Below are 57,671 nucleotides of genomic sequence, written 5' to 3'. Positions count from 1 at the left end.
GATCGACAGTGCGGCCTATAGCCGGGCACTGCATGCGGGGCTCGAAGGCATCCAGTCGATCGGTTCGGCCAAGGTCGGCGACAAGACCCTGCTGGATACGTTGGTTCCCGCGATCGAGGCCTTCGATACTGCGGATGCGGCCGGCACGTCCTTTGCCGAGGCGCTCGACGCCTTGGTCGCCGCCGCCGAGGCCGGTCGCGACTCCACGCTCAATCTCGTGGCCAGGATCGGCCGCGCCAGCCGGCTCGGCGAGCGCTCGCTCGGCGTGCTGGATGCAGGTGCAACCTCCTGTGCGATCATCCTCAAGGAACTTTCCCTGGGTGCGCGCGAACGGCTGCAATAAACGGGTTCTCCCAAGGCCGCGCGATCCCGCGATCCGTCGCGGGGTCGCGCGCCGCCCGCCCCAGGAAGAAGCATTTGCAAACATGCGCCATTGCTTCCATGTTCGGGCGGGAAAAGGGAATTGTGAATCGTCATGACAGCCAAGGCATCCTCGGTCGGCAAAAATAGTGCAAGCAAGGCCGGCGTCCCGGACTCAATCGACACCATGCCGCTGCGCTATGGCGACGATCCCTATGTCTGGGCTTGCTGGCTCTATTATGAAGATGGCAAGACCCAGGGCGATATCGCCGAGATCATGGGGATTTCGCGGGCAACGGTGAACAGCTATCTTGCCGACGCACGCAGCCGCGGCATCGTCAATATTTCGCTCGAGCCCTCGCGGCTGAGCTCTCTTTCCATTGCACAGGAACTCAAGCGCCATTTTGGCCTGCATGACTGTCTTGTCGTGCCGAGCGACGATGGAACCCGGCCGCTGATCGACCGCCTCGGGACGGCCGGCGCGCAGGCCATGGCCAGGCTTCTGAAATCGGGCGACACGCTTGCCGTCGCCTGGGGACGTACGGTCCTTGCCGTCGGCGAGCAGGCGAATGTGCCCAACCTTCAGGATGTCACCATCGTTCAGGCGACCGGCGGCACGCGCGCGCGCTTTGCCTACACGCCGGAACTCTGCGCCAGCGCCTTTGCGAATGCGACAGGCGGCAAGCTGATCAATATCACCGCGCCCGCCATCGTCTCTGCCCCCGAGGTCCGCGACATCCTGCTGCGCGAGCCGCTGGTCGAGGATCAGTTCTCGACCCTCGCCAAAGCCAACAAGGCGGTTTTCGGCGTGGCGTCGCTGAGACCGAATTCCACGATCCACAGCAGCGGCTTCTTCGAATCCGTCTCGTTGCAGGACTATCTGGCCAAGAATGCCGTCGGCGTTCTTGCCGGCCGCTTCATAGATGCGAAGGGCCAGCCGGTTTTGGGACCGCTCGACGAGCGCACCATCGGCATATCCCTTGAAATGCTGAAATCCATCAGCCTGCGCGTCGCGGTCGCCGGCGGTTTCGACAAGGTGCCCGCGATCCTCGCGGCATTGCGTGGCGGCTATATCAATGTGCTCATCACCGATGCCGCCACGGGGCGCGGCATTCTCAACGCGGATGGCGTCACCGAGTTCGATCAGAAATCCCAGCATCGTCCGAGAACGGATAATAGCGCCGCGTTGCCCAGCAGCTATCGCACGCATATCAAGAAGTTCCTCAACAATCCCGACGACGTCGTCGAGGAGATGCTCGAAGGCATCGTCAAGGCCCATGCGTCGCATGTCGCGCCGATCAAGGGATCGAACCGGACACTGGTGGCCCGCCATGGCCCGAGGGTCGGAAAGGTCGGCCTCGTGATCGGTGGCGGCACCGGCCATGAACCCTGCTTTGTCGGTTATGTCGGCAAGGGCCTCGCCGATGCCGTCGCCATCGGCAATATCTTTTCCTCGCCACCGCCGACGCCGATCCTGGAATGCGCCAAGGCGTCCTCCGGTGGAAAAGGCGTTCTCTTCGTCTATGGCAACTATGCCGGCGACGTCATGAATTTCGAGATGGCCGCGGAATTGGCGCAGGAGCAGCAGATCGAGGTTCGCACCGTCCTGACGACGGACGATATCTCCTCGTCGCCGATCGAGGACCGCGAGGGGCGGCGCGGCGTTGCCGGCAACTTCTTCATCTTCAAGATTGCAGGTGCCGCCTGCGACAGAGGACTATCGCTCGACGCCTGCGAGGCGGTGACGCGCAAGGCCAACGACCGGACCTTCACCATGGGTGTTGCGCTCGAGCCCTGCTCGTTGCCGCAGACGCGGCGCCACAATTTCGAGATCGGGCCTGACGATATCGAATTCGGCATGGGCATTCACGGCGAGCGCGGGGTCACCCGCGAGAAGATGATGAGTGCCGACGAAATCACCGACCGGGTGATGGACCGAATCTTCTCGGAGATGAAACCGGTTGCGGGTGATCGTGTCGCCGTGCTCATCAATTCCTTCGGCTCAACACCGCTTATGGAACTCTACATTCTCTTCAGGCGCGTCGAGCAGAGGCTGAGCGCCAAGGATATCCGGATCGAGGCGAACTGGGTTGGCCATTATTGCACGTCGCTCGACATGACCGGCGCATCCATATCCATCCTGCATCTCGATCAGGAACTGACGGAACTGCTGCATCATCCGTGCGACACCTTCACCTTGAAGGTCGGATGAACCTATAAGAAAGTGCCTGGCGACATAGGAACAGCCGGGACCGGGAGGACGACGATGTCGGAAAAAGCCGCGCGATGCCTGGGCACCATGTTTCAGCGCATATCGATCGCGATCAACGCCGAAAAAGACCGGCTCTCCGAGCTGGACGGCGCGATCGGCGACGCCGATCACGGCATCACCATGGCCCTCGGCTTCATGGCGGTGAACGCCGAACTGGCAAAGCTCGATCTTGCGCGGGCATTGCCGTCCGAGATTTTCTCGACCGCCGCCTCCGCTTTCCTGGACGCCGTCGGTGCGTCGACAGGCCCGCTCTATGCCACAGCCTTTCGCCGGGCTTCGCAGGCGCTGAAAACGGACGAATCCCTATCGCCTGCCTGCCAGGCGATGATCGTCGACGAGATGCGGGCCGGCATTCAGCAGCGCGGCAAGGGCCAGCGCGGCGACAAGACCATGCTCGATGCCTGGATCCCCGCGGCCGAAGCCGCAGTCGACGCGAAGGCGCACTCGCGCGACGTCATCGCCATGTGGAACCATATCCTCGACGCCGCAGAAACAGGAGCCAATTCCACAAGCTCCATGGTTGCCGCCCGCGGCCGCGCGGCGCGGCTGGGCGAGCGATCTCTTGGGCATATCGACCCAGGCGCGGCTTCGGCCGTAATCATCCTGCGGGCCATGCGGGATACGTTCGTGGATGGCAGGACCGGCAGCTGAATTGTCGCTGCATTGTCAGATCGCCGCCGTAGCGGTTTAAACTCGTTCCAGCTTGCGGCCGCGGCGCTTCGCCGCCTCGGATTTAGTCGACAACGAATTCGCCTGCGGGAAGATGCCGGAAAATCCGCGCGAAAATTGCCCTTGGGCATCATTGTCAATCTGCGATAGCGACCTAGTTCTCTCGCCAACCGTCCTGCAGGACGTGGATCATGCTTTCCATCTAAAATTCCACTACTCGAGAGCGCAATAATCGATAGACACACCCACCGCTCGATATTATCAACATCATCGCATTGACCTGGACGGTCTCCCCCACTGTCAACGAGGCTATGAAATCATGCATACAAGGATAGCTTGCGCCCTCGCTCTCGGCCTTCTTTCGACGACCCCGGCATTTGCTGACGGCTGCTCGGATCATTATGAAAGCAGCGGCGTTCCTTTGGTTACCGGCATCACCTACAAGACGTGGATGGTGTTTCCGTCCATCAATCCCAATGCCGCGTTTGACAAAGTATCGCGCGCCGTTCTCGCCGAAGGTTTTGTCGATGTGAACGTGGAAAAGAAGCTCGGCACGCTGACCGCGCAACAGGAAACGAGCGGATCCGGCAGGCCGCAGACCCTGCGTGTCGTCGTGCGCAAGAACGGCAAAGGAAGCCGCGTCGATGCCGTGTTCATCGTGCAAGCGGGGCAAGTCGCTCCGGGCGTCAGCAAGAACCTTTGCCGCATCGTGAACGCTGTCGGCGAATAGCCGCATCTGAACGCTCGATAATGGCAAGATAGAGCGTCATGCTCTTCATTTTCGCCGGAGGCTGCCGGACGACGGAAGAACCGTTTCGCTTCCGATGACAATCATCGAGACCGGCCGGAAAAGATCCGGCTCCACGCCGATCCCGGCAGCAGGAAATGGCATGACCCGTGCCATTTCCCTCAGCGCTACAGCCGCCTGGCGTAACTGCATCGCATCATCAATAGCGATGAAACCGCTGCATCGGTCTAACTGCGCAACACCATGATATCCGCGACCCGCTCAGCGGCTCGCAGGTTTCGTGCGGTCGGGCGTTGATCCCGTCGGGGCCGGTGCGCAGACTTCGGCAGACCCGGCATTGCCCGGGCCGCCGAGGCGAAAGACGCTCCGGAAGGAACTTCCGGCCATCAGAGCGAGGCGGTGATACCGCCGTCCACATAAAGCACATGGCCGTTGACGAAGGAGGACGCGTCAGAAGCGAGGAAGATGCAGGCACCGACCAATTCCTCGACCCTGCCCCACCGGCCGGCCGGTGTGCGTTTTTCCAGCCACGCCGAAAAATCGGCATCGGCGACAAGGGCTGCGTTCAATGGTGTATCGAAATAGCCGGGCGCGATGGCGTTGCATTGCAGCCCATGCCTGGCCCAGTCTGTCGCCATGCCTTTGGTGAGATTGCCGACCGCGCCCTTGGTCGCCGTGTAAGGAGCGATCGACGGGCGGGCCAGCGCCGTCTGCACGCTGGCGATATTAATGATCTTTCCGGCGCCGCGCCTGATCATATGGCGCGCGACGGCCTGGCCGACATTGAAGACGCTCGATATGTTTGCCCGCAGCAGCCGTTCGAAGGCGTCAGCGGGAAAATCCTCGAGCGGCGCGCGGTACTGCATGCCCGCGTTGTTGACGAGAATGTCGATTGCGCCCGTCTCGGCCTCGAACGTATCGACGGCTTGCCGCGCGGCATCATGATCGGTGGCATCGAATGCCAGGACATGCGCCTTGCCGTCGAGACCATCCGCCGCCTTGGCAAGCTTTTCCTTGTCGCGGCCGTTAAGGACCAGCTCAGCGCCGGCGGCGGCCAACCCCCTGGCAAGCGCAAGGCCGATGCCTTGCGAAGACCCCGTCACCAGAGCGCGGCGCCCTTTGAGATCAAAAAGACCGAGAGACATCGTTTCATCTTCCTTCACTGCGCCAATGATCGGCATTGTGTTTGTGTAGTCGGGAATATTCCCTGCCGCGGGAAAACGCGAATGGTGGATTTCACGCGCGGGCCAAATCTAGTCGAGATCGGCGCCGATTGCCCTCAGCGCCGCGAGCGCTACCTGCTCATCCTGTTCGCCTGACCCGGATCCGACACCGATGCCGCCAACGAGCGTGCCGGCAACGCGGATCGGCAGGCCCCCGCGCAATCCCGTCATCCCGCCATGCGTTGCGACGGCCAGTGGCAATCGCGCATGGTCCGGCAAGGAATTGCTTGGTGCGCCGATGGACGCCGCCGTTTGCGCCTTGGCGAGCGCGCTCTTCAGCGATTGGAAACGCGAACCGCGCATACGGAAGGAGCCGAGCGTCACACCGGATTGATCGACGATGACGATGCATTGCGGCTGCCCCATCTCGGTCGCGGCGGCGATCGCCGCCGTCAAGAGCGTCATCACTCCCTGGTCGCTCAAGACACTCGACGTCAGAATATGGCTCATGCACTCTCCTCGCAACTTGCGGATTCGTTTGAGTGGGTTATCGATAACGGATCGATCCTGCGATGCAACTTTCTGGGAGGTATTGTCACAATGTCGTTCTTCGAGACCATGGACCCGGCCTTCGGGAAATTCATCCTGGGCAATGCCCCGGTCAAGCAAATCGCTACGGGATTTGACTGGGTGGAGGGACCCGTCTGGTTCGGCGATCTGAATTGCCTGCTGTTTTCCGACATTCCCAACAATCGGATCATGCGCTGGATACCGGGCATCGGCATCAGTGTCTTCCGGGACCCTTCGAATTTTTCGAACGGCCACACGCGCGATCGCCAGGGCCGGCTCGTCAGCTGCGAACATGGCGGCAGGCGCGTCACGCGGACCGAATATGACGGATCGATCACCGTTATAGCCGACAGCTATCAGGGCAAACGCCTGAATTCGCCTAACGACGTCGTCGTCGCCTCGGACGGCGCCATCTGGTTCACCGATCCTCACTACGGCATCGCGACGGACTATGAGGGTCATAGAAGCGAGCAGGAACTGCCGTGCAACGTCTATCGTGTCGACCCGGCCGGCACGATCTCCGCCATTCTGACGGATTTCAACTGCCCGAACGGGCTCGCGTTCAGCCCCGACGAGAAGAAGCTCTATGTCGCAGATACCGGCCGCATTCACGGCAACGATCCGCAGCACATTCGCGTCTTCAATGTCGGCGAGAACTGGCGGCTATCCGGCGGCGAGGTGTTTCATGTGATTTCGCCGGGCTGCGCCGATGGCATGCGCCTCGACAGCGACGGCAATCTCTGGTCGTCGGCTGCCGACGGCGTGCACTGCATCGCGCCAGACGGTCATCTCATGGGCAAAATTCTCGTGCCCGAAACCGTCTCCAATCTTTGCTTCGGCGGCCGAGGCAAACACAGGCTCTTCATGACGGCGACAACCAGCGTCTATTCGATCTCGCTCAATCGGAGCGGTGCGCTCTGACAGGCCACGACATCGATTAGCGCTGTCAGGATCGCCCGCGATATGGCGTGGCCATAGCGCATCCTGCAAAGCGATCAGCGCAGATCAGCCTGTGGCATGGAATGTGAAGCCGCCTGGGCCACGGGTGCGAGATTGGCGGACAGGGCGAGATCCTGTCTGCGCGCGGCGTTCTGCAGCAAAACCGCCAATCCGGTTACGGAAATGTGATCCGCGCGCATGACCTGCCGGATCAGCGGGTCTCTGAGAACTTCGGCGATCGTCAAGTCCCTATGGGTCATGGTTACCTCCTGTTCGTTGCAACGGAAGATAACCGGCTTAATTAGCAGTGCGATGTCAAAAGACGGACAAAAACAAGGCAGTTCGTTCGATTTTGTTACAGAATAATTGCAAATCCTGTGACGCGACATATTCCAAAATTACAATAGGACCCTAACTATCAAATAGGAGAGGTTGATCAGTGGCGATCGACCTTAACTGGGAGGTCCGTTTGCTCCGCGAAGGCGCAACGTTTTGCAATAATTCCGACCATAATTTTGCAACTTTTGCGTTTATTATCGCGCGATGCCGGGGGCTCCAAAGATTAACCATAAACGATCGGCCGCGCCAATGTATTCCTCAGATCAGACCGTAGAAGATGAGCGTCTCATCTATCATGCAGAGCTTCTCAACCAGCTCTCGAACCCCAAGCGTCTGGAGGTCTGCATTCACCTGTCCGGCCGGGAGGAAGATGTCAACAGTCTGGCCAGAAAGCTCGGAATATCGCAATCGGCGCTGAGCCAGCATCTGACGCGTCTTCATCACTCAGGCATCGTGAAGGTCCGCCGCCAGGCGCAATTCAGATACTATACCTGCGACCACCCCGGCGTTCAGCAGATATTGAGAACGCTTGCCGACATCTTCGAAGCCGAACTCAAGCCGCCGGTGGACGCAGATGACGCTCGTGGCGAAAGGGAATAGCCCGGCGCCGACGAGCACCGTACTCAGACACCGCGCTTGTTGCCCCAGACGAGCACATGCAACTGCGGCAGCACCCTCGCCTCGAACCACCGGTCGGCACTGACCTTGTCCACCAGCCATCGCATGCGTTCGACAATGCCATCCATGTCGACGGTGGCATCCTCCGCATCGGCCGGCGGCGGCGTGTGATTGCCGGGCTGCAGATAGAGAGGCAGATCCGGATAGCGGGCGGCGGCCTCTCGTGCGTAGGCGTAGTCGAGATCATCGAAGACGACGATCTTCAGCGCGATCTGCGGTTCGCCGCCCGCCATGCGAAGACAGTCTTCAAACGCTGTCCAATCCGTCACCATGCCGCTTGACGGCGGCTTCGGGCTCAGCACCAAGACATCAAGCGCGGCGAACCAGTCCCTGGCCAGGCTTGCCTGCGTCTCCAGCGCGAAACGATAGCCTTCCGCATGGCCGCGCGCGATCAACGGGCCAAGCGGCTGGATCGCGGGGTTGCCGCCAGACAGGGATATCGTCAGCGGCTTGCCGCCGGAAAGCCTTTTCACCTCCGACCAGATTTCGTTCACCGACATGGGCTGCCATTGATCGCGATAGTCGCTGTCGACCGCATGAAGCGTGTCGCACCACACGCATCGGTAGTCGCAGCCGCCTGTGCGCACGAACACCGTCGGCAGGCCGATCAGTATCCCCTCGCCCTGGATCGTCGGCCCGAAGATCTCGCTGACGCGAATGCGCGCCTCGCTCATGGCCGGTACTCCGCCCATGTCTTCGGCGTTTCGCTGACGCGCACGGCCGATGTTTCGGGCAAACGCGACTTGCACCAATCATAGAAATGTTTGGCGAGGCATTCAGACGTGACGCGATCATGGCCAAGCACATCATTGAGATGACGGTGATCGAACTCATCGTCGATGTAGCGCTTCAGCGGCTGCAGCTCATGGTAGTCCCGGACAAAGCCGTTCCCATCGAGTTCCCTGGCCGAAAGTTCCACCACGACGACGTAGTTGTGCCCATGCAGGCGGGCGCATTGATGATCGTCCGGCAAGTGCGCCAGCCGATGCGAGGCAGAGAAATGATACTCCTTGGTGATGCGGAACATCACTTGACCTCCTCGGCCGAAAATCGCGCGGTCGCCGATACCCAGAAATCGGGATCCTCGTAGTCGGTGGGATCCTCGACGCCGGCGAGATGGAAGGCTTCGCGCCGCTCGACGCAGGTGCCGCAGCGACCGCAATGGCGCGCGCCGCCCTTGTAGCAGGACCAGGTTTCGGCAAACGGGGTTCGATGCCGCGCGCCGTCCGTGACGATATCCGCCTTCGATATGGTGACATAGGGGGCATGGAGCGAAATGCTGGCATAGCCCTCGAGCGCATGGTTCTGCATCTGCTGGAAGGCATCGATGAAGCCGGGACGGCAATCGGGATAGATGAAATGATCGCCGCCATGAACGGCGACGGCGACCACATCCGCCTTTTGCGCGGCGGCAAGACCGAAAGCGATCGCCAGCATGATGGCATTGCGGTTCGGCACGACCGTCGCCTTCATCGTTTCCTCGGCATAGTGCCCGTCCGGCACGTCGACGTCGTCGGTCAGTGCCGAGCCGGTCAAATGCTTGCCGATGGCGGTGATGTCGATGATCTGATGCGGCACGCCGAGCCGGCTGGCGCAGGCTGCGGCAAACTCCAGCTCCTTGCGATGCCGCTGGCCGTAGTCGAAGGAGACAAGTCCGATAAGCTGATGTTCGGCTGCGACCTTGTGGGCGAGCGAAACGGAGTCCAATCCGCCGGAGCAGATGACGATGGTCTTCATAATGTAGGATCCCTTGTTTTGACCGGGTGGGCTGCGACCGGATTTCATGGCTATCAATAGCCACGGCAGGCTCCGTAGCAGCAGAAACCGGAGGAAACAAGGCATCCGCTTTATTTCAAGCCGACACGCCGGTGGCTCCCGGCATGTCGCTGCGATCGGGAGGTGGTCAGCTGACGCCGGCGAAGCTCCCGGAAATATTGAGATCCGGATAGTAACCCGCCGGCTTGCCTCCTACCGTCTGACCACCGGTAAGGCTGCCCTGAATCTCGGGACCGAAGAAGGAATAGGGGAAGGTGGGCTGCAAGGCGCTGACATCATCGAGGCGCCGGCGTAGTTCGGCCGGTATCACGAAATCCAGGGCGCCGAGATTGTCCCTCAGCTGCTCCAGCCTCGTGGCGCCGACGATGATCGAGGCGATCCCAGGCTGGGTCGTGACCCAGTTGACCGCCACTTGCGCCATGCTGCGGCCAAGCTCCGACGCCACTTTCTCCAGCGCGGCCACGATCGCCCAATTGCGCTCGTTGAATTTCTGAAAGCCGGGATTGGTCGAGCCGCGCAGGGTTTCGAGCCGGCCGGAGATTTCCCCCTTGCCGCTGGGACGATATTTGCCGCTGAGGAGACCGCTGGCGAGCGGGCTCCAGGCCATGATGCCGGCGCCGTAACGCGTGCCGAACGGCACGAACTCGTTTTCGATATTCCGCTCGGCCAGCGAATATTCAAGCTGCAGTACCGAAATAGGCTCGTAGCCGCGATGTTCGGCCACGGCCTGGGCACGGCTGGCGTACCATGCGGGGACATCCGACAGGCCGACGTGCCGCACCTTGCCCGAGCGAACGAGGTCGTCAAAGGTTCGCATGACCTCCTCCGGCGGCGTCAGGCGATCCCAGCAATGCAGCAGATAGAGATCGATATGATCCGTGTTGAGCCGCTTCAACGAGCCCTCGACGGCGCGCAGGATGTTCTTGCGACCGTTGCCGGCCGAGTTCGGCGTGCGCGCGGTCAGGTTCATGGTGAATTTGGTGGCAATCACCGCGTCGTCGCGCAGGCCACGTTCGGCGATGAACTCGCCGAGCCACGTCTCGGAGGTGCCGTCCGTGTATGCGTCGGCAGTATCGAAAAAATTGCCGCCGGCATCGACATAGGCGTTGAAGATGGCCCACGCTGCGTCCTTGTCGGCCCCCCACCCCCATTCCGTGCCGAAGGTCATCGTACCCAAGGCGAGCCGCGTGACTTTCAGCCCACTATTGCCCAGCGTGTAAAACTCCATGCTCATCGTCATGCTCCTCTGAGATATGCGGCGCCGTCTTCCGATGGTCCGGATAGCCCGCAGCGCTTGGAGTGCCGACGTTCGCCGATTTCCATCCTTTCGATAAGGTCATTTAATTCGCACACATTATGCGATATGCTGCAGCAATGGATCGCGACCTGCTGATACATCTGCCCATTGTCGCCGCCGTGGCGCGCCGCGGAGGCTTTGCCGCGGCCGCGAATGAATTGAACATGAGCGCATCGGCCGTCAGCCATGCCGTGCGACTGGTCGAGGAAAGGCTTGGGCAGCCACTGTTTGCGCGCACGACGCGCAGCGTGGCGCTGACCGAAGCCGGCAAGAGCCTGATCGGCACCATCACCCCGGCGCTGCAGGACATTCATGAGCGCATCGAGCGCATCAAGGCCGTCAAGGGAAGGCCGAGCGGCCTGTTGCGCATCAATGCGGCGCGCGTCTGCCTGCCGCTGGCGGTCACCCGCGTCATCGCCGCCATGACAGACCGCTATCCCGAAGTCGAGGTGGAGATCTTTTCGGACGAGCGGCTGACCGACATCGTCGCCGACGGTTTCGACGCCGGCATACGCATCGGCGAAATGATCGCGCAGGACATGGTGGCCGTGCGCCTCACGCCACCCTTCCAGTCGATCGTGGTCGCCTCCCCCGGCTACATCGGACGTTTCGGCCGGCCGAACACGCTCGCCGAACTTTCCAGCCACAATTGCGTCGGCTACCGGCTGATCCGCTCCGGCGGTCTCTATCAATGGGAATTCGTCGAGGAGGGACGAGACGTGGCCGTCACCGTCAACGGCCGGGCAATCGTCACGGAATCGCATTCGGCGATCGAACTGGCCCTGGCCGGGGTCGGCCTCGCCTATGTCTTCGAGGCCCTGGTACGAGCGGAGATCGCATCCGGCAGGCTCGTCCAGCTCCTCAGCGATTATGCTGTTACGGAAGCAGGTCTCTTTCTCTATTTCCCACGTCGCGCCGAGCTGGCGCCGAAACTTAGAGCCTTCATCGACACGGTACGGCAGGTCGGCCGCCAATCGGCCACCGGTCAGGCGTGAGTGCTATTTGTCCCCGCTCCGCCCTTTTACTGGCAGCGGGACGATACAGTCATCGAAACGACGATCCTCGGTACTCCCGAATCCGTCATCGGCCCGGCTCAAGGCCGATGACCATGCCACCGCGGCGACATACCGTCAGCTTGTGATCCGCGGCGTGCGAATGACCTTCAGGAACAGGGCGTTCATCGCGTCGGAGATACCCTCAGTCGGGCTGACTTCGAAGTAGAGACCGGGTGACGCGCAATTCTGCAGATCCGTTCCGATCTGCGATTGGAAGGGCGCGATCCATTGGTTGTACCAACCATTTGTCGGCAGGGGCAGATAGGTCGTGTACAGGATGGCGATCTTGACGTTCTGGTTCTTCAGCGGCTGACAGAAGGAGATGTCGAGCGGCTCCTGGCAGCGGCCGCTGGTTGTCGGCTTGGTACAGGTATTGGGCTTGTAGCTGTCGCCGACGCCGTCCGTAACGAGAAAAAGGATCTTCTGGCGATCGGAGCTGGTCGTCCCGCCGCCGCCTGTCCCGACGATCGGCGCAAGTTGCGTCAGCATCGTGTCGAAGCTGGTCGTCTGGTCATTGTTGTAGCCCTGATAGGGGATCGTCATCAGGTCGACGGCGCTTGTGGCATTCTTGACCTGCGACATATCGGACAGAAGCGGCGATACGCTGGTGAGACCGGCATTCTCCGCCTGCGTGCCGAAGGTGTAAACGGCCATGCGGTATTGATCCGACGTGACGCGATTTGCCGCCGCCGTATCGGTCAGCTTTTGCGTTGCCTGCCGGACAACGTCGATACGGGTCGTCACTCCCAGGCTCTTCGCCAGATTGTAGTAGTTGTTCGTCGTATCGAGATTGTGGCATGCAAACGCACAGCTATCGGACGTATGCGACACCATCGTCTGGATATCGGTCGCCGTCGCACCGACCCCCATCGAAGGCGTGTTGTCCAGCAACATGTAAAAATCCATGAATGTTGCCGTCTGATACTGGGCGGAGGCCGAGCCGCTGACGGGAATGGATGTCTTCCCGATGACCTGACTGAGCGTGGTCGGAACGTTGGCGGAAAAATTGACTGTCGATGAGACGATATTTCCCGTGCGTGTCACCGCGACATTGACGTTGACCGGTATGTTCTGAAGATCGTTGGACGCCTGGCTTAGGAAGAGCTTGTTGGCGTCGTCCTGACCGATCGTAACCGTTCCGTCGTTCGTCATGGTCATGGCGGCTGCGACTGCCGGGGAGGAATCGGCGATTGCCCCGACGGCGGCCGCATCGGCGGCATTCTGCAATTCCGTTCTGACGAGCATTGCATTGGTGACATCGAGCGCCAGGCCACCCATCGCGATCAATGGAACGGCAACCACGGCGGTCGTCACCGCAAAATTGCCCGACCTGTCCCCAAGCAATTTTCGCGAAAGCTTATGCAAAACAACCAGCGTCAGCCGATGGCCCCAGACTCTCTTCACGAGCAAGCTCTTCCTATGATTCTAGTTGCGTTTCCAAATCATTCGCGCATTGAAAGAGTGATTTCTTTCAAATATACTTATATAATATTGTCCAATATAACTGTTGAAATTCCGATAATAGATATGATTCCATTTTATATTATCGATGTTGGTGGAAAATTTACCAACAGTCGAAAATATAGTCACGGGCACCAGAAGCCGGCGAATGAAAATCGACCCCGAATTTGTCCTGAAATTAACTTCATTTGCGCCCGAATCGACGTTTTTCTGAAAAAGAAGATGCGGCCAACGTTTCAGCACCCGATCACGGCTGCCTGAGATAAGCAGCGCTCACAGCCATGCCCAAACTGTCTTTACCCGATTTTTAATGTTTACCCGCGAAAGCAAGGCCATCCATTACAGGCGCGAAAGCCACGGTCGGAAGTGCCCTCGCCCCTGGTGACCAGAGTTGGGATTTTTGCGTGCGCGTTCTCTCCTGCATCCTCACGGAACATAATCTGTGGCTCGTTCTTCTTGCGGCGTTTGTCTGTATCAGCGGTGGTTGGATCACACTCAACCTGCTGCGGCGCGCCGAGAGCACGCATGACCTTCAACGCAGCGGCTGGGTCTTTCTGACGGCAGTCGCCGCCGGGTCTTCGATCTGGTGCACACATTTCATTGCCATGCTGGCATATGAGGTCGCCGCACCCGTGACCTTCGATCCGATCCTCACCATGGCTTCATTTCTGCTGGCCGTCTTCGGCTGTGCCGGGGGCTTTGCAGTCACGCTGTCGCGCTTGCCGCGCGTCGCTCCGGAATTCGGCGGTGCGATCGTCGGCCTGGCCGTCACCCTCATGCATTACACCGGCATGATGGCCTACCATGTCGACGGCATCGTCGAGTGGAACAAAGGCTATGTCGTCGCCTCCGTCCTGCTTTCGGTAACGTTCGCGGCGCTTGCGCTCCATCAGGCGATCCGCCGACCCTGGCGCTTCGCCGGCATCGCCGGGCTTGTCCTGTTCGTGCTTGCCGTGGTTTCCCTTCATTTCACCGCGATGACTGCCGTCTCGGTCACGCCGCTGATAACCGGCGCAAACCTTGCCGACCCCTATGCAATGGAGGCCATGGCCGTTGCGGTTGCAGGCGGCGGGTTGCTCATGATCGGCACCGGCGTTGCGAGCTACATGATAGATGAGCGCGCCTCGCGCGAATCCATTCAGAAGCTCCAGCATATGGCGCTCAACGACCTGCTGACGGGCTTGCCCAATCGCAGCAGCTTCGCCGACTATCTGCAGAATGAAATGGAACACGCCGAGGAGGACGGCGTGAAGCTCGCGGTCATTGGCATCGACCTCGACCGTTTCAAGGAAATCAACGATCTACGCGGCCACAAGGCAGGGGACCAGGCCCTCAAAGCCATCGGCCGCCGCCTCGCGCGTCTCGTCAAGGATGGCGAATTCGTCGCACGCGTCGGCGGCGACGAGTTCGCGGCAGCCAAGCGGTTCAGGAGCCAGAACGAGCTTCTGGATTTTGTCGCCCGCCTGGAAAAGGTTCTGTTCGAACCCATCCGCATCGACGATTTCGAGACCGTAACCGGAGCAAGCATCGGCGTCGCCGTCTATCCCGACGACGGGATCGATCAGGAGCGCCTGGTCAGCAATGCCGATCTTGCCATGTATCGCGCCAAAGCCGATGTCGGCCGCGCCGTCTGCTTCTATGAATCGAAAATGGATGAGGCGGCCCGCGCCCGCCACATGCTTGCACAGGACCTGCGCCGCGCCGTCGAACTGGAGCAGCTCGACCTGCACTACCAGGTGCAAACCTCCGTCAGTACCGGCGAAATCTGCGGCTATGAGGTGCTGGTCCGCTGGCATCATCCCGAACGCGGCGCCGTGCCGCCATCGGAATTCATCCCCATCGCGGAAGAGAGCGGTACGATCCTCGTCATCGGCGAGTGGGTGCTGCGGACCGCCTGCCGCGAGGCGGCGTCATGGGACGCGCCCTACAAGATCGCCGTCAATCTCTCGCCGGTGCAGTTCGCCCATGCCGACCTTGCCAAGCTTGTCCACGCGATCCTTCTCGAAACAGGCCTGCCTCCGGCGCGGTTGGAGCTGGAAATTACCGAGTCCACCATCATCGCCGACAAGAGCCGCACCCTGCATGTGCTGCGGCAGATCCGGGCGCTTGGCGTGACAATCGCGATCGATGATTTCGGCACCGGCTATTCCTCGCTGGATACGCTGCGCTCGTTCCCGTTCGACAAAATCAAGCTTGATCGGTCCTTCATGAGCGAGGTGGATCAGAGCATCCAGGCCAAGGCGATCGTGCGTGCCGTGCTCACGCTTGGCAAGAGCCTCGACATACCGGTTCTTGCCGAAGGCGTTGAAACCGATCATCAGCTGGAAATTCTTCGTGTCGAAGGTTGCGACGAGGCCCAGGGATTCTTCCTCGGCCGCCCGAAGCCGGTCGAACAGATCTTTCAGGTGGAGGCCGCGAATGGAGACGAAGAGGCATCGTTTTCCGGGCGTGTACCGCCGCAACGCATGCGCCGGCGCTAGAGTTATTCCAGGAAAAGTGCGTAGCGGTTTTCCGTCCGGAATTGCGTAAAAGTAAAGGATAGAACGTTTTCGCGATTCGAAGAAAAGCGGAAAGGCTCTGCGGATATCTCGAGTACGGTGACACGGTAAGAAGCGATCCTGGGCCGCATGTCATTGCGACCCATCGTCAATTCCCCGACGCCCTTGCGCCGGGCTCGGAAGATCAAATCGAACGATCAGACAGCTCGCCGGTCCAGTCGTTTGCCAGCTCGATCGTCACCACGGAGCGAATGTCGGCGGCGTTGGCCGCGGCGAGAAGCTCGTAGCGACCGGCCGCAGCGCGAAACGTCTTCGTCGCGTCATCGAAATAGCTGAGATCGCGGGGCCGCACCACCAGCGATGCCGTACCGGTTTCGCCCGGCTCCAGGCGAAGCTTCGCAAAAGCACGCAGCTCCTTCTCCGGCCGCTCGATCGTGGAAGCGAGCGGCCGCACATACAGCTGCACGAGCTCCGAACCCGACTTGTCGCCGATATTGGTGACATCGACGGTGATGGTCATCCCATCCGCTTCCATCTTCGTTGACGATGCCTTTGCCTCGCCCCAGGAAAAGTGCGTGTAGCCGAGCCCAAACCCAAAGGGAAACAAGGGTTCGATACCGTGCGCATCATGATGACGGTAGCCGACGAAAACGCCTTCGTCATAGCGCACATGCCCATCCTTGCCCGGATAGACGTGAGGATCGCCGGTCATGGCGGAATTGTCCGACAGGCGCTTCGGAAAAGTCTGGGGCAAACGACCGCCAGGCTCGACATCGCCGAAGAGCACATCCGCAACGGCGTGACCCAATTCCTGGCCGGGATACCACATCTGCAATACGGCCCGGACCTTGTCGAGCCAGGGCATCTCGACCGGGCCGCCTGTCTGCAGCACCACGATGACATTGGCATTGACTGCCGCCACCCGTTCGATCAGTTCCTCCTGCCGGCCGGGCAGACGCATATCGGGAAGATCGAGGCCCTCGGTGTCCCACTCGCCGTCACGACCGACAAAGAGCAGGACGACATCGGCATTCTCAGCCCTTTCAACAGCGTCCAGCATAGCGTCTTCGCCGAGCGGCTTTTCCACGCCGAAGCGCACCGCCGTCAGGTTGATCCCTTCCTCGCTCGTTGCCGAAGAGCAATATTCGACGACCACCTGATAGCGCTGGCCGGCCTCCAGATGGACGGACTGCCGCTGCTCGACATTGGCCGTGCCAAAATAGTTGTCGCCCCGCGTCCAGCCGTCATAGCCGTTCACGACCAGCTCGCCGTCAACATAGAGCCTGGCGAGACCCGCATTGGTCATGCCGAAGACATGCTCGCCGCTTTCCGCCGGGCTGTAGGAAGCGGAAATGCGGGCGGAAAAATCGTTCGGATCGAGCTCCAGGGACGGCAGGTCGAACCAGAAGAACTCGCCCTTGCTTGCCGCCTCGGCGACCACCGCGGGACCGGCAAGGTCGCGGCCTGAGAAATACTCGACACGGATCTCGCCGGAAAAGACATTGACCAGCCGATTGTTGCGGCAGCCCACCGCATGGTGAATGCTGTTCGCATTGGACAGTGCCTGACGAATACCCTCAAGCGGGCTGATCCTGTAATGCGCGGCAATCTGGGCGCTGCCGCCACCCATGACGCGGGCCTCCGCCGCATTCGGCCCGATGACCGCGACATGCCCGAGCCCTGCCTTCGCGAGCGGCAATATGCCGTCGTTCTTCAGCAGTACCGCGCCTTCGGCACCGAGCTGACGGATCAGGGCGCGGTCATCCGGCAGATCCAGCGCGTGTTCACTCAGATCCGGCGCTTTCTCGAATGCGCCGACGCGCTCGATCAACGCCAGAATGCGGCGCGCGGCTTCCCGCACGATCTCCGGCTTGACATCGCCGCTGCGCACCGCTGCCACGAGCTTTTCGCCGCGGTCGCGCGTCGGACCCGGCATTTCCAGATCGAGCCCGGCATTGACGCTTGCAGCCGTCGAATGAGAGCCGAACCAATCGGACATGACGATACCGTCGAAACCCCATTCCTCACGCAGAACCTTCGTGAGCAACCACGGATGCTCGCTCGTATAGGTGCCGTTCAGGCGGTTGTAGGAGGACATGACCGCCATCACGCCGGCCTTCTTCACGGCCTGCTCGAACGGCGGCAGATAGATTTCGCGAAGCGCCCGCTCGCCGATATCAGACGACATCGTCTGGCGCTCGATCTCGGACTCATTGCCGGCGAAATGCTTGATCGTGGCGGCAATGCCCTGGCCTTGCACGCCCTGGATATAGGCAACCGCAAGCGCGGCCGTCAGCACGGGATCTTCCGAATAGCATTCGAAATTACGGCCGTTCAGGCCGGAACGATGAATATTGACCGTCGGCGCCAGCAGCACGGATGCGCCCTTGCTCTTGGCCTGGCCTGCCAGTGCCACCCCCATGCGTTCGACAAGTGCAGGATTCCACGTCGCACCGAGCGCGATGGCGACGGGAAAGCAGGCGGCGTTGACGCCCGCGACCAGCGAGCCGGCACCCCGCGCGCCGTTCGGTCCGTCCGTGACCTTGATCTTCGGCACTCCGAGACGCTCGATCGGCGCCGTCGTCCAGAAATCGGCGCCAGAGAGCAGCGAAACCTGCTCCTCAAGCGTCATTCGGTCGAGAATATCGTCGATCATTAAGCCCCCCGAGCTGTTTCCTGGCCGCCGTCCGGCGGAGATTCGCATTTAAGACAAACAAATCATAAACGTGTCGGATGGGCTTTCGCTAGGGCGATATGTCGATGAAATAGCATATCTTTTTCACGCAAAGCCACCTTCGTAACGAACGGGAAATCATAAATTCCGTGCCCGATCGCCAGCCGGCAACCGGCGTGGCGGCTGCAGGCGTCAGTTCGCTAAAATGCGAACGATCTTTTTCCGAATAAATTTGACCGCATCGGATTTCATGAGCCCAGTTCATGGAGCCGAGTATGCGTTCATTCCTGGTCACGGCAAGCCTTCTCTTTGGTGCAAGCCTGTTGTTTTCGACGGTGACGACCGCAAAGCCGACCGCGGATGCCAATGCCGCACGCCCGCACCAGTTCGCCCGCGTCGTGGCCGATGCGAGCGCGCCTGTCGGCTGGACCGGCTTCTGCAAAGCCCAACCTGCCGAATGCACGTTCGGCGAGAAGAGCAATGCATCCGTCGCTCTCGACAGCGACCGCAGGACGCAGCTGCAACAGATCGACAGCCTGGTCAATCATGAGATCCAGGGCATTGGCGACAACGACCATTACGGCATCTACAAGCTCGGCATCATCAACTGGTGGACCTATCCCGACGATGGCGGCGGCAACTGCAACGACTATGTCCTGCTGAAGAAGAAGCTGCTCGTCGAAGCGGGATGGCCGCGATCGGCGCTGCTGCTGACGGTCGTTCTGGACACGCACAACGAAGGGCATCTGGTGCTGATGGCGCGCACCGACGACGGCGATCTGATCCTCGACAATCTCACCGATACGATCAAGACGTGGGACGCGACAGGGTATACCTTCATCAAGCGCCAATCGGCCGACGACCCGAACAACTGGGTCCGGCTCGAATCGGGACGCACGCCCGAGGAACTTGCGATGATCAGCAAGGCGCTGGCCGCTCACCCGCAATGATTGGCGGACCAGTAGGTATCGACGAGCGCCTTGCCGTCCTGATCCAGGATGGCGAAATCCCCCGGTATGACGACGAAGAAGCGCTGGCCGCCACCGGTGTCGTCGCCTTCGTTGCCGGTTGAGTCTTCAACCCGGCCGCACACGACGAAGCCGGGCATTCGTTCGCTGGGCCTGGCGCTCAGAATATGGATCGCGGAGGCTGGCACATCTATCCGTCGGGCGACCGCCGCTTTTGCCAGATCCGGCACGTCGGCCATCGTCGGAATTGCCTCGCCCGGCGCGGCCGCAAGCAGGATACTTCCTGCCATCATGAGATGTTTCACTGGCATCCCCGAAAAGCTGAGCGGCAGCCTGCAAGCCGTCGCAACAATACCGTTACCCGCTTTGCAGCCGGAAGCCGACTTACGGAAAGTTTATTGTGATTCGCGCGCCGGCAGAAGGACTGATCCTTGCCTTCGCATGCCGATCGCGTATGAAGATCGTCCTCGGGCCCGGGAACATTTTTGAGAGTTACTTTGCGAATGCGAACACGCCTGTCGAGGATCCCGGCACTCGGTCTGCTCATCATATCGCTCCTGACGAGCGCCTCCTTCGCGCACGAACTCGTGCGCGTGCCTGCGGGCAATCGCAACAGCAGCCAGCCTCCCATACCCAACACCTCGGTACTTCGGGCCAAAGCGTTCAACACGACCTATGAGGAAAAATACCAGAAGATCGTCGGCGTGCTTCGCGACGACAAGGATCTGATGGCCTCGATCAGGAAAGCGGCGCAAGCCTACCAGATCGACCCTATCCATATCGTCGGCGCCCTTGTCGGCGAACACACCTATAACATTACGATCGTGAACAGGGTGAAGTCCTACTACGTCAAGGCCCTTGCCTATTCGCAGTCCGATTTCAAGTTCAGCTACAAGGACGTGACTGTCCAGTCCTTCGTCAAGAGGCCGGAATTCGCCCATTGCGATGCGTTCACCGGCAGCGCGCAATTGTGGGAATGCCGCGACGAAACCTGGGACGGCAGTTTTCGCGGCAAGGTCGTCGATGGCGTCACCTATGAAAACATGACGTTCCAGCGCGCCTTCTTCCAACCTTTCTTCGCAGGGCAAACTTTTGGTCTTGGCCAGATCAGCCCGTTGACGGCGCTCGAAGTTACCGATCTCGTGCACGCCACCAGCGGCTTGCCGAAACTGTCCGTCGACGACCCTCAGGCGATCTATCGTGACATCATGGATCCCGATCGAAGCGTGATCTATATCGCGGCGATCGTCAGGGACGCGATCGACGCCTATCGCGCCCAGGGCTTCGATATCACCGACAATCCCGGCCTGACGGCGACGCTCTACAATGTCGGGCAGCCGCGTCGGCGGGCGCTTGCCCTACGGCAGGCGGCGGATGCGGCCGGCGAGAAAAAATTGCCGGAAGAGAATTATTATGGCTGGCTGGTGAATGACCGGCTGCCGGAACTGCGCGGCTTGCTCGCGGAACAGTAACCGCACATCGCGCCGCCAGGCGCTCGCAGCCGGGAACATCGCGATTCAGACAAGCAGGCTGACGCGATCGGTCGCGATCTTGTTTTCGATCCAGGCACGCTCATTCCGCCAGTCATGCCGTTTCCATCCTTCCCAGCTGAAACCGCATAGCTTGACGTCCCATTCGGACGCGGGGAAATTTGCGAGCGTATAGCGGATGCCAAGGAAGCCGGTACTCGGAAAGACCTTGCGCATTTGAGACCCTGCAATATCAAGCTCGTTGCAGCCATCAATGTAGGTCTGCGGCGGCATGATGCGGATCTCCTTGCCGGCCTTGCCCATCACGTCGATCGCTTGCATCGTCCAATCGGCCCTCCTGCCGCGCAAGCGCTGGAAGATGTTGGGGCGCGGATGATATCTGCGGATGATATCAGGGTGATAGGCGAGCATCAGGACTTTTGCCGCCTTCAGCGCGGCATTGTCCGTGAAACCGGGATCGATCAGCCGCCGGTACAGGATCTTGCTCGATGCGGCCAGCATGACCATGTCGGTGCGCTCGCCGCTCATGCCTCCGGCAAGGTTGGGCTCGTTGAAGCGCATCACGAATTGCGCGTCGTCCACGATTCCGGAGAGATCGTGCTCCGGCTTTCCGTTGCCGACGATGATTGCAGTCTTGCGCGCCAATGCCGTCGTCCAGGAGAATACGGCCGTGCTTTAGCAATGACGTCTGACAAAGCGCTGAAGCATTGGTGATGCGGAACTGAAATCCTGCCGTCTCGCTCGGCGTCAGCCGGGACGCAAGCGACACGCCCCGCATCGCTTTCCGGTGACAGGGACAGGCCGCCGATAAATCACCATGTCTTTGATCTAGCTCAAATCGCCACGACCTAGGCCCCAATAGGTTGATTCATAGCGAAAATATTCGTCATTGAAAGGGCTGACATAATGAGCGGAAACTGGATCATCGTCGGAGCTATCGCCACAGGCATGATGATTGCCGGATGCGGCGCGGCAGCGGCAGCGGACCTCGCGACAGCGACCGCACCGGCGGCACCCGCCGATGCACCGAACACGCAGAGCCCCTGGCAGATTCGCTTGCGTGCTCTCGGCGTGATCACCAACGATTCCGGTCGCGTGGACGGGATCGCCGGATCGGGCCTATCGTCATCCAATTCGGTCATCCCGGAATTCGACGTCTCCTATTTCTTCACCGACAACATCGCCGCGGAACTGATCCTCGGCACGACGTCCTCCAAGATTTATGGCAAGGGCTCGATTGCGGGGCTCGGCGAAGTCGGCAAGACCTGGCTGCTGCCGCCGACATTGACGTTGCAATATCATTTCACCGATTTCGGCGCCTTCAAGCCCTATATCGGCGCCGGCGTGAACTATACGGTTTTCTACAACCAGTCCGGCAAGAGCGCGGACAGCCTCGATGTAAAAAATACGTTCGGCGTCGCGCTGCAGGCAGGCTTCGATTATATGTTTGACCAACACTGGGGCGCCAACCTCGATGTGAAGAAGATTTTCCTGCGCCCGGATTTCGATGCAACGGTCGGCGGCGCCAATGTCAGCGGAAAGGCAAAACTCGACCCCTGGCTGGTTGGCGCAGGTATCACCTATCGCTTCTAGCAGTGGATAGTCCGGGTCTATAGAGGCGCATATCTGAGGCTACAAACGCGCTGTCCACGACGCGGCAACAATCGCGCAGATACAGAAAAGCCCGGTCGATCAGACGGATCGGCCGGGCTTTCCGCGTCTTGGGAGACAGGACTTAACGGACGTTGTACTTGGCATCGACCTCGTTGATCGCCTTGACGTTCCCGGCCGAGCGGCCGTTCTCGTCGAAGGTCTGCGCCAGGAAGGCATCGGCAATGGCCTTGGCAAGTTCGGTGCCGATGACGCGGGCGCCCATCGTGATGATCTGGGCGTTGTTCGACAGTGCTGCGCGCTCCGCCGAATAGGTGTCATGGGTCAGGGCCGCGCGGATGCCCGGCACCTTGTTGGCGGAAATGCTGACGCCAATGCCGGTGCCACAGACGAGGATCGCCTTGTCGTAGGTGCCATCGAGGACGCCGGAAGCGACGCGGTCAGCGAGATTGGCATAAAAGTCATCCGGACCATCCGGCGTGCGAGACACTTCGCTGACGTCGAAACGATCCTTCAGGTGGTCGGCAAGAACCTTGGCCAGGCCTTCGCCGGCGCTGTCTCCAGCAATTGCAAGCTTCATAATATTTCTCCTCAGAGTTTGGCGGCGCACTTGGCGAGGATGTCGAGATAACCTTCGACATTCCAGGCCGAGCGGCCGATGAAGAGCCCGTCTACGTTCGGGCAGGATATGAGTTCTTCGCAGTTTTGCGGATTGACCGATCCGCCGTAGAGGCACGGAATCTTCCGGCCGAGCACGTTTTGCGCAACCGCAATGATCTCGGCCTGCCGGGCATCGGCATAGGAAGGCTCGGCCGGGATCCCCTTTTCACCGATCGCCCACACCGGCTCATAGGCCAGCAGGATTTCGGCCTGCTTCTGCGCAGCGGAAAGCTTGGAAAGCGCGCCGACGACCTGCTCGCTCAGAATGTCCGTCGCACGGCCGCTTTCCCGATCGTTCAACGTCTCGCCGATGCAGATGAGCGGGATCAGGCCGTGGCGGACGGCCGCCTCGGTCTTCAAGCCCACGGTCTCGTTGGTCTCGCCGAAATGCTCGCGACGCTCGGAATGGCCGAGCTCGACGATGTCGAGATTGCAGTCCTTCAGCATCAATGGCGAAATCTCGCCCGTCCAGGCACCCCGGTCGGCCCAATGCATGTTCTGTGCGCCGACCTTGACGGAGCTGTCGGAAAGGATTGACTTGACTTCCCGTACCGCCGTAAAGGGCGGAATAATGAAGCGCTGGATGCGGGCGTCCCGCAGGGCATCGGCAGCATGCAAGGCCTCGGCAAAGGCGCGCGCCTCCGCCAGCGTCTTGTTCATCTTCCAGCTCGTGCCGATCCAATAGCGAGGCCTATCTGTCATGTCATATCCTGGTTCGAGGCAATGGTCAGGGTGATGCCGTCCCGGCGGAGTTGCTCAAGGATTGTGGCATCGGGCGCATGGTCGGTGATCACCGCATCGAAATCGGCAAGATCGGCCATCACATGCAAGGCGGTGTGCCCTATGCGATTGTGGTTGACGAGCAGGCAGGTCCTGGCGGCCGATGCAATCATCGCCCGTTTCGTGCGCACGACGTTGTCGTCCATGTGATAGGCGAGCTTGCCGGAAACGGCCGGCGTCGACAGGAAGGCAATATCGGCCCTTAGCCGCGACAGCGCCTCCTCCGTCACCACACCCAGAAACGCGTTGAACTTGGCGGAATAGACGCCGCCGAGCGCGATCAGCGTGATGCCGCCCTCATTCTTCATGCGGTCTATGATTGCGGCATTGTTGGTTATCAGCGTCAATGGTCGCTTCTGCAGCAGCATCTCGCCCAGAACCGCCGCCATCGAACCGTCATTGATCATGACCGTCATGCCGGGCTCGACCAGTTCCAGCGCCGAGCGCGCCATGGCGAGCTTCTCATCATGACCCTGACGTTCGCGAAAACGAAAATCGCTTTCGAACTGCGTCCCGGCATCGATGGTCGCGCCGCCGCGAACCTTGCGCAGCACGCCGGCCTGCTCGAGGTCGTCGAGATCGCGATGGATCGTCATCTTGGACACAGCGAAACGATCGGCCAGTTCGTCAAGATCGACGGTCTTGTTCTCGACAAGCAGATTGATGATCGATTGCTGGCGCTCTTCCCGTTTCACCTTGCACTCCGGCCATTGGCCCGAAATTGGAACTATACGAATATAACATCGAAATCTCACAATTCAACATTATGTTTGTTATGTTGAGATGGATTCGTGTTCTCATGCGGCGATATCAAGCGTCTGCTTTCAACAGCACCCGTGCCGTCTTCTCATCCGTGATCAGTCCGTAGAGACAGCGGCTCTTCAGAACGGCACGGATGGCCTCGACCTTCGGCAACCCGCCGGAAAGGGCCACAAGCCGCTCGCTTTCGCTGCGCGGGAGCGAAGCCGAAAGCGTGCGCGCCGTCAGCGTCGTCTCCAGAATATTGCCATCGGCATCGAAAAAATGACCGAGAATTTCACCGACGCCGCCTGCCGCCGTAATTTCCCTGATCTCCTTCGGCTCGACCATTCCCGAGAGAACGAGCTGGGCGTCGGTATCCACCGTGCCGAGACCGACAAGCTTGAGATCGGCGCCATTTGCGAGATCGAAGACTTCCTTCACGCCACGCTGGGCAAGCAGCACGTCCCGATCTTCCCGCGTGTTGGCAAAGAAAGGCACCGGCATCACATGCGACTGCATTCCGGTTTTCTCGGCAATACGATGCATCACGTCATATGGGTTGGCCGCGTAGTTTCTCGTCAGACCGCCAAGCAACGAGACGAAACGCAAATCCTTGGCATTGACGCGCGACATGTGATGAACAGCGGAAGAGAGCGTTCGCCCGTGGCCAAGCCCGATGACCTTGTTGTTGCCGCTCTCGATCTCACGCCGCAGAAAGCCGGCGCCCGCCTGCCCCAACGCGCGAAATTCGAAGCCCGCTTCGCCGAGATCGGGCGCGACCTCACAATATTGCAGGCCGAACCGCGCCGCCAGTTCCGTTTCAAGTTCGACGCACTCGACGATATCGCCGTTGATCGTTACCTTGACGACGCCCTCGGCGACCGCGCGCGCGATCAGCCTATGTGCCTTGACCGAGGGAACGCCGAGACGCTTTGCCACCTCGGACTGCGTCAGTCCGCCGGCATAGTGCAACCAGGCCGCCCGTACGGCGAGCGAAGCATCCGCATCCGTCATCGACCGTTCCCTTTCATTTCTTTCCGCATAACCCCTCGCCTGCTTTCTCTCCGGCCGTCAGATCAAGCTTCCACCTCGCTCTTGAGAAGGTGGCAGCTTGACGATTCCAGACTCGGCCGCTCCAGCCGCTAGATATGCAAGTCGCCGACGCCCGTGTCGATATGAGGCGCCCAGAAGGCAACACTTTCGGCAATCTGCGAGATGACCTGGCGATCGTTGGGTTCACGCTCCTTGAACGACAGCTCCAGGCAGATTTCATTGTCCTTGGCACCGCCTTCGGCAAATGCCTTCAGCAGCGGTTCGGGTTGGATCCGGCCCTTGGCGTTAAATTCCGCCGTAAAGGGACGATGGCCGCCCTTGTCCATCAGGCTCTGCTTGATGTGGATGATCGGCGAAACCTTCGGCACGGCACGCGCCCAGGCATAGGGGTCATAGTCGTCGGGATTGGACGAGGTGACATCGCCATGATCGATATCGGCCATCATCCACATCGGTATGGCGAACGGAGCCTTGGTCAGCCGGTCCTGCAAGGCTACGCATGCCTGAATGGTCTCGCCGAATTCGCGGCCGATGCTCATCGGCTCCCAGAAGATGTAGGAGAGACCGGCAGCGCGCGCATGTTCAGCCACCTCGCCCCAGCAATCGATGGCGATCTCGATCAGTTCCTCGCGCCGGACCGGATCGTCGTAATCCTTGTAGGTGAAGATCGCGAACTGCGTGCCGACGGAATGACCGCCGAGATCGGCCGTTATATCGGCGAAGGCCTTGAACCAGTCGACATAATAGCGCCGGACATCCCTGTCCGGATGGCCGAAATGGTTGAGACGGCCATAAGGACCGGTCATGCCTGATGTCACACGAACGCCGGTACGCTTCAGCGCTGCCTGCATATCCCGCGTCAGCCGGCGGATCACGGGCGCCTGCCAGCTCGGATTGATGAACTCGTGGGTGAGCTGCAGGTCGCGAATGCGCAGATCGCGCGCCACGGTCTCGATCAAATCGGCCGCCTCGGCAAAGCGGTTCACCAGCGGATTGGTGTTGAGTGAAAGCGTCAAGGGCATTTACGGTCTCCCGGCAAAGGTCTGTTCGTTCAGGCGGCAAGCGCCAGTTCGGCATCGAACCAGGCAGAGAAAGCCGCCTTCTCTTCGGCCGTCATGCGCAGGCCTTCCTTGGTGCGGCGCTTCAAGACGTCTTCCGCCGTCTGCGCCCACTCAGAGGCCGCGAGATAGCGGACTTCGGCCTCGTAGAGATTGCCGCCGAAATGACGGCCAAGCCCCGCCAGCGAGGTGACGTCACCAACGATCTGGCTGGTGCGCGCGCCATAGAGATGGCCGTAGTGGTTGACGAGCGCGCGCGGCATCCAGGGATAGGCCGAGCGTAGCGCATCGGAAAAGGCGACATAATCGGCATTCGGAATCTCGCCGCCGGGAAGAGTGGCGCTGCGGGTCCAGTCGCCCCCCATCTTCGGGAAGAATTTGGCAAGCCGCTGCATCGCATGCTCGGAGAGCTTGCGGAACGTGGTGATCTTGCCGCCAAAGACGCTCAAGAGCGGCGCACCGCCGGTCTCGTCGAGATCGAACACGTAGTCACGCGTGACGGCCGAAGGATTGCCCTTGCCATCGTCGAACAGCGGGCGAACGCCGGAGAAGCTTTCGAGCACATCGGAGCGGCGCAGCTTCTCCTTGAAGTAGCGATTGACGGCCGTGATCAGATAATCGATTTCCTTCTCGTCGGCTGCCACCTCTTCAGGCCTGCCTTCATAGGGAATGTCGGTCGTGCCGATCAGCGCCTTATCGCCTTCATACGGGTTGATGAAGATGACGCGCTTGTCGTGGTTCTGGACGAGATAGGCCTGCTGACCGCTCCAGAACTTCGGAACGATGATGTGACTGCCCTTGACGAGCCGGACACTGCGCTGGCTGTTCGAACCGACGACGCGGCCGATGATGTCATTGACCCAGGGCCCTGCCGCATTGACCAGCACCCGGGCGCGCACGGTCCGTACCTCGCCGGAGCGCTGGTCGCGCACCTGGACGACCCAGGTTCCCTGATCGCGACGGGCGCTGACGCACGCGGTCCGCGTCAGGATCCGCGCGCCTTTTGCCGAAGCATCGATCGCATTGAGGACGACGAGCCGGGCGTCATCGACCCAGCAGTCGGAATACTCAAACCCCTTGGAATACTGATCGAGAATCGGCGCGCCTTCCGGGTCGCGATGAAGATCCAGCGAGCGCGTGCCCGGCAGCTTCTTGCGGCCGCCGAGATGATCGTAGAGGAACAGCCCAAGGCGGACGAGCCAGGCCGGACGATCCGTCGGGCTGTGCGGCAGCACAAAGCGCATCGGCCAGATGATGTGGCTTGCCGAATTCAGGAGAACCTCGCGCTCGATCAATGCCTCGCGCACCAGACGGAATTCGTAGTATTCGAGATAGCGCAGACCGCCATGCACCAGCTTGCCGGAGCGCGAGGACGTTCCCTCCGCAAGGTCGCCCTTCTCGCACATCATCACCGAAAGGCCCCGGCCGGCCGCATCGCGAGCGATGCCGGCACCGTTGATGCCTCCACCGATCACGAAAAGATCAAAGATTTCCGGTTCCATCATGTCATGCTCCTTCGGATGCACTGGGCATCATCAAATCAAATTTCTCCGGCGGCGCTCGCTCTCCGGCCAATTCCAGGGCTAAGGCCGGGCCAGCTTGTCCCAGGCGGGAGCGATCGCCTGCCGCACGTCCTTGTAGGCGTCGAACAAGCGGTCATAGCGTTCGGCATTTTCCGCATTCGGCGCCTCGGCCTCTCCGAGCAGCGGCGTCACCCAATCGGCGATACAGCTGTCCATGTCCTGATAGGCGCCGATGGCGACAGCTGCCATCATCGCGACACCGGCGGCGCCCGCCTCTTCACGCTCCGAAATCCGCACCGGCGCGTTGACGGCGGCGGAAAGCGATCCGCGCAGCGCGCGCGAGCGGGCCGCACCGCCGGTAATGCGCAGTTCGGACGGCATGTCGCCCATGGCCGCATAGCAATCGCGCGTCGCCATGCCGAGGCCTTCGACGACGGCCCTCAACATGTCGGCAAAGCCGTGCCGCGTGGAAAGTCCGGTAAAGCCGGCACGGGCATGCGCATTGACGAAGGGACCGCGCTCGCCCGCCTCGGAAATATAGGGGTGATAGAGAAGGTTCGTCGGACGCGCCTCGGCAAACCAGTCATCGATGCGCGGAATGAGATCCGAATAGGAAATCCTGCTGCCGCTCGCGGACATCAGATCCGCGGCGATCCGCAGGATCCAGTCGATATTGATCGTCGCGCCCATATTGGTCTGGACCTGGGTCACGATCCCGGGGATCGGCAGGGCAATGACATATCCCGTCCCCTCGCTATTGAGCTGGACGTCGGCTACCGCCTTGGCGCGCATATGCACGCCCGTCGACCCGATCGTCGAGCAGGCTGCGTTATGGCCGCCGGTGCGCACGCCGGCGCCGAGCGCCGTCATGACCATGTCGACATAACCGAGACAGACCGGCGTCCCGGCAAGCAGGCCGGCGGCCTCGGCGGCGGCGGCCGTCAGCGGGTGGCTGATCTCGGTTCCATCGATGATTTCAGGCAGGAGCGAACGCCGGCGCGCAAGACCGAGCGCATCGATCACGACCGGATCATATTGGCGATCGCGGAAATTGCCGAAGGTAAAGCTTGCCTCCGACGGATCTGTCGCGCGCACGCCCGTGAGGTTCAGGTAGAGCCAGTCCTTACAATGCAGCGCCGTCTCCGCCCGATCCAGAAGCTCCGGCATGAAGCGGTCCATATGGGCGAGCTGCGCGCCCTGCTGGCAGGTGTTCAGGCCAGTGCCGGTCGCCTCGAAACGGGCGCGGTTGCCCGCCATGGCGCTCAGACGCGTGACCGTCGATGCGGCCCGGGCGTCGAGCCAAAGCCAGGCATCGTCGACCGGAGCATTGCCGGCGCCGACGAGCCAGGTTCCGTCGCCCTGACCGGTAACGGCTATCGCCGCCGTGCGCGCCGCAAGGTTCTCGACCTTCGCTCCAAGACCACGCAACGCGCTCACGCAATCCGCCCAGGTCTGCCCAAGCGACTGCGTGACCGAACCGTCTTCGCCGGTCTCATAACGATTGCGCGCCGATGCGGAAGCGATCTGCTTTCCGGACAATTCGAAGGCGACAGCCTTCAGAACGGACGTCCCCGCATCGATCCCGATGATGATCCCGTCACTCTTAGGCATTGCACGGCCACTTCGCCATCATTCCCCCTGCGACAGGGGCTGCGGCATACATCACGAACATCTTCATTCCTCCCCACGCAGCCGCGAGTATAATCCGTTCCAGCCCGCGCGCATCGCAGCTCCCGCACGCCGATCCGGCCTGAGCAAGCGCGAACGGCGCACCGGCACATATTCGACACCAACCGCACGACCAGATCCAAGCCAGAGGCGATCCATCGATCGGCTCAATATCTTATAACATAGAGATACCATAGTTGCAGTAATATTTTTCTGGTGTTGTAATTTTTTTCATATAAAATGATTGCTGTCAATTCCCCGACCACAACGGGAAGGAGCCTTGAACACGCGACGAGGGAAACAGAAACAAAAGACGGCGCCCATCAGGAAGAATCGCTAGCCTCACGGGGCATGAACGATGAATTCTCTGTTATTATTCATGAATATCAATGCATTACCTAGATATCCTCATGCAAAGCAGATCAAGCGGATGCCGTTGTGAAATTGCCGGATACAAGCAGCTGAAATGGCGGTTTCGATACGTATTGAGAATGGAATTCTTACCTGCCTGGAAGCTGCGGATACACAAATCCCAAGAAATCGCCGTTGACAGGCTCAAAAATTTATAACATATGAATTGCAGTTATTAACATACTTCTATCACAAATGTCGCATCGACAGGGCGATTGTGAACCTGAATGGACGGCTGGAGGAGACAGCCATCCGCACGCTGAGGAGGCTCCTGATGTTGAATTTCCTTTCCGATAGCGGCGCGATCCGAAGCCGAGCGCAGCGCCTGCAGATCCAAAAGCAGGGGCAAGACCTCAGCTAAGCGGACGCGCGGAACCGTTCTCCATTTCTCCATCGGGCAATCCGGCAAACATGCCGAAGGTCGTTTGAACATGAATACGCAAGCTCAATATGCAACAGCCAAGCCGACAGGCTCGAAGTTCAAGATCGTGGCGGGCGTCGCTGCCGTGGTGATCGTAATCGGCGCCATTGCCGCCGATACCAAGGTGGTCAAGATCGGCTCGGCCCACGATGTGCGCGAGCAGGGCTTCCAGCCCGAAAGCTACGGCGCCCAGGAATTCCCCAAGGTGCAGGCAGATGTCGAAAAGCGCGCCGTCGATGCGGTGACGCTTGCCACCGCCGTTCTGGCCGACAAGAAAGCGGCTGGCGAAAAATATGGCGTCGCCACGACCACCGGCCCCGTCCTTCCCGTCTCGCTGACCGGTACGTTCGGCGATCGCAAGGCCAATCTCAACGAATTCAAGGTCGATGGCATGCCGGACGGGATCACGGTCCGGGTGCAGACCGGCCCCGCGGTCAACGGTACCGATCTTCGCGATGCGACCGGCACGATTCAATTCGGCCAGTTCACCAACCAGATCGAATATCAGGATGCCGGTTCCGCCATCAACAACGAGATGAAGAAAGCAACCCTCGGGAGCCTCGATCCGGAAAAGCTGACGGGCAAGACGGCTACGGTTGTCGGCGTGTTCAAGCTCATCAATCCGAAGAACTGGCTCATCACCCCGGTAAAGGTCGACGTGAAATGAGCGCGCTCGAGCTAAACGGCGCAACCACGGGCGAAGTTGTCCTCGCCGCTCGCAACGTCGCCAAAGCCTATGGCAGCGTCCACGCGCTGAAGGGTGTCAACTTCGATATCCGCCGCGGGGAAGTGACGACGCTTTTCGGCGAAAACGGCGCCGGCAAGTCGACGCTGATGAAGATCCTGTCCGGCGTCATCCAGCCGACATCGGGAGACATCATCCTCGACGGCAGTCCGATCACCTTTGCCTCTTCGACGCACGCACGCTCCTGCGGCATCTCCATCATCCATCAGGAATTAAGCCTCGCGCCCAATCTCAGCGTCCGCGACAACATCTTCATGGGCCGCGAACTCATGAAGGGCGGCGTGGTCGATTTCGCCGAGGAAGAGCGTCAGACCTGCATATTGATGGAGGAGCTGGAAGAGCACATCGATCCGCTGATCCCCGTCGAGGATCTGCGTCTCGGACAGCAACAGATCGTAGAAATCGCGCGCGCCCTTTCCGTCAATTCGCGCATCCTGATCATGGACGAGCCGACATCGGCGCTGAGCGCGACCGAGGTCGAGGTTCTGTTCAAGGTCATCCGCGATCTGACGAATCGCGGCGTCTCGATCGTCTATATCTCGCACCACCTGGAAGAAGCGCTGCAGATCACCAATCACGCTGTCGTGCTGCGCGACGGCAACATGACAGCCTATGCCGAGCGCAAGGACATCGATCTCGAATGGATCGTGCGCAACATGGTCGGCGACAATTTCGATCTCGGCAGCCCTCCGACCGGCCACAAAATGGGCGACGTCGCACTGACGATCGACAGCCTCACCGTTCCCGGCCCATCGGGCGCTGCCTACAATGCGGTCGACCGCATGTCGCTCCAGGTCCGCGCCGGCGAAATCGTCTGCATCTACGGGCTCATGGGCGCAGGCCGCACCGAATTGCTCGAATGCGTGGCTGGGCGCCTGAAATCGAGCGGCGGCCGCGTGCTTCTGGGCAATACCGACGTCGGCGGCCTCAGCATCGCCGGCCGCATCGCCCAGGGCCTGGTTCTGGTGCCGGAAGACCGGCAACGCGATGGCCTGGTCCAGACGATGACGGTCGGGTCGAACCTGTCGCTTGCCAGCATCGGCGCCTTTACCAAGGGTCTTTTCACGTCAGGCGGTCGTGAGCGGGCGCTGGTGAACGACTCGATCCGCAAGGTTCATATCAAGACCGATGGCGGCGAAGCGCCAATCGGATCGCTCTCCGGCGGCAATCAGCAGAAGGTCGTCATCGGCAAGATGCTAGCGACGGAACCACGCGTGATCCTGCTCGACGAGCCGAGCCGCGGCATCGATATCGGGGCCAAGGCCGAAGTCTTCAAGCTGCTCGCCGAGCGCGCCAAGGAAGGCCTGGCGGTGATCTATTCGACATCGGAAGTCGCCGAATGCCTGAGCATCGCCCATCGCATCATCGTCATGCACCGCGGCAAGATCTCTGCCGAATTCGGTCCTGACGTCACCAAGGAAAAGATCATGGCCGCCTCCGGCGAAGCAGTGGTCGCGCACTAGCCGCATTCATGGAGCACTGATTATGTCAGTCACGAACATCACAGAAAAGAAACCAGTTTCGAACGGACAGCGGCGGAACGTCAATCTCGTGCGGCTGATCCTGGAAGGACGCGCCTTCTTCGCGCTGATCGTCATCATCGCGGTCTTCTCCTTCCTGTCGCCTTATTACTTCACGCTCGGCAACTTCCTGACCATGGCCTCGCATGTCGCCATCTTCGGCATTCTTGCCATTGGCATGCTGCTGGTCATCCTCAACGGCGGTATCGACCTCTCGGTCGGGTCGACGCTCGGTCTTGCCGGCTGTATCGCCGGTTTCCTGATGCAGGGCGTCACGCTTTCGAGCTTCGGCGTCATTCTCTATCCGCCGGTCTGGGCCGTCGTCATCCTGACGTGCGCGCTTGGTGCGGTCGTGGGCGCCGTCAACGGCGTTCTCATCGCTTACTTGCGTGTTCCGGCCTTCGTCGCCTCGCTCGGCGTGCTCTATGTCGCGCGCGGCATCGCGTTGCTGATGACCAACGGCCTTACCTACAACAATCTCGGCGGCCGCCCGGAACTCGGCAATACCGGCTTTGACTGGCTCGGTTTCAACCGCCTCGCCGGCATCCCGATCGGCGTCATCGTGCTTGCCGTGCTCGCCATCATCTGCGGCCTCGTTCTCAGCCGCACCGCCTTTGGCCGCTGGCTCTATGCATCGGGTGGCAACGAGCGCGCCGCCGATCTTTCCGGTGTTCCGGTCAAGCACGTCAAGATCATCGTCTACGTCCTGTCGGGCGTTTGCGCCGCCATCGCCGGCCTGGTCCTGTCGTCGCAGCTGACTTCGGCCGGCCCGACCGCCGGCACCACTTACGAGCTGACGGCAATCGCCGCCGTCGTCATCGGTGGTGCTGCTTTGACGGGTGGCCGCGGCACGGTGCGCGGCACCATGCTCGGCGCCTTCGTCATCGGCTTTCTGTCGGACGGCCTCGTCATCATCGGCGTGTCGGCCTACTGGCAGACGGTCTTTACCGGCGCGGTCATCGTGCTCGCCGTGCTCATGAACAGCATCCAGTACGGACGCCGGACCAAGTCCGGCTGACGCTCGATATTCGAACTTGTCACCGATCGATGAAAATCGCCGATCGGAGAAAGCACCGCCGGTTCGCCGGTATCATCAGAGCTCATCAAAAGGGAGAGAGACTAATGTTCAAAAAAGGTTTGCGCATCGTCATGGCAGCGGTTGCAGTCGCACCGCTTCTGACAGGAGCAGCTTGGGCCGCCGGCCAGATGACGATCATCGTCAACGACCCGTCGAACCCCTACTGGCTGACGGAAGGCAATGTCGCCAAGGCTGCCGCGGAAAAGCTCGGCTACACGGCAACGGTCGGCGCCCACAAGGGCGATACCAACACCGAGAGCAACCTGATCGACACGGCCATCACCAACAAGTCGGTCGCCATCATCCTCGATCCGGCCAACGCCGACGGTTCCGTCGGTGCGGTCAAGAAGGCCGTTGCCGCCGGCATTCCGGTGTTCCTGGTCAATGCTGAAATCAACCAGGAAGGCCTCGCCAAGGCGCAGCTCGTCTCCAACAACGCCCAGGGCGCCGCAATCGGTGCTCAGCAGTGGGTCGAAGCCGTTGGCGACAAGGGCAAGTATGCCGAACTCTTCGGCGCACCGTCCGACAACAACGCCGCAACGCGTTCGAACGGCTATGAAACGGTTCTGACCCAGTACCCGGACCTGCAGAAGGTTGCCAAGGAAGTTGCCAACTGGGACCGCACCCAGGGCCACAACAAGATGCAGTCCATCCTGCAGGCCCATCCGGACATTACCGGCGTGATCTCCGGCAATGACGAAATGGCGCTCGGCGCGATTGCCGCTCTCAAGGAAGCCGGCAAGCTCGCCAACGTCAAGGTCGGCGGCTTCGACGGTTCGCCGGATGCGGTCGCCGCCATCAAGGCCGGTGAACTGCAGTACACGGTTCTCCAGCCGGTTGCCGTCTTCTCGGAAGAAGCCGTCAAGCAGGCTGACAGCTTCATCAAGACCGGCAAGACCGGCGCTACGAGCGAAAAGCAGCTTTTCGATTGCATCCTGATCACCAAGGACAATGTCGACAAGTACACCGCGCCGTTCGTTCTGTCCGAGTAACGATATCGGGGGCGCCGGACACCGGCGTCCCCATCCTTCGACCGCTATCGACCATTCCTGGCGGAAGATCAGACCGTACTTGCAGAAATCCTGGTAGAGAATTGTTCTTTATACTCTTTTCACATAGCATGGCGTTCGCTGTAGCGCGTTAGTATCCGCAAGGCTCAGCGTCAGAGGCCAAGGTGACAGACAAGACAAGCCCCGTATCCTTCCTGCAAGACGAACTGCCGAGCGACAGCCGGCATTCCCGCCAGCTCGCCCGACGGCAGATGATCGCCGAAGCCGTGATGGCCGAAGGCTCCATGCGCATCGAGGATTTGACCGATCGTTTCGGCATCAGCCTGATGACGGCGCATCGCGATGTCGACGAATTGGTCAGCCGTGGCCTGTTCCGGAAAACGCGCGGCATCGTTTCCGCTGCGGCGACGAGCCTGATTGAATCGAGCGACGTCTATCGCGCCAACCGCCAGGCGAGCGAGAAGAAGATGATCGCCGCTGCTGCGATGCAGTTCATCGAGCCCGGTCAGGCCATCTTCCTCGACGATTCCACCACCGTCCTGCAAATGGCCTCGCATCTGCCGGCCAAGGTCCCGCTGACCGCGATCACCAATTCGCTGACGCTGATGAACGCGCTGAAGGATATGCATGACGTAACGCTTCTGGCACTCGGCGGCCAATATTACAATTGGTGCAACGCCTTCATGGGGCGCATGACGATCAACGAAATCAACCGCTTGCGCGCCGACGTTGCGTTCATCTCGATGTCGGCCATCATAGATGACGTCGTGTTCCATCAGTCGCCCGAGATCGTCGATATCAAGCGGGCGATGTTCGACAGTGCGGCCAAGCGCATCCTGCTCACCGATCATACGAAATTCGAGCGGCGCGCACTCCACAGTTTCGCGCATCTGAGCGAATTCGATGTCGTCATCGTCGACGAGAAGACGCCTGCCGCTCATCTGGAGCGAATGCGGAACAAGAATATCAATGTGGTTGTCGCCAAGGGCGACAAGGAACGATCCTGACGATTGGCCCAGGCTCGGGCGTCCGTCACGTTCCTCACCATCAGGAGTAATGAGAATGCCGAGTCTGCTCGGAATTGACAGCGGTCTGACCGTTACCAAAGCCGTCATCTTCGACATCGATGGAACGCCGCTTGCCGTCGCGCGCCGCCGCGTGACCCAGTTCATGCCGAAGGCTCGCCATGTCGAGCGCGACATGGACGAACTCTGGACCCGGACCGCCGACGCCATTGCCGAGGCGATCAAGCTCAGCAACCGTCCCGCCAGCGACATCCAGGCCATTGCCGCGACTGCGCATGGCGATGGCATCTATCTGCTCGACAAGGCAAAAAAGCCGCTTGGACGCGCCATCCTTTCGCTCGACAGCCGCGCCGGATCGATCGTCGAACAATGGCTGAAGAGCCCGCTTGCCGACAAAGCCCTGTCGCTGACCGGGCAGTTGCCGCATGTCTCGGCTCCATCGGCGCTGCTCGCCTGGATCAAGGCCAATGAGCCCGAGCGCTATGCCCAGATCGGCCACATCCTGAGCTGCAAGGACTGGCTGCGCTTCTGCCTGACGGATGTCTCCGGAACGGATCGGACCGAGGCCAGTACCTCCTTCACCAATGTCTCGACGCAGAACTATTCGCCGGACGCATTGGCGCTCTTCAACGTCGGCGAGTTGACTGGCGCGCTGCCGCCAGTCTCCCGGTCTGACGAAGTGGTCGGCCATGTGACGGAAGCCGTGGCGAAGCGGACGGGGCTCGCCGAAGGCACGCCGGTCGTTGCCGGACTGCACGACGTGACCGCGTCCGCGCTCGGAGCCGGTGGCTATGCCGAAGGCGTCGTTGCCGTGATCGCCGGCACCTATTCGATCAACGAAACGCTCTCCTCCGAACCGCGTGTCGATGGCCGCTGGTTCTGCCGCAATGCGATTGCGCCGGGCCAGTGGAACAACATGTCGATCTCGCCGGCATCGTCGGCGAATTACGAGTGGTTCCTGGACAAGCTCTGCGCCAGGGAAATTGCAAGCGCCGAAGCTGCCAGCCAGTCGATCCACGCCTTGCTGGCCCCCGAGATCGAGGCGGCCTTCGCCCGTCCGTCGAGCGCGCTGTTCCATCCCTACCTGTTCGGCTCGCCCTATGGCGCCGAGGCAAGCGCCAGCTTCTTCGGACTTGGCGGCTGGCACGATCGCGGCGACATGTTGCGTGCCGTCCTTGAAGGCATCGCCTTCAACCACAAGATTCACATTGACGCACTAAGTGACGGTTTTTCCTTCGATCGAGCACGATTGGCAGGCGGCGTGTCGCGCAATCCGATCGTCGTTCAGATGTTTGCCGACGTGCTCGGCATGCCTGTTACCGTGACCGAGACCGACGAGGCTGCGGCCTGGGGCGCCGCGCTTTGCGCCGGTGCCGGTATCGGCATCTATGCGAGCCCTCAGAACGATCCGCGCGATGTCGGCAAAATCGCCACGACCTATGAACCGGACCTCGGCCGCAGCGCCGAATATCGCATCCGCTACCAGCTCTTCCGCGACATTGCCGAAGCGATGACGCCACTCTGGCCGCGGATCGGCGATCTCGCAAATCAACACTCCCAAGACTAGACCGCCAATGCGCCGCGCCGACAGGCTGTTGTCGCGGCAGTTCAGCAGGACGATGATGTTATGACCGATATGGCCGCCGATCTGAAACAACGCTTTTCGCAACTTCAAGATGGAGATGTCGACGTCGTCATCCTCGGCGCCGGGGTCAACGGCGCCGGACTGTTTCGCGATCTCTCCGTACAGGGCGTCAACTGCCTGATCGTCGACAAATCCGATTTCGGCTCGGGCACGAGTGCCGCGCCGTCGCGATTGATCCACGGCGGCCTGAAATATCTGGAAACCGGCGAGTTCCGGCTGGTCGCCCAATCGGCGCTGGAGCGGAACCTGCTGTTGAGGAACGCGCCGCATTGCGTCGAGGCATTGCCCACTTTCGTGCCGATTTTCTCCTGGATGCGCGGCATACCGGCAACCCTTCGCACGCTTCTCGGATCGACGACCGCTCCACGCAGCCGCGGCGCGGTGCTCATCAAGATCGGACTTGCGCTCTACGACTTCTTCGGTTCGCGCAACCGCGTCATGCCGCGCCACAGATTCCTGTTGAAAGGCCGCGCGCTCAAGGAAATGCCGCATGTGACGCCGCAGATCGTCGCCGGCGGCATCTATTACGACGCCAAGATCAGCCGGCCGGAGCGGCTCGTCTATGAGCTGGTCAACGATGGGCTGGCAGCCAACAAGGACGCGCTGGCGGCAAACGTCACCACGCTCGTGTCCGCAGCCGATGGCGTGCTTACCTTTCAGCGCGCGGATGGCTATGCCTTCTCGGTCAAGCCGAAGCTTGTGGTGAACGCCGCCGGTCCCTGGATCGATCATGTCAACGCCGCTCTCGGCGCGCCGGCTCATCTGATCGGCGGCACCAAGGGATCGCATATCCTGCTGGACCACCCCGAACTGGTGCGCAGCCTGAACGGCCACATGATCTATTTCGAAGCCGATGATGGCCGCATCTGCCTGGTCTACGGCTATCTGGGCCAGGCGCTGGTCGGCTCGACCGATATTCCCTGCGACGATCCGGACAATGTTCGCTGCGAAGAGCCAGAGATCGATTATTTTCTCGACAGCGTGCGGTCGCTTCTGCCCGGCCTCCGTTTCGACCGCGACCAGGTGACCTACAGCTACAGCGGCATTCGCCCCCTGCCCGCCTCGGATGCGTCGTCGCCAGGCCTGATCAGCCGCGATCACTCCGCGCCCGTCTTCGAGCCGCAGGCCGGGCGCCCCTTCCCGATCGTCTCATTGGTCGGTGGCAAATGGACCACGTTCCGAGGCTTCGCCGAGGAAGTGGCCGATACGGTCCTTACACGCCTGCAGCGCGCGCGCAAAACCTCCACCGAGAGGCTCGCCATCGGCGGCGGCCGGGATTTCCCGGTCGACTCCAAAGAGCGGACAAGCTGGATCCGATCGGTCGCCGCAAAAACCGGCGTGGAGCCAAGCAGAGCGGACGAGCTGTTGAGCCGATACGGCACGACGGCTGCGGCCATCCTTGCGCATCGCTCCAGCTATAGCGACAGCCAGCGCATTAGCGGCGCGCAGCGCTATAGCGCGCTTGAAATCGATTGGATCGCGCGGCAGGAACTGGTCGTGCATCTGTCCGATATCGTCTTCCGTCGGACGACCATGGCGATCGAGGGCCTTTTGACGATCCAGGGCTTGCGCGAAATCGGCGCGATCGCGGCGGCAGCCTTGCAGTGGGACGGGCAGCGACTGGCCAAAGAAATCGATGATGTCGTTGTGTCGCTGTCGAAGTTTCATGGTCAGACATTGACCGAAGAAAGCCTGCGCCGGGCAGCAAGCCCGGCGTCACGCTGATCCCCTAGCTCAGCAAAAAGCCGGGTCGAGCGACCCGGACGTGTAACGCTTGGCCATCTCGGTGACGGTCAGCGGCCGGATGCGCGAGGCGTGCCCGGCCGTGCCGAACTGCTCGAAGCGTTCCTTGCAAAGCTTCGTCAGCGCAGCCATGGCGGGCTTCATATATTTGCGGGGATCGAACTCGCTCGGGTCCTCCTGCAGCACGCGGCGGATCTGGCCCGTCATCGCCATGCGGCCATCCGTGTCGATATTGATCTTGCGCACGCCATTCTTGATGCCCCGCTGGATTTCATCGACCGGCACGCCCCAGGTCGGCTTCATCTGCCCGCCATATTTGTTGATGATGTCCTGCAGCTCTTCGGGAACCGAGGAAGAGCCGTGCATTACAAGATGTGTATTGGGCAACTTGCGGTGGATCTCCTCGATCACATTCATCGCCAGCACCGAGCCATCCGGCTTGCGCGTGAACTTGTAGGCGCCGTGCGAGGTGCCCATGGCGATCGCCAGCGCATCGACCTTGGTTTCGCGTACGAACTTGACCGCCTCGTCCGGGTTGGTGAGCAACTGGTCATGAGAGAGCTTGCCTTCCGCGCCATGACCGTCCTCGGCCTCGCCCATGCCGGTTTCCAGCGAACCCAGCACGCCGAGCTCGCCTTCGACGGAAATACCGCCGAGATGAGCCATGTCGGTGACCGTTTTCGTCACGGCGACATTATAATCCCAGTCGGCCGGCGTCTTTGCGTCCGCCTTGAGCGAGCCGTCCATCATGACCGACGTGAAGCCGGCCTGGATTGCCGTCATGCAGCTCGACGGGTCGTTGCCATGGTCCAGATGGACGCAGACGGGAATGTGCGGATAGATCTCGACGACGGCGTCCATCATGTGCTTCAGCATGATGTCGTTGGCATAGGCCCGGGCGCCCCTGGAGGCCTGCATGATCACCGGGGCGCCGACCGCATCGGCCGCCTCCATGATGGCAAGCGCCTGCTCCATGTTGTTGATATTGAAAGCAGGCACGCCATAGCCGTTCTCGGCGGCGTGATCGAGCAGTTGCCTTAAGGTAATACGTGCCATTCAACTCTCTCCGGGGTCGTGATGTGTCTCTGTGATCGCGCGGATGATGCCGTCCGTTTCAAGCGGCGCCATAAGACAGGATGCTTGCCGTCGGTCGCCAGCTTTCCTCGAAAACCTGAGGCCAGATGCAGGCGCATCATCGTTGCATTTCATAACAAATAAAAGTTACAAAATAACACTTTTTATGACATCTTGTTGTGATATTTATGAAAAGCAGCCTGGCGCGTTAAATTATCGCCTCGCCTCAAGAAACGCCGGCCGGCCGATCACTCTTCAAGCATGCGACATCGCTGAAAGACACATCGCCGCGTCTGGTTATCCGGATAAAAAACATTTGACGTCCGGGCGCTTAACTGTTTTCTATAGATAAAAAACAGATGTCGGGAGGAAAGCTGCGTGTCTGCATGTCACATCAACCCAGCAGCGACGCCTATCGGCATCGAAGGCATCAGGAGTTTGGCGTGAGCTCGCGGATCATCCAGTTCGGCACCAGCCGATTTCTGCAGGCACATGCGGCATTCTTCGTGCACGAGGCGCGGCAAGCGGGCCAGGATGTCGGTCCTATCACCGTCGTCCAGGTTTCGGGCGCCAGCAGCCGCAGCGGACGCGTCGGTGCCTTTGCCAATCCGGACGGCTATCCGGTCATCATCCGCGGCATTGCGGACGGGCAGCCCGTCGACCGCATCGTGCAGGTCACCAGTGTCGATCGCGGTCTGTCCGCCGTCGAACACTGGGCTGAGCTGTCGACGATCTTTGCCGAAGATGCCGAGTTCGTCATCTCCAACACCGGCGAAACCGGATACAGGACCTGGCCCGAAGAAGACGGCTTTGGCCTGGATGACCGAGTTCCGCGATCATTCCCCGCGAAGCTTGCCGCCCTCCTCGTCAAGCGCTGGCGGGCATCCGGCCGCCCGTTGGTCATCCTTCCCTGCGAATTGATGACGGGTAACGGCCGCATCCTGAAACAGGCGGTCGTCGAATGCGCCAGGCGCAACGCCGAACCGGCGGGGTTCCATGCCTGGCTCGACGAGCATGTCGCCTTCGCCGAGACGCTGGTCGACCGCATCGTCTCGGAAGCGATCGAGCCGATCGGCGCCGTTGCGGAACCTTATGCGCTATGGGCGATCAAGCGGGCTCCGGGCGTGCGGCCACCCTGCAGCCACCCAAATATCGTGCTGACATCCGATCTCGAGCCTTACGAGCGCCTGAAGCTGCACATTCTCAATCTCGGCCATACCTTCCTTGCCGAAATCTGGCAGCGTGAAGACCGCCCGGCGGACGAAACGGTGCGCGCCATATTGGCCGACAGCGACATTCGAGCAAGGCTGGACGCGCTCTATCAAAACGAAGTGCTGCCCGGCTTTGCCGCAAATGGCATGGGTGACGAGGCGAAGACCTATGTGACGACCACGCTCGACCGCTTCCTCAATCCATTTCTCAATCATCGCATCGCCGATATCAGTCAGCATCATCGCGAGAAAGTCGGCCGGCGCATCCATGCTTTCCTGGACTGGGCGGATAAGGCCGGCAGCGCTTCGCACGCGCCGGTGCTGAGAGCAATCGCGGCTCGCTATCCCATGATGGAAACTGCGCCATGACCGTCGTTGAGCGAGTTTCGATCCAAGGCTGGAGCAGATGGATCGGCAATGAGGGGCCGGAACGGCCGATGCTCCTTGCCTCGCGGCTTCGGCCGCACATCTATTTTTAACGCAAACGGCCGGCATCTCCGGCTTTCGAGAGCGCATCACCATGAGAACACTGATCTGTGACGAACCCGGCCGTCTCTCCCTGATCGAGCGCGATGTCCCGACCCCAGCCGTGGGCGAGGTGCTGGTGCGCATCAGACGCATCGGCATCTGCGGCACTGATTTTCACATCTATCAGGGCAAGCATCCCTTTCTCGAGTATCCGCGCGTCATGGGGCACGAGCTGTCCGGCACGGTCGAGGACGCAAACGGTTCAAGCCGCCTCAAGGCGGGAGAAAACGTCTATATCGTTCCCTATCTTGCCTGCGGCAAATGCGTTGCCTGCCGGCGCGGCGTCACCAATGCCTGCCAAAGCCTTTCCGTACTCGGCGTGCATCGCGACGGCGGCATGACCGAGTTCGTCTGCCTGCCGGAGCAAAACGTCATTTCGGCCGGCAAGGCTTCGCTGGAAGAAGCCGCGATGATCGAATTCCTGGCGATCGGCGCACACGGCGTCAAGCGCGGCGGTATTGCCGCCACAGATCGCGTCCTTGTCGTCGGCTCCGGCCCGATCGGCATGTCCGCCGTCATCTTCGCCAAGGCGCGCGGCGCAGACGTCACCGTCATGGACATGCGCGAGGACAGATTGGAATTCACGGTCGCCTCGCTCGGCGCCGACCGGACGATGCTCGCCAACGACGACGCAGAGGCCGATGCGAAGCACCTGACCGGCGGCGATTTCTTCGACGTCGTCATCGACGCAACCGGCAATGCCAAGGCGATGCAACGCAGTTTCGGCTTCGTCTCCCACGGCGGCCGCTATGTTCTCGTCGGCGTGGTGCGCGACGACATCACCTTCTCCGATCCGGAGTTCCACAAGCGCGAAACGACCCTTTTCGCCAGCCGCAACGCTCAGCCGGACGATTTTGCGGAGGTCGTGAGGCAGATGGAAAATGGCCGGGTGCCTACGGCAGCATTGAATACCCATCGCGGTCCGCTTCAGGAGGGGCCAGCACTTTTCAAGGAATGGCTGAAGCCGGAAGCCGGGGTCATCAAGGCTATTCTGGAGATCTGAGCCAAGCCTGTCCTGAACAGCGGAACGCATTCATCATGTCGATCACGCGCGACCGACATCCGGCATCCGATTGTCGATAAAATACCATTGTTCCGGATGGTTACGCACCATTGGTTCGATTACTGCATTCAGCAACTGCACGTCCTCGATCAACTGCTCTCGAACCTCGTCCTTCGCCGGCAGCCTGAATGGCTCGACGCCGTGGAGCGCAAAACTCGCTTGCGCCTCCCGAACAATATAAAGCGGATATATCAGCGCATTCGTCTTCCGCGCCATGCGCGCGATGAGCGCGTAGTTGCCTTCAAGATGCGGCGGCCGGCCGAAGAAGGGCGCCCGGATGTGGCCGTTGAAGCCCTCGTCGCAGAACATCAGCAGGTTGCCGCCATCTTCCAGGATCCGCAGAGCGGGGCGCACGAAGCTGCGCCCCGGTTTCAGGATGCCGAGGCCGGCCCCCTTGCGCAAGCGATTGACGATATAGTGGCGCGAGCGGCGTTTCGGCGGGTCGTAGTTCATGGTGACGGCGAGCCCCATGTCGAGAAGGCAATGCCAGAGTACCTCCCAGTTGCTGACATGCGGCGCGATGAAGATGACCGGGCCTTCTGAACAGCGCTCGACCAATTCCCCCAGGCCGATCTTGCGCACATGGCGGCGCGCCAATCTGGGTACGACAGAATATTCCGCCATCTGCCGACCCTGGGAATCGGCATAGGCATCCAGCAGCTTCTCGAGCTCGGCATCTGCGAGTTCCGGCCTTATCATCCTCAGATTGGCTGCAGCGCGTGCGTAAGCTCCTTTATGGAAGCGCGGCGCCAGGAACCGCCCGAGCCAGCCGCCGAGCGCGGAACAGACCCGGGCCGGCAGGAGCATGAAGGCGAAATAGAAGAACAGGTCGGCGGCGTTGTCGATATTTTCATGGACCCAATAGCACAGGAACACCTTGCGCCGGGCGCCGCCCGCCAGAAAATCGGCGAACGGAGGTGGCTTCGGCGGTTCATAGGTCCAGGCCTTGCGCTTGCCGGCGGCAACCGTCCTGCCGGTCTCGTCCTTCATCGTCATCCCCGGCGCCTGTGGAGCGTCACGGGCATGCCGTCGCGCGGGCGCAACGTCAGGCGACACTGCGGCTGGACCTTGTGCCCTTCCCTGATGCGCACCCGAAAACGCTGGGCAAGGATCGCCAGGCAGAGGATCGCCTCGGTGAGACCGAATTGCAGACCCGGGCATACGCGCGGCCCGGCTGCGAAGGGAATGTAACTGTAGGGCGTCGGCCGCGCCGCGCCCAGGAAACGCTCCGGGTGAAACCTGTGCGGCTCGGGAAACAGCGTCTCCGTGCGATGCAAGATCCATGGCACGATCATGACGAGCGCGGCCTTGCGCACCTTCACGCCGCCGATTTCGTCGGCCTCGGCTGCCTGCCGCGCCAGAATCGGCACAGGCGGATAAAGGCGCAAGGTCTCCTCGATGACCGCCCGGCACCAGTCGAGCGCCGGAACGTCGTCGATCGACGGAACCCGGTCGCCGCAGACGGCCTCGATTTCCGCATGAATTGCCGCCTCCACCCAAGGCGCACCGGCGAGCAGATACCAGGCCCATGTGAGCGTCGCGGCCGTGGTCTCATGGCCAGCCATGAAGATCGTGGCCGCCTCGTTTCGCAACGCCACGACATCGAGTTTCAGTTCGGGATTGCGCTGCTGTCGGCGGATCAGCAACTCGACCATCGAGCTGTTATCGCCCTTGCCGGCCAGATGCTCTTCGATCACCTGATCGATGATGCGATGGATGCGTTTGACCGACCGGCTCAGGCTCGGCGTCTTGATGATCGGCAACCCCTCGTCGAAGCCGAGAAAATAGCCGAGATTGATGGAATCGACCAACGACTGGTAGCTGGCGAAACCTTCCGTCACGGCGTTGGCGCTTTCCTCGCCGAGATCATTGCCGAAGACGCTGCGAGAGATGATCTCGGCCGTCAATCCCGCCATCTCGAACAGGGCATTGACCTCGGCGCCCTCTCCGAGGCTTTGCCAGCGATCGGCAAGCTCGCTTGCCGTATCCTGCATGATGGCACCGAAAGCCGGCACGCGGTTTTTGTGCACGATGTCGGAGACCAGCGGCCGGCGCTGCTTCCACGTCTCCTTGTCAGAGATAAACAGCCCGTCTCCCAGCAGATATTCCAGCGCCCGGCGCATCTGCGGCGTCTTGCGCTCGAAATTCTCGTGGCGCTTGGCGACCACATAGCGGACGGCATCCGGCGAATTGACGATGATGAGCTGACGGCCGAGCAGCTTGAATTCCGCCACATGCTCGCGGTAATCCGACCGACGCCAGATGGACAGAAAGTCGCTGCGCGCCTGCAGCATGAGTTTTAGCGGCTGGCCGGGCTTTCCGTTGTAATAGGCGGCATGAGCCGGCTCGAAATATCGTGATGACGGATCGGTGCGTTCGACGATTTCGGTTTTCTGATCAAGCCAGGCCAGCATAGCGGTGCAGAACTTTCGCGCCTTGCGGCCGGTGACAATGTGAAGGCGGCCGAGTGTCACGACGCCCGGTCGAACTCACTATATTCATTTCGCAACCGCAGAAAAGCCCCGCTTTGGTGAAGCGGCGACCTTTCTGCGCCCCGAAACACCTGCCTTCGCGTGGGCGCTTTCCGGCATCGGCAGCCCCTCCAGCCTCTGGCGCCTGCGGGCCGCCAACCATGCCTCTCCTTTCGCGCCATCAGTCCGAGAGGCCGCGTTCGGCATGGTTTCTTGGTCTCTTCCGGCACGCCGACGACCTGAAGTTAACCCTTGGTTAACCATAATCACCTTTATTCGCCATATCGAATACAATGACTTGATTCCCGGAACCGGCGCGCAATTTGCCGATAAATGTGACCACAAACGATTGTCGCGATCCCAAAAGATGCACCCTATAAGAACGATAGCGCTGATTGGCCTGGCTTGCCTCGGAACCGGTTGCACGACAACCGGCCAGGTGCATCAGTCGATCGGCGTGGAAACCGTCTCCAGCGACAAGGCGTTGGCTTTCCCGCCGCCCGGCGGACCGGCGATCGTCAATATCGTCGAGCGCAAGCATGCCAAGGATGTGGAGCAGACGATTTCGCTGTTCACCTCCTCTTCGGTTCCCGGTCAGAATTTCCTCAAGGTGCAGTTTCTCGGCATAACCGGCTCGAATCCCGGGCTTGGGAGCAGGCCCTTCAACACGATCAGCGAGGGTGCGATTGCCCGTGAAATGGCCGCCGCGGTACCCGGCGTAAGGCTCGCCCGCTCCGCAGTTCTCGTTCAGAACAGCTACGGCCCGTTCGGTTACGCGTCCGGCCAGAGCAGGACGGGCGACACCTGCCTCTATGCATGGCAGCAGGTGAAGGCCGGCTTCGCTCCGTCGCAGGAGCAACGCAATTTCGGCATGGTTCAGGTTCGCATACGGCTCTGCGATGCCCGTGCGACGGAGCGCCAGCTATTGGGCACCGTCTATGGCTATACGATCGCCGGACACTTTGCCGGTGCCGCGTTGAACCCGTTCGGCGGACCACGCAGCGCCGACGCCGTGCTCGGCAAGCCCGGCGAGATGGTCTATCCCGACGCAACGCCTTATCGCACCGCGCCGATCGACATCGGATACCAGAACCGCCCGGCCGCAATCCGGCCGGCGATCATCCGCAGGCCGGCCGTGATACAACCCCAGCCGCAGATTCAGCCTACCCTGCCGCCGATGATCGGCCCGCGTATACCGCTGCCGGATGGACAGAGCGATTCCTCACAGACGAATGGCGCCGGCGGACCGACATCGATGGTGCCGTCGCCACCACCTGTAAATACAGCGGGCAATATGATCGTGCCTTTACCGGACTGTAACCGAGAAGCTGCCATATCTGGGGTATGCCGCTAAGCGGAACCACCTCGGGGCGCCAGGATGGCGTCTGGCAATACCTTTGAAGGGACATCGATGCAGACCGCACGCAGCATCTTGATATGGGCCGTGATAGCGCTATGCGGCGTCGTGCTGATCACGCTTCCCGTCAACCTTCAAACTCAGCTGATTGCCAGCACCGTGGTCGTCACCATGATGGCGATCATCAAGATCCTCAAGCGCCAGGGCACCTGGCGGCTGGTTGCGCTCGCCTTCGGCACTGCCATCGTCTTGCGCTACGTATATTGGCGGACCACCAACACGTTGCCGCCGGTCAACCAGCTCGAGAACTTCATTCCCGGCCTGCTGCTTTATCTTGCGGAAATGTACAACGTGGCGATGCTGATGCTCAGCCTCTTCATCGTCGCCACTCCTCTGCCGCCGCGCACGACGCGCGCATCCGAGACAACGCATTTCCCGAGGGTCGATGTCTTCGTGCCGTCCTACAACGAGGATACCAATCTTCTTGCCAATACGCTCGCCTCCGCCAAGGCGATGGACTATCCGGCCGACAGGCTCAAGGTCTGGCTGCTTGACGACGGCGGCACCGCGCAGAAGCGCAATTCGACCAAGGTTCTGGAATCGCAGGCCGCCATCGCGCGCCATGACGAACTCAAGCAGCTCTGTGCCGACCTCGACGTCGAATATCTGACCCGCGAGCGCAACGAACATGCCAAGGCCGGCAATCTCAACAACGGATTGCAGCATTCGAGCGGCGAGCTTATCGCGGTCTTCGATGCCGACCATGCGCCTGCGCGCGACTTCCTGCGCGAAACCGTCGGCTATTTCGAGGACGACCCCAAGCTCTTCCTCGTCCAGACGCCGCATTTCTTTATCAATCCGGATCCGCTGGAGCGCAACCTGCGCACCTTCGACAGCATGCCGAGCGAGAACGAGATGTTCTACGGCATCATTCAGCGCGGCCTCGACAAGTGGAACGCGGCCTTCTTCTGCGGCTCTGCCGCCGTGCTCAGCCGCAAGGCGCTGGAATCGCAAAACGGCTTCAGCGGCATCAGCATCACCGAAGACTGCGAAACCGCGCTGGCGCTTCACGGCGCCGGCTGGAACAGCATTTATGTCGACAAGCCGCTGATTGCCGGCCTGCAGCCGGCAACCTTTGCCAGCTTCATTGGCCAGCGCAGCCGCTGGGCCCAGGGCATGATGCAGATCCTACGCTTCCGATTCCCGCTGTTCAAGCGCGGTCTGACGCTGCCGCAGCGCCTTTGCTACATGTCCTCGACGCTGTTCTGGCTGTTTCCGTTTCCCCGTGTGACCTTCCTGTTCGCGCCGCTCTTCTACCTCTTCTTCGATCTTGAAATCTTCACCGCATCCGGCAGCGAATTCCTCGCCTATACGCTCGCCTACATGCTCGTGAACCTGATGATGCAGAACTATCTCTACGGGTCCTTCCGCTGGCCGTGGATTTCCGAGCTCTACGAATATGTCCAGACGGTGCATCTGCTGCCGGCGGTCGTTTCGGTCATGCTCAATCCGCGCAAGCCGACCTTCAAGGTCACGGCCAAGGACGAGTCGATCGCCGTCAGCCGGCTTTCGGAAATCAGCCGTCCGTTCTTCGTTATCTTCGCGGTTCAGATCGTCGCACTGGCGGTCACCATCTACCGCGTCTATGCGGAGCCCTATAAGGCGGATGTTACGCTCGTCGTCGGCGGCTGGAACATCATCAACCTCATCCTTTCCGGCTGCGCGCTGGGGGTTGTTTCGGAGCGCGGGGAGCGCGCCTCTTCAAGACGAGTGAGGGTCGATCGCCGCAGCGATTTCGGGATCGACGGTCGCTGGAATTCGGCGTCGATCGAGGATGTTTCCGTCCATGGCGCCAGGCTGAACGTGTTCAACAAGGATCTCGAGCAGATCAAGGTCGGGTCGGAAGCGACCATACGCTTCCAATCGTATAGCGGCGCCGAGATGGTGACGCTGTCGGTCGTCGTGCGCAACATGGAGCAGATGGGGGATATCACGGCCATCGGCTGCCAGTATATTCCAAAAGGTGCCGCCGATCATCGCCTGATCGCCGACCTTGTCTTTGCCAATTCCGATCAGTGGACGAAATTCCAGCAGGCACGGCGCCGCAATCCCGGCATCATCCGTGGCACCATCTGGTTCCTGAGCCTGTCGCTTTACCAGACCAGCCGCGGCCTGATCTATCTTTTCAGAGGCGTTGGCTCGGAGCGCGCGCAGCAGCGGCAGGATGCGAAGGCGAGAAGCTGATGAACCGCATCCTACCTGCCCTTATCCTTCTCTTCGGCGCCGCCGCCGCACAGGCGCAGACGACGCCTTTCGACATGTCGGGTGAGCGCCCGAAAGGCGAACCGCCGACAGTGCCGCAGATTATCGCTCCGCAAACAACGATGCCGCAGACTGCACCGCCGGTTACGGCGGCACCTCCGGTCGTCGCCCCGCAGACCGTTGCACCGCAGGCTGCGGCTCCTCAGGCAACCGCGCCTCTGGCGACAACACCGCCGCCAGTCACGCCACAAGCGGCAACGCCGCAAACGACCGTCACGCAAACCGGTACACCCGCTGCCCCGGCTAAGGCGCCCGCACAGGTCGCGCCGGGCGCGACAGCCGCGGCAACCGGGTTGCGTCGCTATGTCGTTCCCTTCGCGAAATTGCGCCTTGAGGGTGAAGCCGATCGCAAGTCCTGGTCGATCTATCTGACCCCCGAGCAGGCAGCGGCACCCGCGAAATTCAGCTTTGCCTATCAGAATGCGGTCGTCGTCGCGCCCGAGGCATCGCAGCTTACGGTTCTCATCAATGATCGCGTGGTGCACCAGCAGCAGATCGGCTCGTCCGACAACGAATCCAATGTGAGCTTCGATATCCCGCGCGGGCTCTTGCAGCCGGGAGCCAATCTGCTCACCTTCGAGGCGGTACAACGCCACCGCGTCGACTGCGACATTCCGTCGACCTACGAGCTCTGGTCCGATCTCGATCCTGCCAAGACCTATCTGAGCTTTGCCGGACGCGAGGCGGAGAAACTGTCGACCACGGACGCAATCCGCGCGATCGGCGTCGACGATGTCGGCAAGACCCGGTTCAACCTTGTCGTGCCGGCGCTTTCCCAGCCCGGAACGACCAAGCCGATCCTGCGGCTCGCACAGGGGCTGGCACTGCTCAGCGGAATGCCGAACGAGACCTTTTCCTTCGGCACGGACCAGCTGCCGCCTGGAGGTCCCGGCAAGATGACCGTCGTGGTCGGCACGCCCGCGGAGTTGCAGCCGGTATTTGCCGTTCCCTCTTCGGCCCAGAATGGGGCGTTGGCGACATTTGCCACCGATCCGCGCAGTGGCCAGCAACTGCTGCTCGTCAGTGGCCCCTCCTGGCAGGCGATCTCCTCGGCGATCGATATGGTCGTCTCGCCGACCGACCGCGACCCCGATAGCCGCCGCGATCTCCTGGTGACACAACGCTGGAGTGCGCCGGACGCGCCTTTGATCTATTCCGGCACCAGCCTTTCCTTCGAACAGCTGGGCGTCAAGACGACGGAATTCTCCGGGCGGCATTTCCACACCAGTTTCAACGTCGCCATTCCATCCGATTTCTATGCGAATGCCTATGGTGAAGCCACGATCCTGCTCGACGCTGCCTATGCCGAAGACGTGCGGCCGGGCAGCCATATCGACGTCTATGTCAACGGCAGCATCGCCACGACCAAGCCGATCACCGCAACGGGCGGCGGCATTTTCCGGCAATTGCCGATCCGCATCACCATGCGTCATTTCAAGCCGGGCCTGAATACGGTGACGCTTGAGGCCATGCTGATGGCCGACGAGGACACCGCCTGCGCGCCCGCGGCGACATCCAACACAACGCCCCGCTTCGCGCTGTTCGACACCAGCCAGTTCCGCGTCCCCGATTTTGCCAGGGTCGCGCAGCGTCCGAACCTCGCGGCCTTTGCGGGCACCGGCTACCCCTACAATCGCGATGCCGAGCCGACCGCTCTGTTCATCGATCGGGCGGATGCCGACACGCTGTCTGCGACCGCGACGCTGCTCGGTCAGATGGCGCTCGTCGCAGGGCACCCGATCACGCTGGAGCCGACCGCCTCGCCAAGCACGGTTGGTACCCGCAACGCCCTGTTCATAGGCTCCGTCTCACAACTGCCGTCGACAATTCTGACGCAGATGAACATCACCGCATCGAGCCAAGTCGCTTGGCGGCCGCCTGCTCCCGGGCAAGGAGGCACGCCGGAAGCGTCCGTGACGATTGCCGATTGGCGCTCACGCGTCAGCGGCGGGCTTTTACAGGGACAGATGGAGCGTTTCCAGCAATGGATGCATCGCAATTTCGATATCACGCTGAGTTCCCTGCGTTTCATACCCAGCTCGGAGCAGGTGTTCACACCATCGAACACCAATACCTTCCTGATCGCGCAGGAAGCCAATCCGACCAATGACGCAACCTGGACCGTCGTGACCGCGCCGAGCAGCGGAGACCTGCGCACGGGCGTCGAAGCGATGACGGCGCAGAGCACATGGTCGCAAATCGGTGGCCGCATAACAGTCTATTCCGGCAAGACCGGAAAGATCGATACGGTTCCGGTCAGCCGGTTCACATTCGTCATGTCCCAGCCCTGGTCCCTGACCAATTACCGCCTGATTGCGGCGAACTGGCTTTCCAGCAACATATTGTCCTATGCGCTGCTGTTCGTGGCCGGCTCCTTCCTGCTCGGTATCAGCACCGCAAGCGTTCTCTCCAAGATCGGCAGGCGCGAATGAGTGTCCGGCGCTCCTTTCTTGCGATCTGCAGCGCCGCCATCCTCGCGGTCGCCCAGCCGGCAGCCGCTCAGCATGCGGCGCTCGATCCGCAAGCCTGGACTGACTACAAGACGAAGTTCCTCGATACGAACGGCCGCATCATCGACAACGGCAACGGCGGCATCAGCCACAGCGAAGGTCAAGGCTACGGTCTGTTGCTGGCCTATCTCGCCAACAATCAGGCCGATTTCGAGCAGATCTGGTACTTTACGCGTACCGAGCTTTTGCTGCGCGACGATGGCCTTGCCGTCTGGAAATGGGATCCTGCCGTCACGCCGCATGTGACGGATACGAATAATGCCTCCGACGGCGATCTGCTGATCGCCTATGCGCTGGCACTGGCGGGATCGGCCTGGAACAAGAAGGATTACCTGCAAGCCGCCGCAAACATGGCAAGAGCAATCCTGTCCCGCGTGGTCGTGAATGCCGCGGGGCGGACGCTGCTCATTCCCGGCGTGGACGGCTACAGGGCGCCGGGCCGCAAGGACGGCCCCGTCATCAACCCGTCCTACTGGATCTTCGAGGCTATTCCCGTCATGGCGCTGCTCGCCCCGTCCGATCGCTGGCAGAAGCTGAGCGACGACGGGCTCGCCCTGCTGCGTTCGATGCAGTTCGGCCCGCGCAAACTGCCCGCCGATTGGGTCAGCCTGCGCGCCAAGCCGACACCTGCCGACGGGTTCGACGCAGAATTCGGCTATAATGCCGTCAGAATCCCGCTCTACCTCGCGCGCGCCGGCATTGGCGACAAAGCTCTGCTCGCACGCCTGCAGCAAGGCATGACGGTCGAAGGCGACGAACCGGCGACCATCGACCTGGTAACGGGCAAGCCGAAAGACCTGCTTTCCGACCCCGGTTATAGAATTGTTAACGATGTTGTGGCGTGTGTGGTGAGTGGAACGAAACTGCCCGCATCGGTTCGGCAGTTCGCGCCATCGCTTTATTATCCGGCCACCTTACAGCTCTTGAGCTTGGCTTTCATCACGGAGAAACATCCGGAGTGTTTATAAAGTCGACCTTGATCATGGCTTTTGTGGCCGTCGCCGTGGCGGGATTTACGCTCGCGACGAAAGATCACGACTCGCCCGAAGACAAGATCAAGCTGGCGAAATCCAGACGCATCGATCCGCAAATCACGCTCGCCGCCGATACAACGCAGGGTGGCATCCTGGGACAGCCGGTCGATCTGCAAACGCTTGCGGACCATATCCAGGCAACCGCGCCGTCGTCGGTCCTCTCCGATCCGCCGACGACGCAGCCATCATCCGTCGTCGCGTCCGAATCGGTCGCACAGGCGGCGCCCGCGCAGCAGACTGCGCAGCAGCCAACCCCGCAACCGGCGACGCCGCAGCCGGCACCGGCCCAAGCCGCCGGCAACGTGCCCAAGGTGGATGAAAGCGCATTGCGCTATTTCGCCAGCCGCGGCGACAAGGCCCGACTCCAGGCCGAAATTTCGCGGCTGCAGACACTCTATCCGAACTGGACACCCCCTGCCGACCCGCTTGCCATTCCGCAAAACAGCGACAAGCAGCTGGAGGCCATGTGGCAGTTCTATTCAGAGGGTCGCTATGCCGAAGTGCGCAAGGCCATAGCCGATCGCCAGGCGGCCGATGCCGGCTGGCAGGCGCCCACGGATCTTCTGGAGCGTCTCGACATAGCAGAAGCGCGCACGCGTCTCGTCAACGCCTCCGATCTCAAACAATATGCGACGGTTATCGATATCGGCGCCAAAACGCCGAGCCTGCTGACCTGCAGCGATATCGACATCCTGTGGCGGGTGGCTGAAGCCTTCATCCGCACAGATCGCGCAGCGCGAGGCCAGGACGCCTACAAGTATATTCTGAAGACCTGCACCAATCCGCAGGAAAGACTTGCGACCGTCCAGAAGGCGTCTGCCCTGCTGCCTTACGAGCCGATGCAGGATCTTCTGGCGCTCGAAAAGCCGGATGGCAATGGCGGTCGGGAGTTCGACAGCATACGGACCGATCTGGCACGCCGTTTCGTCGCCCAGGGCAATGACGATCCGAAGCTGGCGGTCGCGCAGGATTATCTCTCGCAAGTCGAGCGTGTCGCACGCAGCCAGGGTCTGGCGTCGGACGATTCGCTCCTCGGCTGGTACTATCTGCGCCGCGGCAACTACACGGACGCCGAACAGTGGTTCAAAGCCGCGCACGAGAAGGAAGACTCCGCAACGATCTCGCAGGGCCTTGCCCTGGTGCTGATCGCCGACCACAAGCCGCAGGAAGCCGAGGACGCCATGTACAAGTGGCGCAACGAGTCGAAAGACGCCATGGCGACCTATCTTGCCGCGACCGCCAATCTGATGGCCCTGCAACCGCCCGCCAATCTCAGCGAGGATATCCTTGGCCGCATCGCCGCCGAGGTCACGAAGCAGAAATACGTGCCGACGGCGCAGCAATTCGGATGGTTCGCCCGCTCGATGAATCAGCCGCAGGCGGCGGCAAGATGGTTCGAAACGGCTCTGCGCTGGAAGCCAGACGACGAACCTTCCGCCTACGGGCTTGCCATCACGCGCAATCAACTGAACGACCGTCAGGGCGTCGCCGAGGTTCAGCGGCTGTGGGCCGGGCGTTCGCAGCGCATCGCGGTCCTTGGCGAACCTGCGCCGCGCACGCCGGTCTACGCACCCCTGCCGTCTCCCAACCAGCCCGCGCAAGCGACACCTCAACTGCTGCCCCAGACGGCACCGCAAATGACGCAGCCGGGTACGCTGCAGAGCGCGCCGCCGATGGTTTCGCAGGTCGCGCCTGAGCCCCCCATAGCCCAGTCCTATGGCAACACGCAGATCGCCGCACAGCCGGTTGCTCCCGGTCGCCGCGCCCCTTCGCCGGACTATGCCGCGCCGGAAGCCCGTGCCCGGACAGTGACCCGCGCGGCCCGCCAGCCGGCTGGATGCACCACCACCGCCAATGCGGAGCTGCTGACACCGGGCAATGCACTTGGACGCGGCTGGTGCCTGATGAACCTCAATCGGCCGATGGAAGCGGTGGAAGCCTTCGGCGTCGCGCTGAACAATAGCGATCCCAAGTCGCGGGAAGAGGCCGCCTACGGTCAAAGCCTTGCCTATCTGCGGGCCGGACTGGCGAACAACGCAGCCGTCGCGGCAACCAAGGCACCGATGAACCATCAGCGCGCGGCCGAACTTCAAGTGGCCATACTGGCCGACCGCGCGCTCTCGGCGTTTTCAAGCAAACGCTACCAAGAGACACTGCTCTACCTCGACCAGCGCGCACAGCTGCAACAGGAGCGCGTCGATCTCATGGTGCTGCGCGGATACAGCTACCTCAATCTCAAAATGTACGACGATGCCGAGCGCATCTTCACCGCGGTTGCCGCAACCGGCAACCGCGACGGCAGCCGCGGTCTCAGGGACCTGATGCTTGCGACCCACCCGCAGCCGGGAGACTACTGACAGCAGCGGCTTGGGGATCAGGCGGTTGACGGGGAACACTTCGGCAAGACGCTTCGCTGCTTCGACATTGACGACAAGCGTAAAATCCAAAGGAATCCGGCGGAAACAATTGCCCGGTTGCTCAGCACCTGTACGCTGGGCGTAACTACCTGCCTCGCGATGAGAAGATATGACAGGCCACTCATCCCGATTTTTTCCACCTCAGATCACAAAGAAATTCGGGGAAGCACAGACGCCGTTGGAATTCGGCAAGCGCCTGAACAACCATAAAGCCGCCGCGCAGTTTTGCACGGCGGCTTTATGGTATTTGCATATGGCTTGCGACGTTGTTCAACGTGGCAGGCAAAGGTTCGACGAGTGCTTTTCCAACATCCGCACGGCCCCCTTCACGGCGGGGCATCAGGTCATCCAACCGCGCTTGAAAGCAGACTGGCGGGCTCCGCAATCAACGCCGCACCCGAAAGGAAGCGCTGCGACGAACTCGAAAAGCCCCGATGACAAGGCAGGAGCCTCAGGCTCCTTTCCATACGAGCTTTGCGTTCGTCAATTCCCGAGCGCCAAGACCTCCGAGCTCGCGGCCGAAGCCCGATCCCTTGACGCCACCGAAAGGCGCGCGGGGATCGGATCGGACGAAATCGTTGATGAACACGGCACCAGCCTCGATCCGCGAAGCGACGCGTTCGGCTCTTTCGGGGTTGCCGCTCCAGACGGTGGCGCCAAGACCATATTCGGTATCGTTGGCAAGATCGATCGCTTCCTCCTCGCTCTTGAAAGTGAAGAGCATTGCGACCGGCCCGAAAAACTCCTCGCGGGCGACCGGAGCATCATGAGGAAGATTGGAAAGCACCGTCGCTTCGTAAAAATTGCCCGGTCCCCCGATCGGCTTGCCGCCGGCCAGCAGCTTGGCGCCGGCCGCGATCGCCTCATCGACCTGACGCTGCACGGTATCGCGAATATCCCTGCGCGCCAGCGGCCCGAGCTTCGTTTCCGACTTCATCGGATCGCCGACCGGGATCTTTTTCACGGCTTCGACGAAAGCCGCGGTAAAACGCTCGGCAATCGACTCCTCGATGAAGAACCGCTTGGCTGCGATACAGCTTTGGGCATTGTTGGAGTAGCGTGAAACGACCGCCATCTGCACGGCCTTGTCGAAATCCGCATCGGCAAAAACGATGAAGGGATCCGAGCCTCCAAGCTCCAGCACGACCTTTTTACCGAGCGCGCCTGCCTGCTCCGCCACGGAGCGCCCAGCCTGCGTGCTGCCCGTTACGGTGACGGCGGCGATGCGCGGATCACGGATGATCTGCGGCGCGCGCCGGCGGTCGATGACAAGATTCGTATAGAGGCCAGCAGGAGCGCCGGCATCCAGGATCAGCTTCTCGATCGCTGCCGCAGACCCCTGCACGCTTTCCGCATGCTTGACGACGACGGTATTGCCGACCAGCGCGGCCGGGATGAAGAAGCGCAGCACCTGCCAGAACGGCAGATTCCAGGGCATGACGCCGAATATCGGGCCGATAGACTGATAGACGATCTTGCTCGGCGTGCCTGGAATGGCCTCGTCTGCGATATAGGCAGGGCCGTCGCCGGCGAAATGACGGGCGCCGAAAGCCGATTTCTTCACTTCGCCCACCGCTTCCGCCAGCGGCTTGCCCATTTCCGATACGATCAGGGCGCCGTATTCTTCCGCGCGACTTTCGAGGAGGTCGGCAAGTCGGATGAGGAAGGCGGAGCGATCCTCGATCGGCGTCTTCGACCAGCTCTTCCAGGTATCATGGGATTGCTGCAGCAGCCGCTCGACCTCGGAATCACTGTGCTCCTCATAAGTTCCGATGAGTTCACCGGTCGTCGGATTGTAGGATTGAAAGCTCATTTTCGTTCTCCTCCGAACATCGTTCATCACTGACGTTAAAAACCATGGAGACGCGATCGACAGCGGCCCCGCGCCCGGTCGCCGTCTCGAAGACGCGTCTCCTTATCTTGCGGCGAGCGATGGGACGTCGATCCATCGGCGTTCTGCCCAGCTCTTCTGCGCCAGCTCGGCCAGCTGCACGCCCTTGGCGCCCTCGCGCAGGCTGTACCGCCACGGCGCGTC

47 protein-coding genes and 1 pseudogene (1 of these 48 running past the window's edge) are annotated in these 57,671 nt (G+C 61.1%); 25 read left to right on the top strand and 23 right to left on the bottom strand.

Going from position 1 to position 57,671, the window contains the following annotated elements:
• The 4 genes from dhaL (GR212_RS04245) to GR212_RS04230 form a co-directional block, all read left to right on the top strand.
• Nucleotides 1–343, top strand: the 3' portion of a protein-coding gene (gene dhaL, locus GR212_RS04245) for a dihydroxyacetone kinase subunit DhaL (RefSeq protein ID WP_163985220.1). It extends 299 nt beyond the left edge of the window; the window shows 343 of its 642 coding nt (coding positions 300–642); the start codon falls outside the window, past its left edge; it ends in the stop codon at nt 341–343.
• 132 nt (nt 344–475) lie between these two features.
• Nucleotides 476–2,572, top strand: a complete 2,097-nt coding sequence (locus GR212_RS04240) for a bifunctional sugar-binding transcriptional regulator/dihydroxyacetone kinase subunit DhaK (RefSeq protein ID WP_163985219.1) — start codon at nt 476–478, stop codon at nt 2,570–2,572.
• Between the two features lie 54 nt (nt 2,573–2,626).
• Nucleotides 2,627–3,283 carry a dihydroxyacetone kinase subunit DhaL gene (dhaL, locus tag GR212_RS04235; protein WP_163985218.1) on the top strand — a complete coding sequence of 219 codons (657 nt, stop codon included), beginning with the start codon at nt 2,627–2,629 and terminating at the stop codon, nt 3,281–3,283.
• 337 nt (nt 3,284–3,620) lie between these two features.
• Nucleotides 3,621–4,031 carry a hypothetical protein gene (locus tag GR212_RS04230; protein WP_163985217.1) on the top strand — a complete coding sequence of 137 codons (411 nt, stop codon included), beginning with the start codon at nt 3,621–3,623 and terminating at the stop codon, nt 4,029–4,031.
• Nucleotides 4,032–4,435: 404 nt separating this feature from the next.
• Here GR212_RS04230 and GR212_RS04225 read toward each other — a convergent pair whose 3' ends face one another.
• Nucleotides 4,436–5,194 (bottom strand): SDR family oxidoreductase, encoded by a 759-nt coding sequence (locus GR212_RS04225; RefSeq protein WP_163985216.1) that lies wholly within the window; start codon nt 5,192–5,194, stop codon nt 4,436–4,438.
• 108 nt (nt 5,195–5,302) lie between these two features.
• Entirely contained in the window at nt 5,303–5,722 is a 420-nt protein-coding gene (locus GR212_RS04220; protein WP_163985215.1) for a GlcG/HbpS family heme-binding protein, read from the bottom strand.
• A 90-nt stretch (nt 5,723–5,812) separates the two neighbouring features.
• On the opposite strand from GR212_RS04220, the gene GR212_RS04215 reads away from it, so the two are divergent.
• Nucleotides 5,813–6,703: an SMP-30/gluconolactonase/LRE family protein gene (locus GR212_RS04215; RefSeq protein ID WP_163985214.1), complete on the top strand. Its 891-nt coding sequence runs from the start codon at nt 5,813–5,815 to the stop codon at nt 6,701–6,703.
• A gap of 74 nt (nt 6,704–6,777) precedes the next feature.
• Here the strand turns inward: GR212_RS04215 and GR212_RS04210 are convergent, their stop codons facing one another.
• On the bottom strand, nt 6,778–6,981 hold the full coding sequence (locus tag GR212_RS04210; protein ID WP_163985213.1) for a hypothetical protein: 204 nt from the start codon (nt 6,979–6,981) through the stop codon (nt 6,778–6,780).
• 328 nt (nt 6,982–7,309) lie between these two features.
• On the opposite strand from GR212_RS04210, the gene nrcR reads away from it, so the two are divergent.
• Nucleotides 7,310–7,660: a transcriptional regulator NrcR gene (gene nrcR / locus GR212_RS04205; protein WP_163985212.1), complete on the top strand. Its 351-nt coding sequence runs from the start codon at nt 7,310–7,312 to the stop codon at nt 7,658–7,660.
• A gap of 23 nt (nt 7,661–7,683) precedes the next feature.
• Here nrcR and queE read toward each other — a convergent pair whose 3' ends face one another.
• The 4 genes from queE to GR212_RS04185 all read right to left on the bottom strand — a co-directional run bounded on the left by queE (nt 7,684) and on the right by GR212_RS04185 (nt 10,748).
• The gene (queE, locus tag GR212_RS04200; RefSeq protein WP_163985211.1) at nt 7,684–8,412 is read right to left on the bottom strand and encodes a 7-carboxy-7-deazaguanine synthase QueE; all 729 of its coding nucleotides are present in this window, start codon (nt 8,410–8,412) and stop codon (nt 7,684–7,686) included.
• Nucleotides 8,409–8,765, bottom strand: coding sequence for a 6-carboxytetrahydropterin synthase QueD (queD, locus tag GR212_RS04195; protein WP_163985210.1), 357 nt, complete (start codon nt 8,763–8,765; stop codon nt 8,409–8,411). Before queD ends, queE begins: the two co-directional genes overlap by 4 nt.
• Entirely contained in the window at nt 8,765–9,475 is a 711-nt protein-coding gene (queC, locus tag GR212_RS04190; RefSeq protein WP_163985209.1) for a 7-cyano-7-deazaguanine synthase QueC, read from the bottom strand. The genes queD and queC overlap by 1 nt, the downstream gene beginning before the upstream one ends.
• Before the next feature lie 166 nt (nt 9,476–9,641).
• Nucleotides 9,642–10,748 (bottom strand): aldo/keto reductase, encoded by a 1,107-nt coding sequence (locus GR212_RS04185; protein WP_163985208.1) that lies wholly within the window; start codon nt 10,746–10,748, stop codon nt 9,642–9,644.
• Nucleotides 10,749–10,888: 140 nt separating this feature from the next.
• Here GR212_RS04185 and GR212_RS04180 point away from each other — a divergent pair, with 140 nt between their 5' ends.
• Nucleotides 10,889–11,806: a LysR family transcriptional regulator gene (locus tag GR212_RS04180; protein ID WP_163985207.1), complete on the top strand. Its 918-nt coding sequence runs from the start codon at nt 10,889–10,891 to the stop codon at nt 11,804–11,806.
• 135 nt (nt 11,807–11,941) lie between these two features.
• Here the strand turns inward: GR212_RS04180 and GR212_RS04175 are convergent, their stop codons facing one another.
• Nucleotides 11,942–13,231: a TadE/TadG family type IV pilus assembly protein gene (locus tag GR212_RS04175; protein WP_163985713.1), complete on the bottom strand. Its 1,290-nt coding sequence runs from the start codon at nt 13,229–13,231 to the stop codon at nt 11,942–11,944.
• Between the two features lie 500 nt (nt 13,232–13,731).
• On the opposite strand from GR212_RS04175, the gene GR212_RS04170 reads away from it, so the two are divergent.
• Nucleotides 13,732–15,807 (top strand): EAL domain-containing protein, encoded by a 2,076-nt coding sequence (locus tag GR212_RS04170; protein ID WP_163985206.1) that lies wholly within the window; start codon nt 13,732–13,734, stop codon nt 15,805–15,807.
• Nucleotides 15,808–16,009: 202 nt separating this feature from the next.
• On the opposite strand, the gene GR212_RS04165 is transcribed toward GR212_RS04170, so the two are convergent.
• Nucleotides 16,010–18,481, bottom strand: a complete 2,472-nt coding sequence (locus GR212_RS04165; protein ID WP_163985205.1) for a glycoside hydrolase family 3 C-terminal domain-containing protein — start codon at nt 18,479–18,481, stop codon at nt 16,010–16,012.
• A 293-nt stretch (nt 18,482–18,774) separates the two neighbouring features.
• Here GR212_RS04165 and GR212_RS04160 point away from each other — a divergent pair, with 293 nt between their 5' ends.
• A complete protein-coding gene (locus GR212_RS04160) occupies nt 18,775–19,449 on the top strand; it encodes a transglutaminase-like cysteine peptidase (RefSeq protein WP_163985204.1) in 675 nt (224 codons plus the stop codon).
• On the opposite strand, the gene GR212_RS04155 is transcribed toward GR212_RS04160, so the two are convergent.
• Nucleotides 19,437–19,760: a hypothetical protein gene (locus GR212_RS04155; protein WP_246725681.1), complete on the bottom strand. Its 324-nt coding sequence runs from the start codon at nt 19,758–19,760 to the stop codon at nt 19,437–19,439. The genes GR212_RS04160 and GR212_RS04155 overlap by 13 nt on opposite strands.
• Before the next feature lie 210 nt (nt 19,761–19,970).
• Here GR212_RS04155 and GR212_RS04150 point away from each other — a divergent pair, with 210 nt between their 5' ends.
• Nucleotides 19,971–20,939, top strand: a complete 969-nt coding sequence (locus GR212_RS04150) for a DUF1402 family protein (protein ID WP_163985202.1) — start codon at nt 19,971–19,973, stop codon at nt 20,937–20,939.
• 45 nt (nt 20,940–20,984) lie between these two features.
• Here the strand turns inward: GR212_RS04150 and GR212_RS04145 are convergent, their stop codons facing one another.
• Nucleotides 20,985–21,602: a hypothetical protein gene (locus GR212_RS04145; RefSeq protein WP_163985201.1), complete on the bottom strand. Its 618-nt coding sequence runs from the start codon at nt 21,600–21,602 to the stop codon at nt 20,985–20,987.
• 261 nt (nt 21,603–21,863) lie between these two features.
• On the opposite strand from GR212_RS04145, the gene GR212_RS04140 reads away from it, so the two are divergent.
• Complete coding sequence (locus tag GR212_RS04140) at nt 21,864–22,550, top strand: OmpW/AlkL family protein (RefSeq protein ID WP_204326264.1); 687 nt, start codon at nt 21,864–21,866, stop codon at nt 22,548–22,550.
• Nucleotides 22,551–22,692: 142 nt separating this feature from the next.
• On the opposite strand, the gene GR212_RS04135 is transcribed toward GR212_RS04140, so the two are convergent.
• From GR212_RS04135 to GR212_RS04105, 7 genes are all read right to left on the bottom strand, one after another.
• Nucleotides 22,693–23,148 carry an RpiB/LacA/LacB family sugar-phosphate isomerase gene (locus GR212_RS04135; protein ID WP_163985200.1) on the bottom strand — a complete coding sequence of 152 codons (456 nt, stop codon included), beginning with the start codon at nt 23,146–23,148 and terminating at the stop codon, nt 22,693–22,695.
• Nucleotides 23,149–23,159: 11 nt separating this feature from the next.
• Nucleotides 23,160–23,930: a triose-phosphate isomerase gene (locus tag GR212_RS04130; RefSeq protein WP_163985199.1), complete on the bottom strand. Its 771-nt coding sequence runs from the start codon at nt 23,928–23,930 to the stop codon at nt 23,160–23,162.
• Nucleotides 23,927–24,703, bottom strand: coding sequence for a DeoR family transcriptional regulator (locus tag GR212_RS04125; protein ID WP_163985198.1), 777 nt, complete (start codon nt 24,701–24,703; stop codon nt 23,927–23,929). The genes GR212_RS04130 and GR212_RS04125 overlap by 4 nt, the downstream gene beginning before the upstream one ends.
• A gap of 115 nt (nt 24,704–24,818) precedes the next feature.
• Nucleotides 24,819–25,763 (bottom strand): sugar-binding transcriptional regulator, encoded by a 945-nt coding sequence (locus GR212_RS04120; protein ID WP_163985197.1) that lies wholly within the window; start codon nt 25,761–25,763, stop codon nt 24,819–24,821.
• A gap of 128 nt (nt 25,764–25,891) precedes the next feature.
• Complete coding sequence (locus GR212_RS04115; protein WP_163985196.1) at nt 25,892–26,824, bottom strand: sugar phosphate isomerase/epimerase family protein; 933 nt, start codon at nt 26,822–26,824, stop codon at nt 25,892–25,894.
• Between the two features lie 29 nt (nt 26,825–26,853).
• Nucleotides 26,854–28,365 carry a glycerol-3-phosphate dehydrogenase gene (locus tag GR212_RS04110; RefSeq protein ID WP_163985195.1) on the bottom strand — a complete coding sequence of 504 codons (1,512 nt, stop codon included), beginning with the start codon at nt 28,363–28,365 and terminating at the stop codon, nt 26,854–26,856.
• Nucleotides 28,366–28,443: 78 nt separating this feature from the next.
• Nucleotides 28,444–29,994 carry an FGGY-family carbohydrate kinase gene (locus tag GR212_RS04105; protein ID WP_163985194.1) on the bottom strand — a complete coding sequence of 517 codons (1,551 nt, stop codon included), beginning with the start codon at nt 29,992–29,994 and terminating at the stop codon, nt 28,444–28,446.
• An 899-nt stretch (nt 29,995–30,893) separates the two neighbouring features.
• Between GR212_RS04105 and GR212_RS04100 the strand changes: the two genes are divergently transcribed.
• The 7 genes from GR212_RS04100 to GR212_RS04070 all read left to right on the top strand — a co-directional run bounded on the left by GR212_RS04100 (nt 30,894) and on the right by GR212_RS04070 (nt 39,631).
• Complete coding sequence (locus GR212_RS04100; protein WP_163985193.1) at nt 30,894–31,550, top strand: DUF2291 domain-containing protein; 657 nt, start codon at nt 30,894–30,896, stop codon at nt 31,548–31,550.
• Entirely contained in the window at nt 31,547–33,091 is a 1,545-nt protein-coding gene (locus GR212_RS04095) for a sugar ABC transporter ATP-binding protein (RefSeq protein WP_163985192.1), read from the top strand. The genes GR212_RS04100 and GR212_RS04095 overlap by 4 nt, the downstream gene beginning before the upstream one ends.
• Nucleotides 33,092–33,113: 22 nt before the next feature.
• Complete coding sequence (locus tag GR212_RS04090) at nt 33,114–34,166, top strand: ABC transporter permease (RefSeq protein ID WP_163985191.1); 1,053 nt, start codon at nt 33,114–33,116, stop codon at nt 34,164–34,166.
• 104 nt (nt 34,167–34,270) lie between these two features.
• A complete protein-coding gene (locus GR212_RS04085) occupies nt 34,271–35,218 on the top strand; it encodes a D-ribose ABC transporter substrate-binding protein (protein ID WP_163985190.1) in 948 nt (315 codons plus the stop codon).
• Nucleotides 35,219–35,487: 269 nt separating this feature from the next.
• Entirely contained in the window at nt 35,488–36,243 is a 756-nt protein-coding gene (locus GR212_RS04080) for a DeoR/GlpR family DNA-binding transcription regulator (RefSeq protein WP_348643450.1), read from the top strand.
• A 55-nt stretch (nt 36,244–36,298) separates the two neighbouring features.
• On the top strand, nt 36,299–37,828 hold the full coding sequence (locus GR212_RS04075; RefSeq protein WP_163985188.1) for an FGGY-family carbohydrate kinase: 1,530 nt from the start codon (nt 36,299–36,301) through the stop codon (nt 37,826–37,828).
• A gap of 60 nt (nt 37,829–37,888) precedes the next feature.
• Nucleotides 37,889–39,631: a glycerol-3-phosphate dehydrogenase/oxidase gene (locus GR212_RS04070; protein ID WP_163985187.1), complete on the top strand. Its 1,743-nt coding sequence runs from the start codon at nt 37,889–37,891 to the stop codon at nt 39,629–39,631.
• A gap of 9 nt (nt 39,632–39,640) precedes the next feature.
• Here GR212_RS04070 and fba read toward each other — a convergent pair whose 3' ends face one another.
• Nucleotides 39,641–40,705 (bottom strand): class II fructose-bisphosphate aldolase, encoded by a 1,065-nt coding sequence (fba, locus tag GR212_RS04065; RefSeq protein WP_163985186.1) that lies wholly within the window; start codon nt 40,703–40,705, stop codon nt 39,641–39,643.
• A 461-nt stretch (nt 40,706–41,166) separates the two neighbouring features.
• Here fba and GR212_RS04060 point away from each other — a divergent pair, with 461 nt between their 5' ends.
• Entirely contained in the window at nt 41,167–42,303 is a 1,137-nt protein-coding gene (locus tag GR212_RS04060) for a mannitol dehydrogenase family protein (protein ID WP_163985185.1), read from the top strand.
• A 151-nt stretch (nt 42,304–42,454) separates the two neighbouring features.
• Nucleotides 42,455–43,465, top strand: coding sequence for a zinc-binding alcohol dehydrogenase family protein (locus tag GR212_RS04055; RefSeq protein WP_163985184.1), 1,011 nt, complete (start codon nt 42,455–42,457; stop codon nt 43,463–43,465).
• A gap of 42 nt (nt 43,466–43,507) precedes the next feature.
• Here the strand turns inward: GR212_RS04055 and GR212_RS04050 are convergent, their stop codons facing one another.
• Nucleotides 43,508–44,515: a lysophospholipid acyltransferase family protein gene (locus GR212_RS04050; protein WP_246725680.1), complete on the bottom strand. Its 1,008-nt coding sequence runs from the start codon at nt 44,513–44,515 to the stop codon at nt 43,508–43,510.
• 2 nt (nt 44,516–44,517) lie between these two features.
• Nucleotides 44,518–45,999, bottom strand: coding sequence for a cytochrome P450 (locus GR212_RS04045; RefSeq protein WP_348643437.1), 1,482 nt, complete (start codon nt 45,997–45,999; stop codon nt 44,518–44,520).
• A gap of 364 nt (nt 46,000–46,363) precedes the next feature.
• On the opposite strand from GR212_RS04045, the gene bcsN reads away from it, so the two are divergent.
• The 5 genes from bcsN to GR212_RS04020 are packed head-to-tail and all read left to right on the top strand — an operon-like array spanning nt 46,364 to nt 55,576.
• Nucleotides 46,364–47,350, top strand: coding sequence for a cellulose biosynthesis protein BcsN (gene bcsN / locus GR212_RS04040; RefSeq protein WP_163985182.1), 987 nt, complete (start codon nt 46,364–46,366; stop codon nt 47,348–47,350).
• A gap of 57 nt (nt 47,351–47,407) precedes the next feature.
• Entirely contained in the window at nt 47,408–49,597 is a 2,190-nt protein-coding gene (gene bcsA / locus GR212_RS04035) for a UDP-forming cellulose synthase catalytic subunit (RefSeq protein ID WP_163985181.1), read from the top strand.
• A complete protein-coding gene (locus tag GR212_RS04030) occupies nt 49,597–52,107 on the top strand; it encodes a cellulose biosynthesis cyclic di-GMP-binding regulatory protein BcsB (protein ID WP_163985180.1) in 2,511 nt (836 codons plus the stop codon). Before bcsA ends, GR212_RS04030 begins: the two co-directional genes overlap by 1 nt.
• Entirely contained in the window at nt 52,104–53,153 is a 1,050-nt protein-coding gene (locus tag GR212_RS04025) for a glycosyl hydrolase family 8 (protein WP_163985179.1), read from the top strand. The genes GR212_RS04030 and GR212_RS04025 overlap by 4 nt, the downstream gene beginning before the upstream one ends.
• Nucleotides 53,150–55,576, top strand: a complete 2,427-nt coding sequence (locus GR212_RS04020) for a cellulose synthase (RefSeq protein ID WP_163985710.1) — start codon at nt 53,150–53,152, stop codon at nt 55,574–55,576. The genes GR212_RS04025 and GR212_RS04020 overlap by 4 nt, the downstream gene beginning before the upstream one ends.
• Nucleotides 55,577–56,087: 511 nt before the next feature.
• Here GR212_RS04020 and GR212_RS04015 read toward each other — a convergent pair.
• Nucleotides 56,088–57,449, bottom strand: a complete 1,362-nt coding sequence (locus tag GR212_RS04015; RefSeq protein WP_163985178.1) for an NAD-dependent succinate-semialdehyde dehydrogenase — start codon at nt 57,447–57,449, stop codon at nt 56,088–56,090.
• Nucleotides 57,450–57,551: 102 nt separating this feature from the next.
• Nucleotides 57,552–57,671 (bottom strand): annotated as a pseudogene (locus GR212_RS04010) (Gfo/Idh/MocA family protein); the annotation flags it as partial.

The sequence above is a fragment of the Martinezella lusitana genome (assembly GCF_010668395.1).
GTDB classification, from domain to species: domain Bacteria; phylum Pseudomonadota; class Alphaproteobacteria; order Rhizobiales; family Rhizobiaceae; genus Rhizobium; species Rhizobium lusitanum_A.
Note: the sequence above shows the minus strand (reverse complement) of the source record. Positions and strands in the feature narration are given on the sequence as shown.

Bases quoted from the DNA above. Each gene is read 5' to 3' on its own strand.
- GR212_RS04155 (WP_246725681.1), bottom strand. From the start codon at position 19,760: ATGATGGCAGGAAGTATCCTGCTTGCGGCCGCGCCGGGCGAGGCAATT.
- queE (WP_163985211.1), bottom strand. From the start codon at position 8,412: ATGAGCGAGGCGCGCATTCGCGTCAGCGAGATCTTCGGGCCGACGATC.
- dhaL (WP_163985218.1), top strand. From the start codon at position 2,627: ATGTCGGAAAAAGCCGCGCGATGCCTGGGCACCATGTTTCAGCGCATA.
- GR212_RS04100 (WP_163985193.1), top strand. From the start codon at position 30,894: ATGAATACGCAAGCTCAATATGCAACAGCCAAGCCGACAGGCTCGAAG.
- GR212_RS04085 (WP_163985190.1), top strand. From the start codon at position 34,271: ATGTTCAAAAAAGGTTTGCGCATCGTCATGGCAGCGGTTGCAGTCGCA.
- bcsA (WP_163985181.1), top strand. From the start codon at position 47,408: ATGCAGACCGCACGCAGCATCTTGATATGGGCCGTGATAGCGCTATGC.
- GR212_RS04080 (WP_348643450.1), top strand. From the start codon at position 35,488: ATGATCGCCGAAGCCGTGATGGCCGAAGGCTCCATGCGCATCGAGGAT.
- GR212_RS04185 (WP_163985208.1), bottom strand. From the start codon at position 10,748: ATGAGCATGGAGTTTTACACGCTGGGCAATAGTGGGCTGAAAGTCACG.
- GR212_RS04055 (WP_163985184.1), top strand. From the start codon at position 42,455: ATGAGAACACTGATCTGTGACGAACCCGGCCGTCTCTCCCTGATCGAG.
- GR212_RS04130 (WP_163985199.1), bottom strand. From the start codon at position 23,930: ATGACAGATAGGCCTCGCTATTGGATCGGCACGAGCTGGAAGATGAAC.
- GR212_RS04150 (WP_163985202.1), top strand. From the start codon at position 19,971: ATGCGAACACGCCTGTCGAGGATCCCGGCACTCGGTCTGCTCATCATA.
- queC (WP_163985209.1), bottom strand. From the start codon at position 9,475: ATGAAGACCATCGTCATCTGCTCCGGCGGATTGGACTCCGTTTCGCTC.
- nrcR (WP_163985212.1), top strand. From the start codon at position 7,310: ATGTATTCCTCAGATCAGACCGTAGAAGATGAGCGTCTCATCTATCAT.
- GR212_RS04115 (WP_163985196.1), bottom strand. From the start codon at position 26,824: ATGCCCTTGACGCTTTCACTCAACACCAATCCGCTGGTGAACCGCTTT.
- GR212_RS04180 (WP_163985207.1), top strand. From the start codon at position 10,889: ATGGATCGCGACCTGCTGATACATCTGCCCATTGTCGCCGCCGTGGCG.
- fba (WP_163985186.1), bottom strand. From the start codon at position 40,705: ATGGCACGTATTACCTTAAGGCAACTGCTCGATCACGCCGCCGAGAAC.
- GR212_RS04120 (WP_163985197.1), bottom strand. From the start codon at position 25,763: ATGACGGATGCGGATGCTTCGCTCGCCGTACGGGCGGCCTGGTTGCAC.
- GR212_RS04160 (WP_163985204.1), top strand. From the start codon at position 18,775: ATGCGTTCATTCCTGGTCACGGCAAGCCTTCTCTTTGGTGCAAGCCTG.
- GR212_RS04225 (WP_163985216.1), bottom strand. From the start codon at position 5,194: ATGTCTCTCGGTCTTTTTGATCTCAAAGGGCGCCGCGCTCTGGTGACG.
- GR212_RS04105 (WP_163985194.1), bottom strand. From the start codon at position 29,994: ATGCCTAAGAGTGACGGGATCATCATCGGGATCGATGCGGGGACGTCC.
- GR212_RS04135 (WP_163985200.1), bottom strand. From the start codon at position 23,148: ATGAAGCTTGCAATTGCTGGAGACAGCGCCGGCGAAGGCCTGGCCAAG.
- GR212_RS04140 (WP_204326264.1), top strand. From the start codon at position 21,864: ATGAGCGGAAACTGGATCATCGTCGGAGCTATCGCCACAGGCATGATG.
- GR212_RS04075 (WP_163985188.1), top strand. From the start codon at position 36,299: ATGCCGAGTCTGCTCGGAATTGACAGCGGTCTGACCGTTACCAAAGCC.
- queD (WP_163985210.1), bottom strand. From the start codon at position 8,765: ATGTTCCGCATCACCAAGGAGTATCATTTCTCTGCCTCGCATCGGCTG.
- GR212_RS04070 (WP_163985187.1), top strand. From the start codon at position 37,889: ATGACCGATATGGCCGCCGATCTGAAACAACGCTTTTCGCAACTTCAA.
- GR212_RS04210 (WP_163985213.1), bottom strand. From the start codon at position 6,981: ATGACCCATAGGGACTTGACGATCGCCGAAGTTCTCAGAGACCCGCTG.
- GR212_RS04215 (WP_163985214.1), top strand. From the start codon at position 5,813: ATGTCGTTCTTCGAGACCATGGACCCGGCCTTCGGGAAATTCATCCTG.
- GR212_RS04090 (WP_163985191.1), top strand. From the start codon at position 33,114: ATGTCAGTCACGAACATCACAGAAAAGAAACCAGTTTCGAACGGACAG.
- GR212_RS04165 (WP_163985205.1), bottom strand. From the start codon at position 18,481: ATGATCGACGATATTCTCGACCGAATGACGCTTGAGGAGCAGGTTTCG.
- GR212_RS04050 (WP_246725680.1), bottom strand. From the start codon at position 44,515: ATGAAGGACGAGACCGGCAGGACGGTTGCCGCCGGCAAGCGCAAGGCC.
- GR212_RS04230 (WP_163985217.1), top strand. From the start codon at position 3,621: ATGCATACAAGGATAGCTTGCGCCCTCGCTCTCGGCCTTCTTTCGACG.
- GR212_RS04220 (WP_163985215.1), bottom strand. From the start codon at position 5,722: ATGAGCCATATTCTGACGTCGAGTGTCTTGAGCGACCAGGGAGTGATG.
- GR212_RS04015 (WP_163985178.1), bottom strand. From the start codon at position 57,449: ATGAGCTTTCAATCCTACAATCCGACGACCGGTGAACTCATCGGAACT.
- GR212_RS04110 (WP_163985195.1), bottom strand. From the start codon at position 28,365: ATGATGGAACCGGAAATCTTTGATCTTTTCGTGATCGGTGGAGGCATC.
- GR212_RS04030 (WP_163985180.1), top strand. From the start codon at position 49,597: ATGAACCGCATCCTACCTGCCCTTATCCTTCTCTTCGGCGCCGCCGCC.
- GR212_RS04025 (WP_163985179.1), top strand. From the start codon at position 52,104: ATGAGTGTCCGGCGCTCCTTTCTTGCGATCTGCAGCGCCGCCATCCTC.
- bcsN (WP_163985182.1), top strand. From the start codon at position 46,364: ATGCACCCTATAAGAACGATAGCGCTGATTGGCCTGGCTTGCCTCGGA.
- GR212_RS04240 (WP_163985219.1), top strand. From the start codon at position 476: ATGACAGCCAAGGCATCCTCGGTCGGCAAAAATAGTGCAAGCAAGGCC.
- GR212_RS04095 (WP_163985192.1), top strand. From the start codon at position 31,547: ATGAGCGCGCTCGAGCTAAACGGCGCAACCACGGGCGAAGTTGTCCTC.